At 38.3% G+C, this 47500-nt stretch carries 44 protein-coding genes, 9 tRNA genes and 2 rRNA genes (2 of these 55 cut by a window edge); 2 read left to right on the top strand and 53 right to left on the bottom strand.

Features of this window, described 5'->3' with window-relative positions:
• From LZP85_RS20415 to acpS, 14 genes are all read right to left on the bottom strand, one after another.
• Positions 1-1791, bottom strand: partial view of a Tex family protein gene (locus LZP85_RS20415; protein WP_226639778.1) — the 5' portion only. Its footprint begins 357 nt before the window's first position; 1791 of the gene's 2148 nt are visible here — the first part of the coding sequence; its start codon is at positions 1789-1791; its stop codon lies beyond the left edge, outside the window.
• 118 nt (positions 1792-1909) lie between these two features.
• Complete coding sequence (locus LZP85_RS20410; protein WP_224840392.1) at positions 1910-2521, bottom strand: PP2C family serine/threonine-protein phosphatase; 612 nt, start codon at positions 2519-2521, stop codon at positions 1910-1912.
• Positions 2518-3312, bottom strand: coding sequence for an RNA polymerase sigma factor SigB (sigB, locus tag LZP85_RS20405; protein ID WP_025910613.1), 795 nt, complete (start codon positions 3310-3312; stop codon positions 2518-2520). Before sigB ends, LZP85_RS20410 begins: the two co-directional genes overlap by 4 nt.
• On the bottom strand, positions 3278-3763 hold the full coding sequence (gene rsbW, locus LZP85_RS20400) for an anti-sigma B factor RsbW (protein WP_061785866.1): 486 nt from the start codon (positions 3761-3763) through the stop codon (positions 3278-3280). The genes sigB and rsbW overlap by 35 nt, the downstream gene beginning before the upstream one ends.
• The gene (locus LZP85_RS20395; protein WP_025910611.1) at positions 3760-4092 is read right to left on the bottom strand and encodes an anti-sigma factor antagonist; all 333 of its coding nucleotides are present in this window, start codon (positions 4090-4092) and stop codon (positions 3760-3762) included. Before LZP85_RS20395 ends, rsbW begins: the two co-directional genes overlap by 4 nt.
• Positions 4093-4154: 62 nt before the next feature.
• Positions 4155-5168 carry a PP2C family protein-serine/threonine phosphatase gene (locus tag LZP85_RS20390; RefSeq protein ID WP_119542897.1) on the bottom strand — a complete coding sequence of 338 codons (1014 nt, stop codon included), beginning with the start codon at positions 5166-5168 and terminating at the stop codon, positions 4155-4157.
• Positions 5169-5179: 11 nt separating this feature from the next.
• Positions 5180-5581, bottom strand: coding sequence for an anti-sigma regulatory factor (locus LZP85_RS20385; RefSeq protein WP_025910609.1), 402 nt, complete (start codon positions 5579-5581; stop codon positions 5180-5182).
• A gap of 3 nt (positions 5582-5584) precedes the next feature.
• Complete coding sequence (locus LZP85_RS20380; protein WP_035321022.1) at positions 5585-5947, bottom strand: STAS domain-containing protein; 363 nt, start codon at positions 5945-5947, stop codon at positions 5585-5587.
• On the bottom strand, positions 5944-6780 hold the full coding sequence (locus tag LZP85_RS20375) for an RsbT co-antagonist protein RsbRA (protein WP_119542898.1): 837 nt from the start codon (positions 6778-6780) through the stop codon (positions 5944-5946). The genes LZP85_RS20380 and LZP85_RS20375 overlap by 4 nt, the downstream gene beginning before the upstream one ends.
• A 173-nt stretch (positions 6781-6953) precedes the next feature.
• The gene (locus LZP85_RS20370; protein ID WP_025910606.1) at positions 6954-7304 is read right to left on the bottom strand and encodes a type II toxin-antitoxin system PemK/MazF family toxin; all 351 of its coding nucleotides are present in this window, start codon (positions 7302-7304) and stop codon (positions 6954-6956) included.
• A 4-nt stretch (positions 7305-7308) separates the two neighbouring features.
• Positions 7309-7590: a CopG family ribbon-helix-helix protein gene (locus LZP85_RS20365; RefSeq protein ID WP_025910605.1), complete on the bottom strand. Its 282-nt coding sequence runs from the start codon at positions 7588-7590 to the stop codon at positions 7309-7311.
• A 175-nt stretch (positions 7591-7765) separates the two neighbouring features.
• A complete protein-coding gene (gene alr / locus LZP85_RS20360) occupies positions 7766-8938 on the bottom strand; it encodes an alanine racemase (protein ID WP_119542899.1) in 1173 nt (390 codons plus the stop codon).
• A gap of 188 nt (positions 8939-9126) precedes the next feature.
• Positions 9127-10143 carry a LolA family protein gene (locus tag LZP85_RS20355; RefSeq protein ID WP_025910603.1) on the bottom strand — a complete coding sequence of 339 codons (1017 nt, stop codon included), beginning with the start codon at positions 10141-10143 and terminating at the stop codon, positions 9127-9129.
• Positions 10144-10256: 113 nt separating this feature from the next.
• Positions 10257-10625, bottom strand: a complete 369-nt coding sequence (acpS, locus tag LZP85_RS20350) for a holo-ACP synthase (protein WP_025910601.1) — start codon at positions 10623-10625, stop codon at positions 10257-10259.
• A gap of 91 nt (positions 10626-10716) precedes the next feature.
• Between acpS and LZP85_RS20345 the strand changes: the two genes are divergently transcribed.
• On the top strand, positions 10717-11310 hold the full coding sequence (locus LZP85_RS20345) for a rhomboid family intramembrane serine protease (RefSeq protein ID WP_224840390.1): 594 nt from the start codon (positions 10717-10719) through the stop codon (positions 11308-11310).
• Positions 11311-11345: 35 nt separating this feature from the next.
• Here the strand turns inward: LZP85_RS20345 and uvsE are convergent, their stop codons facing one another.
• The 27 genes from uvsE to sigW form a co-directional block, all read right to left on the bottom strand.
• On the bottom strand, positions 11346-12314 hold the full coding sequence (gene uvsE, locus LZP85_RS20340; RefSeq protein WP_119542900.1) for a UV DNA damage repair endonuclease UvsE: 969 nt from the start codon (positions 12312-12314) through the stop codon (positions 11346-11348).
• A gap of 74 nt (positions 12315-12388) precedes the next feature.
• Positions 12389-13897, bottom strand: coding sequence for a degradosome RNA helicase CshA (locus LZP85_RS20335; protein WP_119542901.1), 1509 nt, complete (start codon positions 13895-13897; stop codon positions 12389-12391).
• 193 nt (positions 13898-14090) lie between these two features.
• A complete protein-coding gene (locus LZP85_RS20330) occupies positions 14091-15464 on the bottom strand; it encodes a UDP-N-acetylmuramoyl-tripeptide--D-alanyl-D-alanine ligase (protein WP_119542902.1) in 1374 nt (457 codons plus the stop codon).
• A gap of 66 nt (positions 15465-15530) precedes the next feature.
• Positions 15531-16616 carry a D-alanine--D-alanine ligase gene (locus tag LZP85_RS20325; protein ID WP_062686440.1) on the bottom strand — a complete coding sequence of 362 codons (1086 nt, stop codon included), beginning with the start codon at positions 16614-16616 and terminating at the stop codon, positions 15531-15533.
• Positions 16617-16846: 230 nt separating this feature from the next.
• Entirely contained in the window at positions 16847-17947 is a 1101-nt protein-coding gene (locus LZP85_RS20320) for an acyltransferase (RefSeq protein WP_224840388.1), read from the bottom strand.
• 248 nt (positions 17948-18195) lie between these two features.
• A complete protein-coding gene (locus LZP85_RS20315; protein WP_119542903.1) occupies positions 18196-19269 on the bottom strand; it encodes an ABC transporter substrate-binding protein in 1074 nt (357 codons plus the stop codon).
• Positions 19266-20069, bottom strand: a complete 804-nt coding sequence (locus tag LZP85_RS20310; RefSeq protein ID WP_025910587.1) for an ABC transporter permease — start codon at positions 20067-20069, stop codon at positions 19266-19268. The genes LZP85_RS20315 and LZP85_RS20310 overlap by 4 nt, the downstream gene beginning before the upstream one ends.
• A 1-nt stretch (position 20070) precedes the next feature.
• A complete protein-coding gene (locus LZP85_RS20305; protein ID WP_119542904.1) occupies positions 20071-20871 on the bottom strand; it encodes an ABC transporter permease in 801 nt (266 codons plus the stop codon).
• Positions 20861-21970, bottom strand: coding sequence for an ABC transporter ATP-binding protein (locus LZP85_RS20300; RefSeq protein WP_206833794.1), 1110 nt, complete (start codon positions 21968-21970; stop codon positions 20861-20863). The genes LZP85_RS20305 and LZP85_RS20300 overlap by 11 nt, the downstream gene beginning before the upstream one ends.
• Positions 21971-21996: 26 nt before the next feature.
• A complete protein-coding gene (locus tag LZP85_RS20295; RefSeq protein WP_025910581.1) occupies positions 21997-22539 on the bottom strand; it encodes a helix-turn-helix domain-containing protein in 543 nt (180 codons plus the stop codon).
• A 193-nt stretch (positions 22540-22732) separates the two neighbouring features.
• The gene (budA, locus tag LZP85_RS20290; protein WP_025910579.1) at positions 22733-23434 is read right to left on the bottom strand and encodes an acetolactate decarboxylase; all 702 of its coding nucleotides are present in this window, start codon (positions 23432-23434) and stop codon (positions 22733-22735) included.
• A 77-nt stretch (positions 23435-23511) separates the two neighbouring features.
• Entirely contained in the window at positions 23512-24054 is a 543-nt protein-coding gene (locus tag LZP85_RS20285) for a GNAT family N-acetyltransferase (RefSeq protein WP_119542905.1), read from the bottom strand.
• A 76-nt stretch (positions 24055-24130) separates the two neighbouring features.
• Positions 24131-25273: a mannitol-1-phosphate 5-dehydrogenase gene (locus LZP85_RS20280; RefSeq protein ID WP_119542906.1), complete on the bottom strand. Its 1143-nt coding sequence runs from the start codon at positions 25271-25273 to the stop codon at positions 24131-24133.
• Between the two features lie 5 nt (positions 25274-25278).
• Positions 25279-27366: a BglG family transcription antiterminator gene (locus LZP85_RS20275; RefSeq protein ID WP_119542907.1), complete on the bottom strand. Its 2088-nt coding sequence runs from the start codon at positions 27364-27366 to the stop codon at positions 25279-25281.
• A gap of 88 nt (positions 27367-27454) precedes the next feature.
• The gene (locus LZP85_RS20270; RefSeq protein WP_206783143.1) at positions 27455-29350 is read right to left on the bottom strand and encodes a PTS mannitol transporter subunit IICBA; all 1896 of its coding nucleotides are present in this window, start codon (positions 29348-29350) and stop codon (positions 27455-27457) included.
• Between the two features lie 177 nt (positions 29351-29527).
• On the bottom strand, positions 29528-30145 hold the full coding sequence (locus LZP85_RS20265) for an HAD family hydrolase (protein ID WP_234561909.1): 618 nt from the start codon (positions 30143-30145) through the stop codon (positions 29528-29530).
• Between the two features lie 163 nt (positions 30146-30308).
• On the bottom strand, positions 30309-31007 hold the full coding sequence (locus LZP85_RS20260) for a LutC/YkgG family protein (protein WP_119542909.1): 699 nt from the start codon (positions 31005-31007) through the stop codon (positions 30309-30311).
• Positions 31004-32431 (bottom strand): LutB/LldF family L-lactate oxidation iron-sulfur protein, encoded by a 1428-nt coding sequence (locus LZP85_RS20255; RefSeq protein WP_119542910.1) that lies wholly within the window; start codon positions 32429-32431, stop codon positions 31004-31006. Before LZP85_RS20255 ends, LZP85_RS20260 begins: the two co-directional genes overlap by 4 nt.
• A 17-nt stretch (positions 32432-32448) precedes the next feature.
• Complete coding sequence (locus LZP85_RS20250; protein WP_025910567.1) at positions 32449-33165, bottom strand: (Fe-S)-binding protein; 717 nt, start codon at positions 33163-33165, stop codon at positions 32449-32451.
• 41 nt (positions 33166-33206) lie between these two features.
• The gene (locus LZP85_RS20245; RefSeq protein WP_025910564.1) at positions 33207-33914 is read right to left on the bottom strand and encodes a FadR/GntR family transcriptional regulator; all 708 of its coding nucleotides are present in this window, start codon (positions 33912-33914) and stop codon (positions 33207-33209) included.
• A 78-nt stretch (positions 33915-33992) separates the two neighbouring features.
• Positions 33993-35573, bottom strand: a complete 1581-nt coding sequence (locus LZP85_RS20240) for an L-lactate permease (protein WP_206783145.1) — start codon at positions 35571-35573, stop codon at positions 33993-33995.
• A gap of 431 nt (positions 35574-36004) precedes the next feature.
• Positions 36005-37807, bottom strand: a complete 1803-nt coding sequence (gene glmS, locus LZP85_RS20235; protein ID WP_025911479.1) for a glutamine--fructose-6-phosphate transaminase (isomerizing) — start codon at positions 37805-37807, stop codon at positions 36005-36007.
• Between the two features lie 424 nt (positions 37808-38231).
• Entirely contained in the window at positions 38232-39578 is a 1347-nt protein-coding gene (glmM, locus tag LZP85_RS20230) for a phosphoglucosamine mutase (RefSeq protein WP_025911477.1), read from the bottom strand.
• 34 nt (positions 39579-39612) lie between these two features.
• The gene (locus LZP85_RS20225; RefSeq protein WP_206833795.1) at positions 39613-41079 is read right to left on the bottom strand and encodes a CdaR family protein; all 1467 of its coding nucleotides are present in this window, start codon (positions 41077-41079) and stop codon (positions 39613-39615) included.
• Positions 41072-41893, bottom strand: a complete 822-nt coding sequence (gene cdaA, locus LZP85_RS20220; RefSeq protein WP_061786223.1) for a diadenylate cyclase CdaA — start codon at positions 41891-41893, stop codon at positions 41072-41074. Before cdaA ends, LZP85_RS20225 begins: the two co-directional genes overlap by 8 nt.
• 191 nt (positions 41894-42084) lie before the next feature.
• A complete protein-coding gene (locus tag LZP85_RS20215; RefSeq protein ID WP_061786224.1) occupies positions 42085-42702 on the bottom strand; it encodes an anti-sigma factor family protein in 618 nt (205 codons plus the stop codon).
• Positions 42703-42714: 12 nt separating this feature from the next.
• Positions 42715-43278, bottom strand: a complete 564-nt coding sequence (gene sigW / locus LZP85_RS20210; RefSeq protein WP_025911472.1) for an RNA polymerase sigma factor SigW — start codon at positions 43276-43278, stop codon at positions 42715-42717.
• 168 nt (positions 43279-43446) lie between these two features.
• Between sigW and LZP85_RS20205 the strand changes: the two genes are divergently transcribed.
• On the top strand, positions 43447-43596 hold the full coding sequence (locus tag LZP85_RS20205) for an aspartyl-phosphate phosphatase Spo0E family protein (RefSeq protein ID WP_100346476.1): 150 nt from the start codon (positions 43447-43449) through the stop codon (positions 43594-43596).
• Positions 43597-43634: 38 nt separating this feature from the next.
• On the opposite strand, the gene rocF is transcribed toward LZP85_RS20205, so the two are convergent.
• The 12 genes from rocF to LZP85_RS20145 form a co-directional block, all read right to left on the bottom strand.
• On the bottom strand, positions 43635-44534 hold the full coding sequence (gene rocF, locus LZP85_RS20200) for an arginase (RefSeq protein ID WP_025911471.1): 900 nt from the start codon (positions 44532-44534) through the stop codon (positions 43635-43637).
• A gap of 151 nt (positions 44535-44685) precedes the next feature.
• Positions 44686-44761 (bottom strand) — tRNA-Ala (locus tag LZP85_RS20195).
• A 22-nt stretch (positions 44762-44783) separates the two neighbouring features.
• A tRNA-Gly gene (locus LZP85_RS20190) sits at positions 44784-44858 on the bottom strand.
• Between the two features lie 9 nt (positions 44859-44867).
• A tRNA-Lys gene (locus LZP85_RS20185) sits at positions 44868-44940 on the bottom strand.
• A gap of 4 nt (positions 44941-44944) precedes the next feature.
• Positions 44945-45019 (bottom strand) — tRNA-Gln (locus LZP85_RS20180).
• Positions 45020-45025: 6 nt separating this feature from the next.
• Positions 45026-45109: transfer RNA gene (locus LZP85_RS20175), tRNA-Tyr, on the bottom strand.
• A gap of 9 nt (positions 45110-45118) precedes the next feature.
• Positions 45119-45194, bottom strand: a tRNA-Thr gene (locus LZP85_RS20170).
• Positions 45195-45204: 10 nt separating this feature from the next.
• Positions 45205-45280 (bottom strand) — tRNA-Val (locus LZP85_RS20165).
• Between the two features lie 22 nt (positions 45281-45302).
• Positions 45303-45377, bottom strand: a tRNA-Glu gene (locus tag LZP85_RS20160).
• 5 nt (positions 45378-45382) lie between these two features.
• A tRNA-Asn gene (locus LZP85_RS20155) sits at positions 45383-45457 on the bottom strand.
• Positions 45458-45467: 10 nt separating this feature from the next.
• Positions 45468-45583, bottom strand: a 5S ribosomal RNA gene (gene rrf / locus LZP85_RS20150).
• A gap of 181 nt (positions 45584-45764) precedes the next feature.
• A 23S ribosomal RNA gene (locus LZP85_RS20145) occupies positions 45765-47500 on the bottom strand; it runs 1199 nt beyond the window's last position.

Below are 47500 nucleotides of genomic sequence, written 5' to 3'. Positions count from 1 at the left end.
TAGCTCTTCTGAAAGATCAGAAATAGATAAGCTATTTAATGCTTCTTTTAATTCATCTGTTCCAAGATAATCATAAGTTAAATTCACCTTACCTAGCAATTCATTCACGTAACCATAGCTCTCAGGATGAATACTCGTTTGATCTAGCGGCTCTTGGCCATCAATAATTCGCAGGAAGCCAATACATTGTTCATATGTTTTAGCACCTAATCTCGGAATCTTTTTCAGTTCCTTTCGGCTTTTCAGCTTACCATTTTCTTCTCGATAACGAATAATATTTTGAGCGACCGTCTTATTAAGACCTGACACATATTGAAGCAAAGAAGAAGAAGCCGTATTTACATTCACTCCCACCTGGTTTACTACTGTTTCCACCACGAACGTTAATGAATCATTTAGCTGCTTTTGAGAAACATCATGCTGATATTGTCCAACACCAACTGATTTTGGATCGATTTTAACAAGTTCGGCAAGCGGATCTTGTAACCTTCTCCCAATTGAGACTGCACTTCTTTCTTCCACCTGAAAATTTGGGAACTCGTCCCTAGCGATGTCAGAAGCAGAATAAACGCTAGCGCCCGCTTCATTTACGATTAAATAAAAAATATTTCTAGATTGATGTTGCAAAATCTCCGCAATAAACTGTTCTGTCTCTCTAGAAGCTGTACCGTTTCCGATTGCTACCATTTCAATTGAAAATTTTTCAATGATTTCAGTTACTTGCTTTACACTTTCTACTTTTTTATTAACAGGAGGATGCGGGTAAATAACATCAATCTTGAGTACTTTTCCTGTTTCATCAATAACTGCCAGCTTACACCCAGTTCGATACGCAGGATCTACAGCCAGGACAACCTTTCCTTTTAGAGGCGGTTGAAGAAGTAGCTTTCTCAAATTCTCGGAAAAGATATGTATAGCCTGTGCTTCAGCTCTCTCTGTTAGCTCTTTTCGAATCTCTCGTTCGATAGCAGGAGCAATTAGCCGCTTATATGCATCTGTAATCGCTTCTTCTACTAATGAGACAACAGACGATTTCGTATTTTTAACAAATCCTTTTTGTATGTATCTAAAAATGCCTTCTGTAGATACGTTAATGGATACTTTTAATATCCCATCTTTTTCCCCTCTATTCATAGCTAACACGCGATGAGGAACAATCTTGCTTACAGATTCCTTATACTCATAATACATTTCATATACATTTTTTTCATCTTTTTCATGAGCTCTAGCTTCGGTTTCAATAACGCCATGTTTAAACGTATAGTCTCGAATCCACTGACGATAGGAAGGCTCGTCAGATATAATCTCCGCGATGATATCTTGAGCACCCTGTACGGCATCCTCCACGCTATCGACACCTTTTTCCGTAGATATGTATAGCTGTGCTTTCTCTTTAACTGCTTCTAAAGGAAATGTTAAAATCCATTGAGCAAAAGGCTCTAATCCTTTTTCTTTTGCAACAGTTGCTTTAGTTCTTCGCTTTTGTTTATAAGGTCTATATAAATCTTCCACTTGCTGTAACTTTGTTGCTTTTGCAATAATTGTAGCCAGCTCATCCGTTAGCTTTCCTTGCTCTTCAATCAAGCGGATAACTTCTTCTTTTCGGGTATTTAAGTTCGTTAAGTATGTCCACTCGTCTAAGATTGCTCGAATTTGCACTTCATCAAGAGATCCTGTTTGTTCCTTACGGTAACGAGCAATAAACGGAACTGTATTTCCCGCTTCAATTAAATTTATTACATTCTTTACTTGCTTTAAAGGAAGGTTTACTTGATCACTTACATGCTTCATTACATCAGTTGTTTGCACTTTTGCTATGGCCGTCAACTCAATCTCTCCTAGCAATGTTTTCTTTTAATTGTAACAAAACTCACATGTATTAGCACATGTGAGTTAAAATTTTACATCATTAATTTGTTGGTAGCTCTCCCAATATGAATGTTACATCGTCTTTGTGAGAAGATAGTTTCGCTTTCAGTTGAGCGGATAATTGCTCTATGTTCATCCGAGAACTAAAAAAGGCTCTAACTTCTTTTAAATCTAATCCATCCGTATGAATTAAAAACTGAGAGTTCGGTTCATATGGAAAAGTCTGAACCTGAATTTTTTGTTTTCGACCTGATAAAAACCCTTTTACAGGTAAAGGATACGTAAGATTTCCGTCTGGGGCATATAGATAAAAACGAATATTACCTACGTTCGTGTACGAAAAATGCCGGCTGCGTTTATCAAACTTCAATAGAGCAACAGCGGCTCCTCTCGTCCCTTTAGTCACATCATTACACAGCATCATTAAATCATCAAGCTCAAGATTATGATTTTGCTTCGCAGTTTGAATGACAGCATCGGACGCTATTTTTGCATGTTCACCGCTTCCTAACCCATCCGCAATGGCACATAAGAAATAATCGCTAGTTTCTTTGATATAAAAGCCGTCACCACAACAGGTGTTTCCATCTTTAGGTGTTTGATGAGTGGCTGTTTTTATGAAAGATTGATTAGCAGATATACGATTCGTCACTTTTTATACTCCGCTTCGGTGAGGTCTGTTCGAGCGGCATTTCGAAGCTTATCAAGAGCTCTTCTCTGAAGACGCGATACATGCATTTGAGAAATACCTAATTTCTCACCAGCTTCTTTTTGACTCAGGTTCTCAATGAAGGTATAGCGAATGACTTCTCTTTCTCGCTCGCTTAAAACATGTAAAATCTTCTCCAAGACCAATCTTTGGTCGGTTTTCTCATAGCCTGCTTCTTTTTCACCAACTAAATCTAGAATAGTTACGGTACTGCCATCAGAATCCGCTTCAATGGAGTGGTCAACAGAGAGCGCTTGGTAGCTTTGCCCCATTTCCATCGTCTCTAAAACTTCTTCTTCCGTGACTCCAATATAATCAGCAATCTCTTGCACTTGAGGAGAGCGCTGTAATTGGGTTGTCAACTCTTCAACAGCTGCTTTAATTTTCGGACCTAATTCTTTAATTCGACGAGGAACATGCACGCTCCACGTTTTGTCACGTAAGAATCGTTTTATCTCACCAATGATTGTCGGAACAGCAAACGACTCAAAGCTTCTTCCAAACGAAGGATCATATCTACGAATTGCACCTAAAAGGCCTAACATACCAACTTGCACAATATCCTCATGCAAGCTTCGGCCTTTTGAATAACGACGGGCAATCGATTCAACAAGATTTTTATAGTGAATAACGAGCTCACTTTGTGCTTCTTCATCTTGGAATTTTTGAAAACGCTCAATTCGTTCCTGAACCTGTTCTTTAGTTAATTTCATAGGTTGAGACTGTGTTTTCATCACTCTCCACCTGCTCTCTTTGCAAATACTTTGTCATCATGAGGGTAACACCTTTAGAATTCATCATTTTCACTTCATCCATGAGCGTCTCAATTAAATATAAGCCTAATCCACCTTCTGGCAGCATCTCAACTTCTTTCGCTGTCTCGTAAGGCCCGATTTTCTCTTTTAATTCTTCAAAGTTAAAGCTTTCACCTTTATCAACCACCATAATTTCTAAGCGGTCAGAAAAAAGGCCAAAACCTACCTTAACTTCACCATTTTCATCTTCTTTGTAAGCATGCTGAACAGCATTCGTACACGCTTCACTTATTGCAATCTTCATGTCTTCAATATCATCATAAGAGAAGCCCATACGGTTTGCCACTCCTGACAAAGTTAGGCGAATGATTGCGACATAATCTGGCTTAGCTGGAATTTTCATCTCAACGAAATCATACGGTTGCTTCATTTCACGCCACCTTCTACCTGTGAATTCACATTTAAAATATCCGTCAATCCTGTAATATCAAATAATCTCTTTAAACGCTCAGACACACCAACAAACTTTAATGAACCGTTATGCTTTTTAATTGCTTTTAAAAGTGCAATAAAAACACCAAGACCTGTACTGTCCATATATGAAACGTCTGTCAAATCAATTGTGATTCTAACATCGTCTTGTTCTGCTATCTCCATAAATTTCTCTTTTAAATTCGGAGCTGTATATGCATCAATTTCGCCAGCCAACGTAATACGATATTCCTGACCAGCATCTTGAACATCAATCTTTAAATTCATCGTATCTATAAACCTCCTCAGTTTTCATAAACTATACATTCTTTACCCTTCATTCTTTCTAGTTAAACTGCTTTTTTTAAAATAATAAGGGTAAAATCGTCTCGAAGCTGAAACTCTTGTAGTTTTTCTAATTCTTTAAAAACTGCCTCAACAATTTCTTGAGGTGTCAAATGCATGTATTTACGAATTAGTTTTATAATGTCCAACCTTTCCAAAAATCCTTCTTCAGTTCGACATTCTGTTACTCCATCCGTTAATAAGATAATCATATCATCTTTGTGAAGCTCTTTTTCATACTGTGAGTACTTCACATGACGATCTACACCTAGAACTAGACCTCTTGCTTCTAAATCATGAAATGTATCAGTTGAAGCTTCATAATAGAATCCTGGTTCATGACCGGCTGATGCGTAGGTAAACAAGTTGTTAGCAGGATGGTACGTACCATAAAACATTGTAATGAACATACTCGGATCCACGTTACGCTCTACAATATTATTCAGGTTTTCAAGCACATAGTTTGGATTTTTCCGAGAATCCGGTAAGCTATCCATCGCATACTTAATCATCGACATGCACATCGCAGCCGGTATTCCTTTACCAATTACATCTGCAATCGCAATGCTAACACCACCGTTGTCTTCATCCACGAAATGAAAATAATCACCGTTCATCTGCTTGGCTGGTACGCTCACTGCGCCAATCTCTAAAGTATCCACATTATCCGGAATATTTGTTCCCAATAAATTTTGCTGAACATTTGCAGCAACTTCAATCTCTGACCGAAGCTCTCTCTGCTTACTTTTTAACGTTTGATGTTCACGTAACGCTAATCCATAGCTAATCATAACCTCTAATAAAAAATCTAATGAATGCAATACTTTCTCTGGAATATCAGAATAAATCTCTTCAATTACCTCTTTATGAATACTAACGATGTCTTCTGGCGATATTTCATTTTCTAAAGATTTGCGACTTAGCTTTTGTCCTTGGTATAAAACTTGCTCATCTTGCGTTTGAATATAATTCCCCAAAATATCCCTATATAGCTGTTTCATCTCTTTATCAAAAGACATTTATTCTCCTCCTAGCGGAGCCACTTAATTGCTTTGATTTCAGTACCGTCTCCTACATTTGATTCAATTGAAAACTCATCCATGAGACGTTTCACTCCTGGTAAACCTGCACCTAATCCTCCAGATGTAGAATATCCATCTTCCATCACTTTGCGAATGTCAGGAATACCTGGCCCTTCATCTGTAGCAATAATTAAAAGTCCTCGTGTAGTTGAACGATCCAATTTTTCAATATGAATCTGTCCTTTCCCCGCGTATAAATAAATATTACGTGCTAATTCAGAGATGGCTGTTGTAATACGCGCTTGATCTACAGTTCCAAATCCTAAATCCTTGGAAACATTTCTACCTAGCTGACGCGCCGCCACAATATCCCACTCCGTTACAATTTTTACACTGGATTGGAATTCCATCTATTATTCCCCCAGTTCCGATTGGAGTTTCTCAAGACCTTTTTCCAAGTCAAGCGCAGTAAAAACATCATTTAATCCAATACCTAGTTCCACTAAGGTAATAGCAACAGCGGGTTGAATTCCTGTTAAAACAACACGTGCCCCCATTAAACTGGACATGCTAACTACATCACCTAACACTTTAGCAATAAATGAGTCAATCATATCAATGGATGTTAAATCGATTACTACGCCTTTTGCTCCAGTTTGGTGTATTTTACTTAGTAAATCTTCTTGAAATTGAATAGCTGTGTGATCATCAAGCTCCCATTGAATCGAGACTAGTAAGTAGTCATATAATTTTAAGATCGGTATTCTCACGTTCATTCCCCCGATTCCATATCGATAATTTGACGGTTAGTCATTTCTAACGCAAATTCGATTCCTTTCTTCAACGAGTTCTTCGTAATTAGCTCATTTAAATTGATTCCTAAATTAACAATTGTTTGTGCAATTTCAGGGCGAATCCCTACTAATAAACATTTTGCTCCTACTAATCGTACAGCCTCAGCAGCTTGTATAATATGATGAGCTACCATTGTATCAACTACCGGCACTCCTGTAATATCGATTAAAACCACTTCTGAGCGATGCTTAACAACGCCTTGCAGAAGGTTTTCCATAATTTTTCTTGCACGCTCTGTATCGATTGTCCCCACGAGGGGCATAACTGTTATTTTATCAAATACCGGAATTAGCGGCGCTGACAATTCTTGTAAAGCTACTTTTTGTAGCATAACCGTATTTTCCCATGAACTTGAATATTGCTCTACTACCTTGTTATAAACAGGACTAAGCCATTTATCAAAATGATAAAAGATTTCCGAGTGTGCTTCTTTGTTAGAAGTTCCTTCGTTTAGATACCCTTCCACAACAACATGTCCTAACTCACGCAAGCCTTGCGTTAGGTATCCAAGTGGCCATCCTAGCTTGACAACTTTTTCTACAATATCTTCGAGTTCATTTGAAAACTCATTTAAAGAACGAAATGCATTCGATAAAACTACATTCACAAAATCTGAACTAACGTTTACATAAACTTGTTCCGATACAACACTTTTAATTCGACCCGTTTCAATATCATTCATTGTAACAAGCCAACGTTCAAATATATCCGCTTTAGATTGTTGAATATACTCAAATAACTTCTCTTGATTCATGAGCTCCTCCTTGTAAGAAATCACATTTCTTTATGCTATTCAGCTATTTTTTACCATATTTAATAAACCCATTAAATAGATTTCTTCTTTCAATATACGTTTACTAGTTATTCTTCGTCAAATTAAAAAAGTTGCCCTTAAAGGAGCAACTTAGTATAAATGGAAGTATAATTCTAAAAGTCGATAAGTCCTACACTGATTTGCAAGGCATCATCCACTCTGTCCATCATTTCATCATCTAAATGGGTGATTTTATCAGTTAGTCGCTGTTTGTCAATTGTTCGAATTTGCTCTAGCAAAATAACTGAATCGCGCTCAAACCCATACTTTTTCGCATTAATTTCTACATGCGTAGGCAACTTTGCCTTTTGAATTTGAGCAGTAATTGCAGCAACAATGACAGTCGGACTAAACCGATTTCCAATATCATTTTGGATGACAAGTACAGGGCGAACGCCTCCTTGTTCTGAGCCAACAACAGGAGATAGGTCAGCAAAATAAACGTCGCCGCGTTTGACTACCAAGACATTAACCCCCGCTGACTAAACGATCCACTGTGTGGTTTGCTTCAGACTCAGCTAAAAAAGCTTCAGAAGCAATGTTTAAATTTATCTTTGCCATCTCCATATATCCGCGACGCATAGACTCGCGAATATGGCGTTTTTTTCGCTCACGAAGGTATAATTTCGTTGCTTGGTAAATAAATTCGCTTCTGTTACCATTTTCTTGTTTCACCATAAGATCAAGTTCCGATACTAAATTTTTCGGCAATCTTACCAGGATTTCTGTAGTTGCGCTCGCTTCAGACACAAACATACACCTCCAACATCAATACACACACCAATAGTCTCATCTTTCCTTATCATAACACTCATACGTATTAATGGAAAGTTAATTCTGTCAATTTCTACACTATTATTGTCAATCGACGCATTGTTTTATGCATAAATTTAATTTTTAAGCTGAATATTTATTAAATCCTACGTCAATTTTGTTCGTTCAACAAGTAGTTAGTAATATTCACTTGCTCTTGATTCTTCACAATCACCCTTGGTACACGAGCTGAAATCATACAAGGTACTTCGTAGTTAATAGTTTCCAAGTGCTGTGCTACTTGATCAATGGATATTTGCTCGTTGCCCTGCTTACCAATAAGCGTCACTTTTGTGCCTACTGGATACTGCTCTGGAAGGCGTACCATTAGTTGATCCATACAAATACGTCCCACCACAGGAACTTTTTTTCCTTTAACAAGGATAGTAAAGTTATGAAGCTTTCGAATCCATCCGTCCGCGTAGCCAATTGGAACCGTTCCAATCCATTCTGCTTTCTCTGATTCATACGTAATACCATAGCTAATACCACTACCTGGCTCTACTTTTTTAACATGTACAAGTGTACTATGCAATGAAAAAGCTTCTTTTAAAGGGACAGAAATGATTTCCTTCATCTCTGGCGACGGGCTTAACCCATACATTGAAATCCCTAGTCTAGCAGCGGTAAACAAATTCTCAGGTTGCTGAAAAATAGCCGCACTGTTTGCACAGTGAACCAGAGGAGGATTAATTCCTAAAGACTGAATAAGCTGCACTACGCTTTGAAACCTGTGATATTGATTTTGAAAGTAAATTGAATTTAGTTCATCTGCCGTTGCAAAGTGAGTAAATACTCCCTCTACTTCCATAAAGGATTGTGATTTTAACAGTGTTGCTACTGCCTTGATCTCATCATCACTTCGTAAGCCTAGTCTTCCCATTCCAGTATCTATTTTCAAATGAATAGTTAACCTTCCATTATTAGCTTGGTCTGCAATTACTTCTTCTATCCATTGCTTACTATAAGCAGTTATCGTAACATTCCATTTAATAGCCTCTTTAACATGAAGAGGCGGCACAGCTCCTAGTACTAAAATGGGGGCTTTAACCCCTTTCTGACGAAGTGAGATTGCTTCATCCAAAAATGCAACTGCTAACATATTAGCACCTGCTTGTAGTGCTAAATCTGCTACTTCTACATCTCCGTGCCCATATGCATTTGCTTTCACTACAGCCATGAGCTTTTGATCCGGTTTTAATAACTTTTTAACTTCTTGAACATTATACAAAATTGCATCTGCATTAATTTCTGCCCATGTTTCTCGGTAAAATGCTTTAACCATTGTGACACTTCCTTTTTCAGAACCATTATAAACATATGCTACTTTGCTAGTATAATACATCCAAAATTAAAGTTCATTAGAAGGAAATAAAAATTAAACTAAACAGATTTGAATTTTCTCACAAATGAAACCAAATCCAATTAAGAAAACAAAAAGACTCGCTATTCGCGAGCCTGTATTAAAAGTAGTTATTTGCCAAGCTGAGTTTGAACTGAATTCGCCACTTTACTCATCTCTTCAGACGTTAAGTTTTCTGAAGCAATCATAAAGTCAATTCCATCATAAGACCAAGAAAGCGTCTTATCCGTTAGTGCTCCAACTGTAAATCCTAAATCAAACGGCTCCCCAGCTGTTAAAGTAGCTGTAGAGGCTGCTGTTTCCGCTACTTTTGCTTTCTCTTGAACAAGCGTAAACGACTTTTCACCTTCATACTTTAAAACAATTCGCTCACCGTTTTCGCCTTCAACCTTTTTCTCCTCTGCTAGCTTAACGCCTTTTGGTAAGATTTCTGGATAAAGCACACCGAACTCATCAGATTTCTCTGTAGCCATTGTTGGAACATCAATTTTAGCCCCTGTCATGTTGCGTTTCGTATCAAATGCACCCTTATCAAACTTTGAATCAACTTGTACTTTTGAAAAATCCACTTCAATTAGTACCTTGTTGTCTGTATCCATAATTTTTACAGATACAGGTGTTAAATCCTTTTTATTTAGCTTAATTTCTTGTTTTGGCAACATCGTGCTATTTTGGTAATTTGTTTTTGTCTTAAATACATAATGTTTATCCGTCGACTTAAATTCTGCACTTTCATCCTGCACAATGTCTTGCACTAACGATTCATATAAATAAGCTTGGCTACTGTTTTGTGGCCAATCGCTTTGGAAACGGAAGCTTTTGTTTAAGGCTGGTGTTAAGACAAAGACACCTTCATCGTTGCGCAAAATCATTTGACTTTGGTCTTTCTTCGTATTTTTTAAGTTTACACGATAATACGTTGGCTTACTGTGCCAAATTTCAACGTCATATACTTGCGCGTCCTTGCCTGTATTTAGCTTCATTTCTGCTTCAGCTTTATACCCTTTCATATCTTCAATCTTAGCATCTAGTGCATCCGTTACGTCTTGCTGACTTTTTTCGCCACAAGCAGCCAATAGTAATAGTAAAAAGGCGCACGCGAATAACCCAATAAACTTTTTATGCATCTCCCCAACTCCTTTTATATCATGTCATACCTACATGTCGAGAGAAACAAGATACTACCTGTCTCCCTTGTCCGCAATATGAATATATGAAGTTGGGAATATGAATATGCAGACTAGCTTGACGAGCTTTCAATAATTACCTGTGTTACAACATAATGTTGACTGTGTGAAATGGAGACATGAATGTACTTGTTATCGCTTTTATTTAGCGTATAAAGCACTGGTTTTCCACTATGTTCATTTAGAACTTCAATATCTTGAAAACTTAAATCTTTTCCTATTCCTGTTCCTAATGCTTTAGAATAGGCCTCTTTCGCTGAAAAACGACCTGCTAGAAACTCAATCTGCCTTTTCCCTTGGAGTTTATCGTAGCTCGCCTTTTCATTTTTTGTTAAAATACGAGTAACAAACGAAGATTGTCTTTTTGCAAGCTTTTCAATTCGATCTAGCTCGGTAATATCCAGTCCAATCCCTTTAATCAATTGCTCTTCACACCCTTCTATCTTTTTGTATACTGCATAAAATAAAGAAATGCACCTAAAACAAACTATACTAAGTTCCTTATGAAAGGAAGTGGTTGCGATCTTTGTTCGAACCGAAAGCTTTCGCGAATTCAGAACCTACTATCCAATTACATTTCTACTACTTTGTATTCATATACTCTTGTGGGCTTTATTTTTAATTCCTGCCCAACCTATTCAATCCTTATTTTATAACTTTGTTGGTTATAACGGTGCCATTGGCCAAGGAGAATATTGGCGCTTGGCAACATCCATGTTTCTACACAACAGCTTTGCTCATTTACTGTTTAACTCTTTTTCACTATTTTTATTTGCACCACGTTTAGAAAGAGAGCTATCACGCTATAAATTTCTTGGTTTTTATATCGCGTGTGGCTTATTAGCAAATGTACTTACTTTTATCATTCAGCCTGCTTACTATAGTCATGTAGGCGCATCAGGTGCAATCTTCGGCATTTTCGGTGCCTATATTTACTTCATTCGAAACAAAACAATTTATTTTACAAAAAGCGATCAACAAATTGTCATTGTGCTCTTAATTATAGGGTTACTATCTGGATTTTTAAATAGCGGAGTAAATAACGTTGCTCATATCGGTGGCTTTATAAGCGGCTACCTATTAACAATTTTGTTTGCCCGTAAATAACAGGAGAACAGTTCTTTAAACGAACTGTTCTCTTGTTATTTTACAATAAACGTAGATCCATTTACTATTTCGATTCTTTCATATGTTTTTAAATCATTCATCAGCTGAAAGAGCGCTGCATCTTTTTGTTTTGCTTCAATCATGCAATCAATCTGTGGTATTGTCCCAGAAATTGATTCTAAAAATTGATAAAACTCTTCTGCATTTATGTAGTCTGCATGGGCACGAAAGTCTTTTGAGCTTTTTGGACTCGAGATGTGCATTTTCAATGGAAGCTTTTCTTGTTCCCACGTAGCAACAATTCTAGACCAATATTCTGTCCAATCAGGATTTTCATGATTAGCTTGATGGTGATGCAAATCAAATATTAAAGGAATGTTCAATTTTTCGCAGAGGTATAATGCATCCTGAACAGAGAATGTTGTATCATCATTTTCAAGCATAATCATTTCTTGAATAGAATGAGGTACTAGTCCCCAGTTATGAATAAACTGCTCAAGCGCTTTTTCTTTGTCGTTATAAGCTCCTCCTACATGTAAAACACAGCGGTTTTTAGGTAATATCCCCATTCCTTTTAACAACTTTTTATGCATTTGAAGGGTTTCAAGGGAATGCTTTAAAATATCTTTATTTGTAGAGTTTAGCACAACAAAATGATCGGGATGAAAATCAACGCGCATCGGATTCCTCTCTAGGAACTGACGAATCTCAAGAATGACCGGCTTTAAAGCGTTCATGTAGTTCCAATCACTAATCTCTGGGTGATTGGCAAGGGGAATGAGTTTTGAACTAAGCCGAAAAAATTCCACTTCACTCCAAACATTATGCTTCAATAACCTTAAACAGTTTTCTAAGTTAGAAATAGAAATACGCTCTAATTTAGAAATAGCAGCTTCTCGGTTTTGAATTCGTTGAAACTGCGCAAAAGTCATCGTCTGAGACGGAGACGCATTCTGTAATTGAACACTCATTGCTACATATCCTAAGCGCACTAAAGTTGACATAGAAAACACCTCACTTTCCGTTTAGTATTTCCTAATGGCAAAAAAATAAGCGAGCCAATTGGCTCGCTTTTCTTTTATGCTTTTGTACGTGAATCTTTGCGGTTGTTTTGGCGATTTCCTTGACCACCGCTATTATTGCTACGGCGCTTATCTCCAAATCGCTTAGAGTTTCCACGACGGTTTTGTTGTGAATAGTTTTTAGAATTAGAGCGTGAACGACCACTGCCGTTGTTACCACCACGTCTGTTCTTATCACCTTTTCCAACAACAGGTGGTTCAGCTGTTAAGTTTACAGGCACATCGTTTGGCTCTTTTGTTGCTAACTTAAGTGCTGCTGCTACTAATGCTACAGATTCATTTTCTTCTAGTAGCTCTTCAGCTAATTGCTTATAGTAAGATAAGTTACCTGTTTTTACTGTTTCAACTAACTTATCTGCAGCAATACGCTGTTGACCTTCTAATGCTTCATCCAATGTTGGAGGTGTCATCCGATCCATTTTACGCTTAGTTGTGCGCTCAATGTTGTGTAATTGACCAGATTCTCTTGGTGTTACAAACGTCATCGCTGCACCCATTTTACCCGCACGACCTGTACGTCCAATACGGTGAACATAGCTTTCTGGATCTTGTGGAATATCAAAGTTATAAACGTGAGTTACGCCTGAAATATCTAGTCCACGAGCAGCTACATCTGTAGCAACTAACACGTCAATAGAACCTTCTTTAAATTGACGCAAAACAGATAGACGTTTTGCTTGCGTTAAATCACCATGGATTCCTTGAGCTGAATAGCCACGTACGTTTAGAGCTTCTGATAACTCGTCAACACGACGCTTTGTACGACCAAAAATAATAGCTAATTCTGGTGACTGCATATCTAAAAGACGTGTTAACACATCAAATTTACGTTTTTCTTGTACTTCAACGTAGTACTGTTGAATGTTTGGAACTGTTACTTCTTTTGCTTTTACTTTTACAACTTTAGGTTCGCTCATGAATTTTTCAGCAATGCGGCGGATTGGGTCAGGCATTGTTGCTGAGAATAATAGCGTTTGATGATTTTCAGGAACATTAGATAAGATTTTTTCAATATCTTCAATGAATCCCATATTTAACATTTCATCCGCTTCATCTAATACAACAGTGTGAACATCTTGTAAGCGAAGTGTACGACGGTTAATATGATCTAACATACGTCCTGGTGTTCCAACGATAATGTGAGGGCGTTTCTTTAGAGCGCGAATTTGACGGCTGATATCTTGACCACCGTAGATTGGTAAAACACGAACGCGTTTTGTTTGTCCAATCTTATAAAGTTCTTCAGATACCTGTACAGCAAGTTCACGTGTAGGTGCGATAATTAAACCTTGAATTGCATCAACGCTTGCATCTACTTTTTCGATAAGAGGAATACCGAATGCTGCTGTTTTACCAGTTCCTGTTTGTGCTTGTCCAATTAAATCATGACCTTGTAGCGCTAAAGGAATTGTTTCAGACTGGATTGGTGTAGCTTCCTCAAAACCCATTTTACTAACAGCGTTGTTTAGCTGTTGACTTAAACCTAACTCTTGAAATAATGCCAAATTTTTCAAACTCCTTCTATATTTAGACTATCTATATTTTACAAAAAAAAGCATTCCCCGATACCCGGAAAATGCTCTAAACGATTACTTAATGAAATCAACGTTTAGAGAATAAGCATCTCAAGACACTCAAACTACATCATAACACTATGAGTTTTTATTTGCAATAGAGCTTATTCTATTATTCCTCTTCTTATTTCGACATCACTTTAGTGATTACCTCTTCAAGCTTCATACCTCGAGATGCTTTCACCAATACAATATCATTTGAAGAACTAACAGATTGTAAGTGATCTGCTAACGTATCTTTATCGTCAAAATGAAGAACTTTTCCTTCTTGAAAATTCTCTTGTGCTCCTGAGGCAATCTCCTTACTTAGTGGACCGTATGTAAATACATATTCCACTGCAGCAGGGTCAATAAATTTTCCAATCTCTTTATGAAATTGTATTTCTTGATCACCAAGTTCGAGCATATCCCCCAAAACCAAGATTTTCTTGTTATAACCTTGAATCTCATGGATTAACTTAATCGCTGCTTTCATTGATGTTGGACTTGCATTATACGCATCATTAATAAACGTTAATCCACTCTCAGCCTTCACTAATTCCATTCGCATATTTGTCAGCTTCAAGCCAGCTAATCCTTGTGCAATTGTTTCATTACTCAGGTTAAAATAGCGACCAACAGCAATAGCAGCCATCGCGTTATGTGCATTATGCTCACCTAATACAGGAATGAAAAACTTTTGTGTTTCACGTGAAACGAAAAATGTCGTTCCATGTTCTTCTCTTGTCATATCCGTTAAAAAAAGGTCATTATTTGGTGAACTTCCAAACGTAATGGCTTTAAACTTTGGATTATTCACTCGACTTGTTAGAAGTGGTTCATCACCATTAAAGATAAATTGTCCTTGCTCAGATAAACCGCTTGTAATTTCAAATTTTGCTTCAGCAATTCCTTCTCGGCTACCTAAATCTTGCAGATGGGATTCACCAATGTTTGTAATGACAGCAACATCAGGCTCAGCCAGGTTTGAGAGAAATTCAATTTCACCGCGACTACTCATTCCCATTTCAAGGACAGCAATATCAGTATCTTCTTCCAAACGCAAGATTGTTAATGGCATACCGATATGGTTGTTAAAATTACCTGCTGTTTTCAAAACTTTATACGTTGTCGATAAAACAGCATCCACCATGTCTTTTGTTGTTGTTTTCCCGTTACTTCCTGTAATTCCTACCACTTTTACCGCTAATTCATGACGGTACGCTTTTGCTAATTGCTGTAGTGCTTCAAGCGTATCATCTACTAAAATGACAGGTGCATTTTGTGGAATATCTTTTTCATCTTTGTTCCATAAGGTTGCCACAGCACCTGCTTCAATTGCTTTTTCAACAAATTCATGTCCATTGAAGCGATCACCTTTAATTGGTACATATAAATTTTCTGGTTGCAGTGTTCTTGTATCAATTGAAACACCTTTAATATGAACCTGTTCGTCACCATGAGCTAAACTGCTGTTTGGAATCATCTTCACCACATCTTTTAGCTTTCGATTAATCATAATGCTTATAACTCCTTTCGCAAAAAGCAGAAACACTATTCATTTTGAATAGTGTCAGCCTTTTTCTTACATCGTATGTTTAATTTTTTGCTTTTCATCATGACGCTGAAGCGCTAAATCCACTAATGTTTCAATTAACACCGGATATTCAACACCTGCATGCTTCCATAATAATGGGAACATACTAAACGGTGTAAACCCTGGCATTGTGTTTACCTCATTAATGATTAACTCGCCTTCTTTTGTTAAGAAGAAATCAGCACGAACAAGTCCTGAACCGTCAATTGCTTTAAATGCTTTAATTGCCAATTCTTTCATTTCTACATATGTTTCTTCGCTAATTTCAGCCGGGATAGCAAGACCTGTGCTACCATCTTCGTACTTAGCTTTATAATCATAGAAAGCAGCCTTTGGTAAGATTTCTCCAACAACTGAGCACGATGGATCATCATTACCTAATACACCGATTTCCACTTCGCGTCCAATTGCCGCTTCTTCAATAATAATTTTACGGTCAAATTGGAATGCTTCCTCAAATGCCGCTTCTAATTCTTTGCGATTATCACACTTACTAATACCAACGCTTGAACCTAAGTTAGCTGGTTTGACAAAGCATGGGTAACCTAAGTTTTCCTCAACAACTTCATATGCTGCTTCACGGTTCTCATCCCACTCTTTGCGAATAAAATATTCATATTTTACTTGCTTTAAACCTGCTTGAGAGAAAAGTTGCTTCATCACGACTTTATCCATCCCTGCTGCAGATGCTAAAACGCCGTTTCCTACATAAGGTAGGTTTAATAATTCTAACAGCCCTTGGACTGTTCCATCTTCACCGTTTGGACCGTGTAAAAGTGGGAAAATTACATCAAGCGTTTCTTCATTTTTCACGTCGGATAAAGCAAACATATTTGTATTTAAAGATACTGGTGAAATGACCGTACCACTGTTACTAATTTCAAGTTCGTTTACTGTTTCAAGTGGACCCGTCAACTTTGTACCGCGAACCCATTCGCCTGTTTCAGTAATATAAATTGGATGTACTTCGTATTTATCATGGTTAATTGCTTTTGTTACTGCTAAAGCTGTTTGTAAAGATACTTTATGTTCAGCGGATTTTCCCCCGTATAAAAGACCAAGCTTAATTTTCACAAGTGTTCCTCCTAACACAATTTCATCTTTTCTATTTTATCACTTTCTCTATCCTTATAGGAAACAGTTTCTTTCTTTATTACTTATGTAAAACGTGGGCAGATGTGAGTCAAATTATAATTTATTTTTGACTTACCTGCTATCATAACAGCTTCTGTTCAAATCAGTAAGAGAATTCCAACTCCAATAAAAAAGTGGTAAAAGAGTTGATCTTTTTACCACTTTTATTATTATTGTACTTCATGCTTGTATAAGAATACCGCTTTCTTTGGAAGCTTTCCATACAATAAACTTGCAAACGGTAAAAACCGATGACAAGCCCATATAATGAGGTAGCATAAAGCTAAAGTTAATACATACCGAATTAGCATTTCAATGTGAAACAATTGATTACTATTTGCAGGTACAAATTCAGAGACAATATTTAATACTAAAGGATGGATTAAATAAAAGCCAAAAGAGTACATTGCAATATTTCGAACTGTAATAACAGTTCTTCTAGGAAGTTTTGCAGCTAAGATCTCTCCTATACGAAATGCTACGTAGCTTCCTAACACGAGATAAAACGTATTAATCGTCTCGTACATGACCCCTGATAGGTAAAGTGTCTTAATTGTATACACATAATAATGTAAAGAAGAGACGATTGCTCCTGCAATTAAAGCAATAATTAGCAAAACAATCGTAGATTTATTCGCGCTTTTTGCTTTCTGTTCATTATAGTAAACACCAATCCATGCTCCTAATAGGAAGGTAGATAATGAACTAATAAATAAAGTAAATGATACAAGACCGTACATTGAATTTAATTGAAGATAAACTAGCTGTAGGACGACTCCGAATAACCACATATAGCGGCGAAAAAAAGTAAACTTTTGAGCGATCCATATAAAAACAGGTAAAACAAGATAAATTTGCACAATTAAGAAAATAAAGTGCAGTTGATAGTAAGATTCACCTTTTAAAATGCGCAGCAAAATTTCTGTCGCGTTAAATTCTCTTGCACCTACATAAATTGAATATGCTTCATAAATCAATGCCCAAATGATATAAGGAATAAGAATATATGTAACTCGCCTCGTATAGTAACTTTTCCATAACTCTTTTGTTAACGGCTTTTTTATATAGCTATAAAAGAATACGAGTCCTGTAATCACAATAAAGATTCCCGCTTCAATCCGAATAATGCGGTTGATAAAATGATACTTCTGATACGCATCACCGCTATATGGAAGGACGCTTGCATACGCTGCCGTTACGTGTACAAGTACAACCATCATCATGGCAAATAATCTTAAAAAATAAATTGATTCAATTTGTTGTTTCTTCACATTCTGTCTCCTATTATGAAAAAATTTAACACGTCATCTCTATTCCCCTATGCCATAAGTGTTACGCCTTACTTTTCCCCTATTTTTAAAAAAGTTTCATAAAAAAAAGCTAATGACATAATAAATTATGTCATTAGCTTTCTTATCTCTATATTAAAGGTCTATTTTTATCTTTTCAACAGGGAGTAAAACCTATTTATTTTACACATTTATCCTTGTTGGTGAGATAAAGGGAGTGAAAACAAGACCTATTTTCTATGCATTTTAAACTCTAAAAATAATTCGTTGTAGTAGCTTAACATTTCTTTTCCTAGATTATCATACACCTCTAACTTTTCAGTTAATGCTTCATCTGGATAGAAGCGCTTATCCTCTGCAACTTCATCCGGTAAATAATCAAGAGCCTTTTCGTTTGGCGTTGAATACCCTACATATTCAGCATTTCGAGCTGCGATTTCTGGGTCTAACATGAAATTCATAAACTGGTGAGCACCCTCAACATTTTTTGCTGTTTTAGGAATTACCATATTATCAAACCACAGGTTCGACCCTTCTTCTGGGACTACATAATCTAGATCTTCATTTTCACTCATAATCTCTGAAGCATCACCAGACCAAACTAAACCGACGGCTGCCTCTTCGTTTGCTAGCAACATTTTAATTTCGTCTCCAACAATCGCTTTAACGTTGGGTGTTAACGTATCTAGTTTTTCTTTCGCTTCTCTTAAATGCGTTTTATTCGTGTCATTTAGCGAATAGGCTAAGCTGTTAAGTCCCATTCCTATCACTTCTCGTGCACCATCAGCTAACAGGATTTGATTTCTTAATTCTGGGTCCCATAAATCGTCCCAGCTCGTAATCTCCTTGCCATTTAGCATTTCTTTGTTATAAACAACACCTACTGTTCCCCAAAAGTAAGGAATAGAATATCTATTTCCTTCATCAAACGATAAGTTGAGGAAGCGTGGATTAATATGTTTTAAGTTAGGTAGCTGCTTATGTTCTACAGGAAGTAGTAAATCTTCTTCCTTCATTTTGCTAATCGCGTACTCTGATGGTACCGCAATATCAAACGTGGTGCCACCTTGTTCAATTTTTGTCATCATTGCCTCATTGGAATCAAACGTTTGGTAGATAACTTTAATCCCAGTCTCTTCCTCAAACTCATCAATAATTTCTGGATCAATATAATCACCCCAGTTATACACGGTCAGGGTATTGCCTCCTGAATATCCCTGAGCAGAGTTTAACCGAGATACAACGTACATTAAGACGAGTGAAATGGCTACAATAACAACAAATGACCGCATTAATTGTTTCATTTCTCAACCCCGCCTCCTTTCGTACGAAGATTACGCTGGCTAACAAAATAGTAGCCTACTACTAACAGCACAGTAAATAAGAAAATTAGCGTAGACAGTGCGTTAATCGTTAATGATACGCCGCGTCTTGCTAGTGAGTAAATTTCAACCGACAGTGTAGAAAATCCGTTGCCTGTTACAAAGAACGTAACTGCAAAATCATCTAACGAATAAGTCAGCGCTAAAAAGAATCCTGCAAAGATTCCCGGTGAAATAAACGGCAAAATAACTTTTGATAATACTTGAAAACGGCTCGCCCCTAAATCCCGTGCTGCATCAATTAGAGTTGGGCTCATTTCTTGAAGCTTTGGAAGAATCATAATAACAACAATTGGAACACTAAAAGCAATGTGGGCCAGTAGAACAGATGTAAAGCCAAGCTTAATTCCAACAATCGTAAATAAAATAAGGAAAGAAGCTCCTATGATGACATCTGGGCTAACAATGAGAACATTGTTTAACGTCAGCAGCGTATTTTGAACTCTTCTTCTTTTCACATAAATAATTGCAAGCGCTCCAATAATCCCAAGAATTGTTGAAATTACGGATGAAAGCAAAGCAATAATAAGAGTGTTTAATACAATGATTAATAACCTTGTATCTTGAAAGACTTCTTTATACCATTGCAATGTAAAGCCTTCAAACTCTCTCATTGAACCACCGCTATTGAATGAATAATACATAAGGTAAAAGATTGGCGCATATAAAATGACAAAAACTAAAATTAAATATATATTGCTCCATTTCCATTTCTTCATCATTTTATAGTCCTCTCTTTCTAGTTCCAGTTGCAATCATCATAATTGCCATCGCAATAATTAAGAAGACCGCAATCGTCGCTCCCATTCCCCAGTCTTGTGTTACTAAGAAATGCTGCTCAATTGCAGTACCAAGCGTAATCACTCGGTTCCCGGCAATTAGACGAGTAATCATGAAGAGTGATAGCGCAGGAATAAAGACCGCTTGGCACCCTGACTTCACGCCATTTAATGTGAGTGGGAATACAACTCGACGGAATGTTGTCCATGAAGAAGCCCCTAGATCACGCGATGCATATATTAAAGAAGGGTTCAGTTCTTCTAGCGAGTTGAAAATTGGTAAAATCATAAATGGAATAAAGATATAAACAGATACAAAAACAAAACTAAAATCAGTAAATAATATTTGATGAGTGCCAAATCCTAAAAACTCACTAAAGCTGTTAATTGTTCCATACGTACCGAAAATCCCTAAAAACGCATATGCTTTTAGCAGTAAGTTAATCCAAGTTGGTAAAATAATCAACAACAGCCATAGTTGCTTATGTCTTGTTTTAGTTAACAAGTACGCTGTAGGATAAGCAATTAATAATGAAAATAGCGTAATTAAAAAAGCATACCAAAACGAGCTGAGCGTCATTTTTAAATAAACAGGTGTAAAAAACTTTTCATAATTGGCTAAAGTGAACTCATTGTGAATATCAAAGAACGAATAATAAACAACTAAGGCAATCGGTGCAATAACAAACAAAGCTATAAAAAGCAGATACGGTACTAAATAAATATTACGTGACTTAGTTTGCATGAGTCTCGTCACCATATGCTTCTAGCCTCTTATCAAACTCTTCCTCTGTTTCACCAAAGCGCATAACGTGAATTGCTTCAGAATCAAAGTAAAGACCAATTTCTTCGTCTACTGTTGCTTTTTTTGTTGAATGCACAAGCCACTCGTTTCCATCCTTATCGTATCCACAAATTTCATAATGAACCCCTCTAAACAGCTGAGAGTCAACCTTCACTTGGATTTTACCTTTTTCTGGATCCGTAATTTCTAAGTCTTCTGGACGAATGACAATCTCTATTTTTTCATTTGGGTCGAAGCCTTTATCGACGCATTCAAAACGTTCACCCGCAAACTCTACAACAAAGTCCTCAACCATACTTCCTGGAATAATATTTGACTCCCCAATGAAATCTGCTACAAAGCGATTAATTGGTTCATCATAAATATCTGTTGGTGCACCACTTTGCTGAATATGTCCTTTGTTTAATACAAAGATTTCATCAGACATCGCTAGTGCTTCTTCTTGGTCATGCGTAACAAAAATAAATGTAATACCTAATCGGCGCTGAAGTTCTCTTAGTTCATACTGCATTTCCGTACGCAGTTTTAAATCCAGTGCCGATAGCGGTTCATCAAGTAAAATGACCTCCGGTTGGTTTACAATTGCTCGAGCAATTGCCACGCGCTGGCGTTGCCCTCCAGACATCTCTTTAATTTCACGATTTTCATATCCTTCTAAATTAACGAATCGAAGTGCTTCACTCACTCGCTTTTTGACTTCTGTATTCTTTACTTTTTTTATTCGTAATCCAAATGCAATGTTTTCAAATACATTAAGGTGCGGAAACAATGCATAATCCTGAAACACAGTATTTACTTGACGTTTGTTAGCTGGCACGGAATTAATTTTCTTACCGTTGAAATAAATATCTCCGCTTGAAGCCTCTGTAAACCCTGCAATTAAGCGTAAGATAGTCGTTTTACCACACCCTGATGGACCTAGTAGCGTATAAAACTTTCCTCTTTCAATTTCAAAGCTTACATTATCAAGCACTATTGAATCGTTGTCGTATTGCTTTGTTACATTTTCAAAGCGAATAATCGCTTGATTATCGTTCATTTCAATCGTCTCTCCTCTTAATCTCTTTATAAATATGATTCTGTCGCTACTACAATAAGCTCGGTGACGCCGTCATAGGCATTGAACATTTTATGCTCTTCAGCAGCTTGGAAGTAAATCGTTTCTCCTTCTTTCGCTTCATACGTTCGCTGACCAATTTGAACAATAACAGCTCCTTTTAGCACATAGCCAAAGGTTTCAGATAAGGAAGGCTCAAATTCTTTAAATTCACCTTTTTTTTCTAAAATTAAGCGAATAGGTTCCATTTCTTTTTCATTCGATTCATGAACTAACCATTCAATGTGATAGCCTTTTTCTTCATCACAATAATTGGTGTAGTCTTCTTTTTTATATACAACTTTTTGCACCGTTGTATCTTGATCAAAAAACTCGTTTGGTTGGCAGCCCAACACTTCTAAAATACTAAAAAACGTTTCAAGAGAAGGAGAACTTAAATCTCGCTCTAACTGTGAAATATAACCTTTGCTAAGGTCAGTCCGTTCTCCAAGCTCTTCTTGCGTTAATCCTTTTTTTAAACGTAAGTTTTTAATCTTCTTACCTATCTCCATTTATTTAAACCTCAACATGTTTAAAATAAGTAAACTTCCAGTAAATAAAGTTTTGTAACACTTAACTTAAAGTTTACTTTCAACTCGTATTATTATACATGTTTTAAAGCTGAGCACAAGGAGTTTTTTGCAATTATGGCACTTAAAAATTTCCATTTACTTGGATTAAAAAAAGCATCGCTTAAACGATGCTTTATTCCACTTCTTCAATTTCCTCTCTTATATTTTCTTTGTCTAAATTAGCATTACGAAAACGCTGAGTATCATCTAAGTCCAATTCCAAAAACGTTTTTTCTTCTAGGATTACCTTTACATCTTGAACTGTTACATCTAAAACATGACCACCTGCCGTTTTATGTTCATCAATAAAATGGAAGTGGTATCCTGGAATTCCTACACCTGCTACATAATTTGGCGTAAAAAAACCTACCATTGTTCCTTTTACATCTTCCAGTTCAAAAACAGGTTGGCTTTCAGCGACTTCCGTCATTGGTGGATATGGCTTTCTTTGTTTCGCTACCGTTCTTGTTTTTACTTGTTTAAAAACTCCTTCTATCTTAATTGCATAAAAGACGTTTTCACTACTCATTTGAGCTTCTAGCTGTTGCTCAAGCTCTTTCTGAGTTAACACATCATCTAAAATCATTTCTGTTTGGCCTTTAAAATACGTCATCACGGCAAATGGAAGCACGTCTTTTGCTTCTACCTCTACCGCTTTTCCTTCTCTTAAATGATAAAAACCCCCATCTACCGCTAGCATTTCACCATCTAACGCCTGAAATGTTCCCAGGCCAAAATCTCCTTTTTGAGAAAGCTCTTCTTTTGTCATTGTTCCATCATAAACACCTTCTAGCAATGCTACCATCGTAGATTTTTGATAAATAATAGAGCTCATCGATCTTTTCTCCTTTCCCTACGGATACTTATTGATATAGAAAGTATTCCCTCTGAAGAGAAGTCGAAACGAATGATTCAGCTAAAAAAGCGGCTCATAATAAGTGTGTTGTAATAATGACCATCAGATAGACGCTTATCCTTCTTTAAAATTCCTTCTATTTCAAACTCATACTTTTTGTAAACATATATAGCACTTTTATTCGTTTCAATGACCTTTAACGTCATCTTAACAAGACCTTGATGATGAGCCCAAAGAATCGATTGACTTAGTAATGCCTGACCTATTTTTAATCCCCAAAACTCTTTTATGACACCTACTCCAAATTCGACTTGATGTTTGAGACGCTTCAGATGACTGCCTTCACACCTAGAAAAACCAACAAGGTTCCCTTCTACTTCCGCGACGAGAAATAAATGGTTGGGTATAGACGTGTCTAGCAAAATTAACTCCTTAAATTCCCCTTCATCAATCAGGCCTTCTCCTTGTACACGATCGAAATGTTCTGTTTCACCATCAATTTGTAACCGCAATTCAGCAAGTGCAGGTGCATCACTGACTTTAGCAGGTCGAATAGTATACTCCGTTCCGTTAACTTGAAATATTTTTGGTTTTATCATGGATCCTCTCTCCCCTTTTATTCCATTAGAAAACGAGCCTCTTTTTATTATAAGGCTCGTTTTGGAAAAGATATTTTTATTTCTGTAATTGAGAGTAGTGCTCAATTATTTCTTGAGTTAAATCATCGTTTTCATGTAAGTCGCTCACTTTACTTAGCACATACAAAATACCGTGTTCTTCAAGCATTGTCTGTAGCTGAACAGCTTCTTCATCTTCTGAAGGATTAAACAGCAATGCTGCAGCGATTGCCTTTGCTAAGTTTGCATATGGCAAACCTGCTTGTTTTGCTTCTACAGCTGGACGAACTAATCGATCTTGAGACCCTAGCTTACGAATAGGTGAACGCCCTACACGATTAACAGAGTCGTTTAAATAAGCATTTTTGAAGCGCTCAATAATCTTCTTAATGTATGCCTCATGTTCACCTTGATCAAGACCATACCTTTGAACAAGATACGCACCTGTTTCTTTCAACGTCTTTTGTACCTGTTCATAAATCTCAGCATCCTCTAATGTCTGATGAATTGTTTCTTTTCCTTGCAAGTACCCTAAGTAGGCAATTACGGCGTGTCCTGTATTAACCGTAAAAAGCTTACGTTCGATAAATGGCGCTAAGTCCGGAACAATTTTCATTCCTTCAACTGTTGGAATATCTTCTGTTGTCTCTACTACCCACTCATAATATGGCTCAACCAATACATCAATAGAGTCTGGATTCGATTGAATTGGTACAATACGATCGACTGCTGAGTTAAAGAATGATACTTTTTTAGAAAGCTCTTCTTTTGTTTCTTCATCTAGGTTTTCTAGAATATAACCTTTTAGTAATTCCGTTGCCGAGATTTGATTTTCACATGCAATAACGTACACTTTCTCATCGTTTTCCTTGACGCGAGCTGCTAAGCCTTTTGCAATCAACGGCGCAATACGAGGTAAAATTGTTGGTCCGATAGCTGTTGTGATATAGGTAGCTGTTTTTAAAGCGTCCAATACTTCTTCCTCTTGCGTCATATTATTTAAGCCAGACACATTATTCACTTCAATCACTTCGGCATTTTCTGCTGCGGTTTTCACATGGTACCCTTTACCTTCATTGAGTTTATCAATAACTGTTTGCGCAATATCAACAAACGTAACGTGGTATCCCGACTGAGCAAATAGTGAACCGATAAACCCTCTTCCAATATTACCTGCGCCAAAATGTACAACTGTTTTCACACTTATCATTCCTTTATTAAATTATTTTGTAAGTATTCATAAAATGTATCTTCCAGTTTTTTTCGAATCATCTCTTCATTAGACGAAGAAAAAATCATCATCGCTTCTTTATCTTCAATCAAGTTTGTACTAATTAAGCTTAAAATCTCTTGCTCGCGGATGGTAAGATTTTCTGGCGCCAACATCAGCAGTAGGTTTCGGACTTCCATCATCTTTCCATCCATTCCTTTTACCTGACACGGATAGTGTAAATGAGAGATTTGAAACAATAGTTTTCCTACTCCTTCATGACGACAGTGAAAAAGAGCCATGCTTGTTTCTGGAATACCAAGTCCCCCTTTTTCTTCTCTTTCCTTGAGTTTTTGGACAATAGCTTCTTTATTTGAAACCAAAGCTTCGCGTTCAGCAGCCGCAACCATACGAGCAATGATTCGTTCATGGTCTATCTCCGAACTTTCTCGGTAAATTCTTAGATTGTCAAAAATTGAATCAATACTTGTATACACTTCTTTTATTTCTTTCATTATTTGTTGAAAAGGCGGCCTACTAGCTGGAATTGAAGTAGCGGTTATATTGCTTTTTGCTGAATATCGGTTCTTTTGTGTTAACTCCTCCACATTTTTTTGAAGAAAGGTCCGAATAGAATTAATGTCTTCATCGCTAAGCAGCGGATTAACTAAGATGTATTCACATGCTAAAAATGGTAAACGAACGGTTGAAATAATAAGATCGTACCTCTCTGTATTCGTTTCATGAATCTCTTTAATTGATTTCACATCAACAGAATCAATTTCAATAAATTCTTTTTTTATCCGACTCGCTAGCATCTTAGATGTACCGATGCCTGTTGGACATACAACTAAAGCTTTAATTACCACATTTTCCTCTCGCACAACTAAAGCAGAACCAAAGTGGAGAACCACATATGCAATTTCATCATCTGAAAAAGATAACTCTTTAAACTCTTTTTCCATGCTGTTTCTTACTGCCATAAACAGCAGCGGGTACTTCTTTTTTATCTCTTCTGTTAAAGGGTTGAATGCTTCTAGGTGCTGTTGAATGCGAAATATAGATGGTTCCATATGTGCCAACAAGCCTTGAAATAGTGAAAAGTCGTTTGTTAAATCAATGTGTAGCTGAGTAGAAACATCTTGAATAACTCGCTTAATAATGCGTCCTAAAACTAGACTATCGTAATCCACTGCGTTGGCTACTTGAAACTTGGATGCTCGCAATACAACAGCTAAGAATGTAATATCATTGGGGTTAATGCTGAGAGAAAACTGTGCTTCGAGCTCTTGACACACACTTTTGATTAATTTGTACTCATTTGACGCTTCATTAATTAACATCGATTCTTCTAACTGAAAGCCCTTCTCAGACCTTTGTAGCATGATGCATATATGAATCATTAACCCCATATAATCGCTATCAGCTAACCTAGAATGACCTTTATTTATTTTCAAATTAACAATGCGATCTACCTCTGCCAAATAAGCAGTATTAAAATAATATAAAGCCTTTTCCTGCTTTGACTGATTATTTTCAAGTAAAAAAAGCTGTTCGATTAGCTCTTCTCCAAAATAAACAAGAAAGTAATTAGCAAGCGCTTTTCGTTTATTGATTTCAGTTGAAACGACCTCTAGCCCTACTCCTCTTCTTCGAACAAGGGTTATACTGTAATGTTCAAGCCAATCTGTTAATTCATCCAAGTACGAAGTTAAGGTAGTGATGCTAACACCTAAGTCTTTAGCTAGCGTTTGGAGCTTAAAAGATGCTTCTTCCAATAGCTTAATAACCAATAGTAGCTTACGTTCTTTCGGAGACTGATCGGTAGGTTGAACTTTCATAAGCTCTTGGATCAACTTGAAAATCTGTTCATCCTTACCGCTAATTATTAATCCTTCATCTTGTGTACGAACTAATTGCAAATTAAATTGCTTCAGTAAGGATTCAATTGTTTTCAAATCCCGATGTACTGTTCTAGCACTTACCTTCAAAAAACTAGCAATGGATAAAGCCGTATGTTTTTCTGACGTTTTAATGATTAACTCAATAATGGTCTTTTCCCTGGACGTAATAAACACATGCATCAACTCATTTCTTATCTAAAGAAATCAACGCCTTTCAAAAAGAACGAATAGAAAGGCACTTCACATGCCTTTCTACTCTTTTACTTCTTTAGTTCAGCTCACCTTGAATAATTGCTTTAAGTTCTTTAGCTGATTTAGCTTGAACCATTTTTTCAATGTTATCCATGTCAGAACATGTTACTGCGATACCTGATAGAATTTCGAGGTGCGTACCATCTTTACCAGCAATACCAAAGATTAAACGTACTTTTTCACCATCAAAATCAACGCCATTTGGAACTTGTAGCACAGTGAATCCCGATTTTAATACGTTCTTTTTCGCTTCTTCTGTACCGTGTGGAATAGCAACATCATTTCCCATATACGTAGACGTCATATTGTCACGCTCAATCATGGCTTCAATGTAGCTTTCTTCCACATAACCACCTTTTACAAGCACTTCCCCTGCAAATCGAATCGCTTCTTCTTTGTTGTTAAACTCTTGATTAAGGAAGATATTCTCTTCGCGCAATAGGCTATCATCTTCTTGACTTGATTCCACTACTTCCTCCACTTCAGGAGCTCGCCCTTCCGCTGAAGAATCATCTTTAAGCTTATTAATAAGCTTGTCATATTCAGGGCTAGATAAGAAATTATCTACTGAAATATGATATGCTTCTGGAATTTTATTTTGAGCACGTGGAGTAAGCTCTTCTTGTGTAATAACAATTTGAGCATTACTCGGAATATTGCTGATTGCTGTATTTGTAACAAAGATATCTAAACCGGCTTCTTTTACTTTTTTACGAAGTAATGATGCTCCCATTGCACTTGATCCCATTCCAGCGTCACAAGCGAATACAATCTTGTTAACACCTTGTGGTAAAGCTGCTTTATTTGTCACGATTGAACCAGCAACCGAACTCTTTTTACCTTTCATCTCTTGCATCTTGCGCGTTGCCTCATCTAAATCTTCTGTTTGCTTACCTGTTTTTAAGATAAACGCTGAAACAATAAACGATACGACTGTCGCTACCAGAACCCCTGCGATGTTTGCGATGTAGCTTCCTGCATTACCTGGCGTTGCAGCTAAAATAGCTAAGATACTACCCGGAGATGCAACTGCTTGAAGACCTCCACCTAGCAGTACAAGCGTGAATACACCGCTCATACCTCCTAAAATTGTCGCAATAATAAGCATTGGACGCATTAACACATACGGGAAGTAAATTTCGTGAATACCTCCAATAAAGTGAATAACTGCTGCACCTGGAGCAGACTGCTTCGCTGTTCCACGCCCAAAGAACCAATAAGCTAACAGTACGCCTAGACCAGGGCCTGGATTTGCTTCAAGAAGTAGCAAGACAGACTGGCCAGTAGTACGAATTTGCTCTGCACCAATTGGCGATAAGATTCCATGATTAATTGCATTATTTAAGAATAGAATTTTTGCTGGTTCAATTAAAATGCTTGTTAGTGGAAGTAATCCAGCACCTACTAACCAATCTACACCAACAATTAGCGCTTGGGTAAACGCGTCTACTGCAGGACTAATACCTAAGAAAGCTAAAATGGCTAATACGCCACCTAAAATACCTGCCGAAAAATTGTTTACAAGCATTTCAAAGCCTGTTTTAATTTTACCGTCAATTAACTGATCAAATTTCTTAATAACATACCCACCAAGTGGACCCACAATCATCGCTCCAAGGAACATTGGAATATCTGCTCCAACAATAACTCCCATTGTAGCAATGGCACCAACAACTGCACCGCGCTGGTCATGAACAAGCTTACCACCAGTATAACCAATCAAAAGGGGCAATAAGTACGTAACCATTGGTCCAACAAGCTTAGCAAGCTCTTCATTTGGAAAAAAGCCTTTCTCAATAAATAGTGCCGTAATTAGACCCCAGGCAATAAATGCCCCGATATTTGGCATTACCATTGAGCTTAAAAAGTTACCAAACTTTTGAACGCCTACTTTTATATTTGATTGAGCCATGTGCTCTCTTCCTTTCTATATCATAATTACACTTATAATGTTAGGATATGAACCGCTTACATTCAATGAAGAAGAAAGCTAACTTTGTCACATCCCCTCAAGACAAAGGTATATTTATGTATATAGACTGTGAAACGGCGCGCATTGGCATACATATATCTTAAACCCAAAGAGCTGCTAAAACAGCTCTTTTAGCTCTTGAAACGTACCAATTGTATAATCAGGCGCTTCAACTTCGCCAAATCCATACGATGCGTAGACAAATGGAATACCCGCATACTGAGCTGCTTGAAAATCTCCTTGTGTGTCTCCTACATACACAGGACTTTTTAATTTATTACGCTTCATGATGAGCTTAATGTTCTCACCTTTTGATAAACCTGTGCGCCCAGGATTTTCAAAGTCAATAAAATGTGCATCTAGCTTATGATAGTTATAAAAAGCTTCAATATAGCCTGTTTGGCAATTGCTCACAATATACAATTTATATTTTTTAGAGAGCTCTTTTAGCGTTTCTTCTACTTGTGGATACAGATTACCACCGTGTTTTTCCAAATAAGCATTCTCTACTTCACAACACTCCGCTAGAATCTGTTTTTGCTTTTGTTCATCTAATTCTGGGAATAGTTTTTGAGCAATTTCTTGAAATGGAAGACCCATGGTTTGTTCAAAGGCTCTTTCTGTTACTTCTCTTTCAACATAATTGCTCTTCTTAATGACTTCGTTCCAAGCGATAGCTACTGTTCCAATTGAATTCCAGAGCGTTCCGTCTAAGTCAAAGATTATACTATCCATCTAGTCATCCCCTTTAGTTCGTCTTACCGTCATTATAAACATAAAGAAGCTTCCCTTTTCAATTATCAAGGGAAGCTTTACCAAAATCTATAGCACACTAGTATAAAACCTTACCTAAAAAACAGCCTTTTCGTAACTATTAGACGGAAATTCCCACTAGAAGTTAGTCGACTACAATATAAGTTGCTTTGACAGGACCGTGTACACCAACAATCAGGTTCATCTCAATATCAGCACTATTGCTTGGTCCAGTAATAAAGCTCACATAAGAAGGCACGTCTTCACCTTGGGTCTGCATTTTATGAATAAGCGTAGCTGCTTGGGTCATTCGAGGTACCAGCGTACTCTTGGGAATAATCGCAACAAACGTTTTCGGTAGCAAACTAATTGATCTGCCGTGATCTTTATTATGAAAGAGCGTTACCGTTCCTGACTCTGCAAGCGTCACATCGCTAAACACCAGACCTACGTCAGCTACTTCTGCAATTTGTTGATTTACCTTACCCTTCTCAGCCTCCCAAATATGGACATGAAGATCTTCAGCATTTCTATCAAAAAAGTCCATTAACCCGTATTCCTCATGTCGCAAGTCGTTTGAAGTAATCAACGACTTCCCATTATAGCCTTTAATTGTTTCCGCAAGAACGCCAAGCAACCCTTCACGGCCTGTTCGCTTAAACGTTGTGTGAATAACTTTACAATGCTCTTGTAAAATATCGACAAGCTCATCCTGTGTCTTATCTTTAAATACGTCATGCTGTGGTGTAACGCTCCAGTCTGGACGCTGTACACCTTCGACTCTTCTTTCTCTACCTAAAGTAGTAGCTAATTTATCTAAAAAAGCCTCGCTATTCTGTATCATGATGACTCCCCCTCCTTCTGTCGTTGCTTAAACCAAGCACGGAACGACTGACCTTCAGGAGCATAGAAATTACGTACACTCGTCCAATCTTTCAATGGGCCCGGTCCATTTTCAATCATGCCCTCTTTTGTCCATGGTCTAAGAGCAGGCTTAGCGAGATTTGCACTTAAGTTATAAAGAGATGGGTTTGCTGACCACTTCGCAAATCCCTTCATCATGAGCTTTTCAGCCATAGGTGCTTTATTTTCTCGTTCCACAATGATTTGACGATGGCGAACCAAATGCTCGTGCAGTGGGATTTTAACAGGACATGCCTCTGAGCACGCTGCACATAGCGTCGATGCATATGGAAGCTCTTTATGATCATCATAGCCTTCTAAAAGCGGCGTAATGACTGCACCAATCGGTCCTGGGTAAATTGAGTTATAAGCATGTCCTCCGATATGACGATAAACAGGACATGCGTTAATACAGGCTGCACAGCGAATACAGTGAAGTGCTGATTGAAATTCTGTTCCTAAAATTTTCGAGCGACCATTGTCTACAATAACTAGATGAAATTCATCTGGACCATCTACTTCTTCATCAAGCCTTGTCCCTGTAATAGCAGTGATATAGCTCGTTAGCTTTTGTCCAACCGCTGCTCGCGTTAGCAAACTAACAAGTATCTCCATCTCTTCCCAAGTTGGAACAATTCTTTCCATTCCCATTACTGTAATAACAGTGTCCGGGAGGCTTGTGACCATTTCTGCGTTTCCCTCGTTGGTAACAAGCGTGATAGCACCTGATTCTGCAATAGCAAAATTACATCCTGTAACCCCCACATCAGCCGCTAAAAAATCTTGACGAAGTTGTTCTCGCGCGAACGCTGCTAGCTCTTCCGGGGTATCTGAGCCATCATATCCTTTTTTATTAGCAAACGTTTCTCGTATTTGCCCTTTATTTTTATGAAGAGCAGGAGCTACGATGTGGGAAGGTGGATCTTCATCCAATTGTAAAATCCATTCGCCCAAATCAGATTCAACAACTTCAGCACCTACTTCTTCGAGCGCTTTATTTAAACCGATTTCTTCCGTTACCATCGATTTTGATTTAACAACTTTTTTCGCTTCCTTCTTTTTTATCACACTTTTAACATACTCATTTGCTTCTTCTGCTGTTTCTGCAAAAAAGACATTTCCTCCTCGTCTAGCTACTTGCTCGCTTAGTTGCTGCAAATAGTAGTCTAGATTCTCTAATGTATGCGTGCGAATTTCAGAACCTAGCTGTCTCCAATCTTCCCAGTTTCCCAATGCTTCTGCCTGACTCAATCGCCCATTTCGAAGTCTTCCTTGAGCGGAGGAAACAGCTTGCCTCATGAAATCATCTGCAATTCCTTTTTGAATTCGTTCTTTGTATGGAATTTCACCAATTTTGACGCTCATCTCCATTCCTCCGTTTCTTAATGAGTGTTTAAAATCTCCGTAATATGAACGACTTTAACTTCTTTTCCTTCACGACTCATGCGACCGCCAATATTCATTAAGCATCCCATATCAGCGCCCACTAAATACTCTGCTTCCGTTTCTGATACGTGGCGTGACTTTTCACTGACCATCTCTTGTGAAATAACAGAGTTTTTCACAGCAAACGTACCACCAAACCCACAGCAATCTTCTTCACAAGGTAAGTCAACTAATTCTACACCTTTTACGTTTCTCAACAGTACTTTAGGCTGTTCCTTTACTCCTAACAGTCGTTTCATATGACAGGAAGAATGAAACGTGACTTTTCCTTTAAACGAAGAATCTAAATCTGTAACGTTTAATACATCTACAAGAAATTCAGTAATCTCATAGCACTTAGCTGCAAAAGCTTCTGCTTCTTTCTCCCATTCTACATCTCCTTTGAACACAGCCGGATACTCTTTCAACATGCTAATGCATGATCCTGATGGTCCAACTATATATTCAGAATGACGAAAAGCTTTCATCATTTGCTTCATTGACTGCTTTGCTTCCTGTAAGTATCCGCTGTTATACGCTGGTTGGCCACAGCACGTTTGCTCCATAGGGTAATCAACTGTACAGCCGCATCGTTCCAGGATTTCAAGCGTATCTTTAGCGACATTGGCAAAAAGAATATCACTTAGGCATGTACTAAATAAGGAAACTTTCATACTTGCTCACCTCTCAGAAATTTGGTAAACAGCCCGTTACATCATTCAATATATGTAAAGAGACGGCTTTGAACATTTTGTAAATGCTCAAGCATCGCTTCACTCGCCTCATTCGGCTGTCTATTTTTAATAGCTTCAAAGATTCTTCGATGCTCTACTTTTAAATCTTCCACTGTATTACCTGAATATAAGAATACTTTTCTCGTTTCTTGAATCGTCTCAGAGATCAACGACGACACGCTGCTCATTAAATTAATAAGTAATTTATTATGTGTCGCATTCGCAATGGCCAAGTGGAAGTCTAAATCAGCGCTTGATGCTAACTCTTCATTCCCACTTGCATTCTCCATTACAATCAATGCTTTCTCAAGCGCTAATAGGTCCTCTTCTTCGTGCACCGCTGCTGCTTGAGCTACCGTACCTAGCTCTAAAATTTCACGAACTTTGTAAAGTTCCTTAATATCTTCAATCTTCATTAAAAAAGCAATGTTAACAGGCAACTGGAATTTAGAAGGATCGAAGTTATTTACAAATGTACCTTCTCCATGCCTCGCTACTACTAGCCCCATTGTACGTAAGCCACTTAAAGCCTCGCGAATAGTTGACGTCCCTACATCAAAGCTTTTTGCTAACTTTTCAACAGACTCTAATTTATCACCGGGCTTTAGATCTCCCGCTTTAATTAATTCAATTAGTGTTTCAGCTACTTCCTCATATGCTTTTTTTCCACGAACACGTTTATAGTTCATTTCATTCAACTCCCATCTATCTCTCTATTATATAGATTTACTTATAAGAGAATACAATGGGAACCCTGCTTTTCTTATTTAAAAAACATTTAAAAAGAGAAACCCCGCTATACCCGCTAATACTACATATACAACTGCTGTTCCTAACGTTTTGCGAATAATTTCCCCCTCTTTACCAGATAAACCAACAACAGCACTAGCAGCCACCACATTGTGAACACAAATCATATTTCCCGCTGCAGCACCAATGAGCTGAACTGCTAAAACAGTGTTTAAGTTTAAGCCAATTGCTTGGGCAACATTGTACTGAATTGGTGAAAAGGTTAATGTGGATACCGTTGCACTCCCAGTAATGAACGCCCCAAGTTTTCCAAGGAATGGCGCTACAAAAATCCAGACTGACCCCAAAGAACTCGCTAATGATTCTGCAATATATTCTGGCATGCTATTTAAATTGTTTAGATTCAGTCCGGAATTAACAAACACCTGTACCATCGCAAGCGTTGCAATGAGTGAAATCGCTGTGATTTTCATTGTACCTAGTGACTCTTTTGATGCTTGCAAAAATGTTTTATAAGACTTTCTTTGAATAAGAAAAGCAAACACAGCTGCCAAAGTTAGAATCGTTCCTGGAGAATATAAAAACTCCCACTTAGAAACAATACCTTGTACTCCTAAAATATCCGTCCAGGTTAAGTCAATAGCAGTTAACGCAAAATGCTTAAGCCCTGGGATAACTCTAGTCAACAGCAATAAGACTACAACGATAATATACGGTGCCCATGCTGTTAAAATGCCCATTTCCGCTTTATCTTCCGCTATCTTGAAATCTTTCCTCATTACCTTTTTCCATTCTCCTTTAGGTAATAAGATTCCTCTCTTTGCTGTCAAAGTTGCTACAATTAACGTAATAAGAGAGGCTAAAATGGAGACAAATTCATGCCCAAAGAAATTAGCAATCAGAAATGCGCTTCCCGTATATACAATTCCAATGAGGAACGTCCATGGAAACATTTGCAGCGCATCTTTTATACCACTGCGACTAAATGTGGTTAATACAACCATTAAAATAAATGGAATAAAGACACCCGCCAATAAGTCTAAACTTGTGACTTGCACCGCAATTTCTTTAAAGAAATTAATATCTGCGCTTGGAATATTACTGAGTCCGACTGCTACTGGCGTCCCCACTGCTCCAAACATAACGGCTGTACTATCAGCAATTAGCGCAATGGTGGCGGCCACCAGTGGTTGAAAACCCAGAGCCAATAATAGCGGGCCTGTCACCATCGCCGGTGTCCCAAAACCAGCGGCTCCTTCAATAAGTGAGCCAAATAAAAAAGCTACAATGACTACTTGGACACGCATATCAGCTGAAATGCTTTGAAAGCCTTGATTGATTCGAACAACTCCACCCGTATTTCGAAGGGTATTCAACAATACCAATGCACCGAATAAAATCCACAAAATCGTAAATGTTTTATGTATTCCTTGAAAAATTGATGCTAAAATTACTTTCCCTTCCATCCCCCAGATAGTAAGCGCTAACAATATGACGATAATTGAACTCAATGCCATTCCTTTAGCAGCTGACATCCTTAGAACTACAAGAAACAAAAATGGCGCAATGATCGCACTTAGCGCAATGAACAATAACATATAAACCCTTCCCCCTAGTTGACTTATATTATTAAGCGCTCATATCTAATGAGGTCATCTGATGACCTTATTAATATAGTTACATAAATTTCATAAATAGACAATGGGGAATTTTGCATTTTTATCATAAAAGCAAGTTTAGCAGTAATTTTTATTCGTTTATCATTTTTTAACGAGTATCTATTTTCATTACTTCACCTTTTGAAAAGAGGTAAGAAGAATTTCTTATCCAAAATAATGCGACTGCTATATGAAATAAAATTAAAAACCAGGCAAATACCTTCATTCTCAACCTCCTTTATATCTATCGTAATTTTAACATAGAATAAATTAACTTTTTTGTAATTTTTATGAATTTAAATAAAAAAAGAAGGAGAGTAACCTATTGGTTATTCTCCTTCTTTTTTATGATCTAAAAAACTAATCAGTTATTATTCAACCGTAACAGACTTAGCTAAGTTACGTGGTTTATCTACGTCACAATCACGGTGTAGAGCTGCGTAGTAAGAAATTAATTGTAATGGAATAACCGCTGCTAAAGGTGCTAATGTTTCGTGTACCTTTGGAATTACATAGCGATCTTCTTCTGTTTCTAAGCCCTTCATTGAGATAATGCAAGGATTAGCTCCGCGCGCTACTACTTCTTTTACGTTTCCGCGAATGCTTAAGTTTACATGCTCTTGTGTTGCAAGGGCAATAACAGGCGTATTGTTCTCAATTAACGCAATTGTTCCGTGCTTTAACTCTCCACCAGCAAATCCTTCTGCTTGGATATAAGAGATTTCCTTAAGCTTTAAAGAACCTTCTAATCCAACGTAATAGTCAACAGAACGTCCGATGAAGAATGCGTTACGCGTTGTTGCTAAGAATTGAAGAGCGATGCTTTCCATTTCTTCTTTATCGTCACATAGAACTTCCATTGTATTAGCAACAATCGCTAGTTCTTGCATTAAGTCAAAATCAAGCTTAATGCCACGTGCTTGTGCAGTTACTGCTGCTAGAATTGAAAGTACTGCTAGCTGAGCAGTATATGCTTTTGTAGAAGCAACAGCAATCTCTGGACCAGCGTGTAATAATAACGTGTAATCTGACTCACGAGATAGAGTTGACCCCGGAACGTTTGTAATTGTTAATGCTTTGTGACCAAGCTCTTTAATCTGAACAAGAACTGCACGGCTATCTGCAGTTTCACCACTTTGAGAAATAAAGATGAATAGTGGTTTTTCAGATAAAAGTGGCATGTTGTAAGAAAACTCACTCGCTACGTGGACTTCAACTGGAACTTTCGCCCAAGTTTCAATGAATTGTTTTCCTACTAATCCAGCATGGTAACTTGTTCCACAAGCAACGATATATACACGATCAGAGTCGTTCATTGCTTTTACAATATCCTCATCAACATGAAGTTCATTGTCAGCACCTTGATATTGCTGAATGATTTTACGCATTACTAGAGGCTGCTCATCAATTTCTTTTAGCATGTAGTGAGGATACGTACCCTTTTCAATATCACTTGCATCTAATTCAGCAGTGTAAGGATCGCGCGCTACTACTTCACCATCTAATGTTTTAATTGTAACAGCTTCTTTTGTTACGATTACTGTTTCTTTATCCATTAGCTCTACATATTGGTTTGTTACTTGTAGCATCGCCATTGCATCACTTGCTACAACGTTAAAGCCTTCACCTAAACCAACAAGTAACGGACTTTTATTTTTAGCAACATAAATTGTGTTTTTATCTTCATTATCAATTAATGCTAGTGCATAAGATCCGTGTAGTAAGCTTACCGCTTTACGGAATGCTTCTTCTACTTCTAATCCTTCACTTGCAATTTTTTCAATTAAATGAACGATTACTTCTGTATCCGTTTCACTTTTGAATTCAACATCTTGTAAATACTCACGCTTTAAGATTGCGTAGTTCTCAATAACTCCGTTGTGAACTAGCGTAAAGCGACCGTTATGACTTTGGTGTGGGTGAGCATTTTCACGGCTTGGAACACCGTGTGTTGCCCAGCGCGTATGACCGATACCAGCTGGTGCTACAACGTTATTATCGACTGATTGACGTAGTTCAGCAATACGTCCTTTTTCTTTGAATACGTGTACGCCACCGTCATTAACAACTGCAATACCCGCTGAGTCATATCCACGATATTCTAATTTTTCAAGACCACGTAATAAAATTTCCTTTGAATCTTGAGTTCCAATATAACCTACAATTCCGCACATAGATTGTAATCCTCCTTAAAGTAATGAAGAACGTTACCTTCTTCACAATAACGATTATCTTCTTAATGCGTTTGTCCAAAGAGTCACCCCTTTGTTTTTCACATTAAGCTTTCGATTGTGATAATCAACAACCGGGAGGCATCCGCCGATACTTCGATAAACCTCCTCCTCGTCAACTAAGCCACTGTCGTCTCAGACTTAGTTCAGGCGCTTTTACATATATTAAATTACTTTTAACATTCCCTCCTTTTGTAAACTAGAGACGAACAGATTTAATCTTACAACAAAGCATAAGAAATCGTCAATTATCTTTATTACCAATAGTAAAAACAGGCCTTTTTGCGTGCCGCTTTGTACAATTGGCATAATATAAAAATATGCATAAGCAGCTCATGTGGTCACTGCTTATGCATAGAATGATGAATTACTCTAGTCCCATTTCTTCTTTTACAACTTCAACAATGCGGTTTACGTAAGTCTCACACTCATTTTGGCTTGGTGCTTCAACCATTACGCGCACAAGTGGCTCTGTACCTGAAGGGCGAACAAGAACGCGACCGTTTCCAGCCATTTCTTTTTCTACTTCGGTAATTATTTCTTTTACCTTCTCGTTTTCAGTTACGTGATGTTTATCCGTTACTCTCACGTTTACAAGCAGCTGTGGAAACTTTGTCATTTCGTTTGCTAGTTCAGATAATTTTTTATTTGTTGCCTTCATAATATTTACAAGCTGAATCGCAGACAACATACCGTCTCCTGTCGTGTTATAATCAAGGAAGATAATATGACCTGATTGCTCTCCACCTAAATTGTATTGATGTACTTTCATCTCTTCTACCACGTAGCGATCTCCAACCGCTGTCTGAGCACTTTCAATTCCGTTTGCTTCAAGAGCCTTGTAGAATCCAAGGTTACTCATAACCGTAGAGACAAGCGTGTTATGTTTTAAACGCCCTTGTTCAAATAAATACTTTGCACAAATGAACATAATTTGATCGCCATCTACAATGTCACCATTTTCATCAATTGCAATTAGTCGGTCGCCGTCACCATCAAAAGCTAATCCTACGTCCGCACCTTTTTCTTTCACAAATGCTGATAATGCTTCAGGGTGAGTAGAACCAACACCTTCGTTAATATTTAATCCATTTGGAGATGCACCCATTGTTGAAATATCAGCATCTAAGTCTGCAAATAAATGTGCTGCTAGAGATGAAGTCGCACCATGTGCACAGTCAAGCGCAACGTGTAAGCCAGAAAAATCTTCATCGATTGTTTGCTTCAGATACTGAAGATATTTTTGACCGCCTTCAAAATAGTCATTTACCTGTCCAAGATCTTTACCAACAGGTCTTGGTAGCTCATCTTTTGGATTATCAATTAATGCTTCAATTTCATTTTCTTGAGCATCAGATAACTTGAATCCATCTGGACCAAAAAACTTGATTCCGTTATCTTGCACTGGGTTGTGTGAAGCAGAAATCATAACCCCTGCTTGTGCACCCAGCGCTTTTGTTAAGTAAGAAACACCTGGAGTTGAGATTACACCCAAGCGCATTACCTCCGCTCCGATAGATAGAAGACCTGCTACCAAAGCTCCCTCTAACATATGCCCTGATACACGCGTATCGCGACCGATTAGGACTTTTGGTCGTTCTGTATCTTTTGTTAATACGTATCCTCCAAAACGACCAATTTTAAATGCAAGCTCAGGTGTTAATTCACTGTTTGCAACACCCCTTACACCGTCTGTTCCAAAATACTTACCCATTCTTTTTCTCTCCTTTTATGTCCATTGTGTATATTTAATTTGCGGATGATGAGCCACTTTCTTCATTACTTGCATTGTTTTCACCGTTACCTTCATCCTCTTCGTTAGATCCGGTATTATCAGACGGATCAGAAGGCTCGTCCGGATTATTATTACCGCCTTCTTCTGGTGGTTCAGAAGGGTTTTGTTCTTCTTCATCTGAAGGGTTTCTTTCACTAACTTTCACTCGTAGCGTTTTTGTAGAAAGAGTGCCTTCAATCCCGCTTGGAACCGTTAAAGAAATAGGAACTGAAAACTCACCAGGTGTTAACCTTGCGACATTGGCAGATATACCAATATCACTTCGAGTAACATTTCTTAGCTGTTGTTGTGGTCCTGATAGGTCAACTCGTACCGCTCCGTTTTTAGGAGATAAAATTTCATATTTATATTTGGAGTTTTGACCATTTAATGACACTGACAAGCTTTCAAACGACTTTTTTCCATCTTTCTCTTCTTCGGCTACAGAGGTTTCTTCTGCGTCAGTTTCTTCTTCCTCTTCTTCATCCAGCTTTTTTACGTTTACACTCACTGTAACTTGCTTAGGCTGAACGCTATCTGCACCTTCTGGAACAGGGACATCAACTTTTACTTCGGAAGTTTTGGAAATCCCCGTCACGTCGACTGGGATATTATCAATTGACGAGATAGAATCTAATACGTCTTTTTCACCAATAACGGTTACTTCATCTTTATCTAAAGAGAGATCTGTAATTTCAATTCCTTCGCCTAAGGTGCCCGTTTGCTCAAGGCTAATCGGAACCTTCTTACTTCTATTTTCAATTGGGATTGTAACATTAACTACTTCTGGTTCAATAGCTACATCTAGCTTATTCAGGTTTTTATCAAATGCTACTACCTCTGCTTGTTCATTTACATCTTTACTTACGTTATCTAATTCAACAAGAGCTTTTACATAGGCTACTTGCGATAGCTGACTCTTAGCTCCAGTAACCGTTACCGTCTCTGGACTAATTTGTGCAGAGCCCGCTTTATAACCTTTTTTTACCTGATTTTTATCAAAGCTTGCTTCTACTGGAAATTCTTGTGATTGTTGATTTTCAATGCTAACTGTTACGACTTGCGGATCAATTTTAACATCCAGACGATCCGAAATATTTCGGTGTTGTAATTCTACTTGGTGCTCTCCCAAACCGTAGTTATTTAAATCCACATATACTTCCAAATCTTGCTTTAGCTTTTCTTGTTGAAGAGCACTTTTAGAACCTTCTAAAGTAACATTAACCGTATCTGGAACACCGCTAATAATCATATTATCTTGATCATAGGAGACTTCCACAGGAACATTTGTAATGGTTTCTGTACCTGTTCCTGATGATTTACTTGTGCCAAGGATTGTATTTGTATCTTGATTATCGATGCTAACAGATAGATAAAGCATCAAAGCTAAAAGAAGCGCAATTATTTTCATGATCCAAGGATTGTTTAATAATCTATCCATTCTTCTTCGACCTCCATTGCCAACGAGCTGAAGAAGATGCTCTTGAAGTATTAACCAACTCTTTCTCAAGCATTTCTTTTAACGTATCAATTGTTAACTCACGATATAACTCACCATTCTTTGTCACAGAAATACCACCTGTTTCTTCAGATACTATAACCGTTATACTATCTGTTACTTCACTAATACCAACAGCTGCTCGGTGACGAGTTCCTAGCTCCTTTGAAATGAAGGGGCTTTCGGAAAGTGGTAAGTAGCAAGCTGCAGCTGAAACTTGATTGCGCTGTAAAATAACGGCTCCATCATGCAATGGCGTATTAGGAATAAATAAATTAATCAATAGCTCTGATGAAACATTGGCATTTAGCGGAATACCTGTTTCAATATAATCATTCATTCCTGTTTCTCGCTCAATCGAAATTAAAGCTCCTATACGACGCTTTGCCATATAATGCGTAGCTTTTGTAATAGCTTCAATTGTTAATGCGCGTTCATCCTCTTCAGGAAGGCTAGCTTTAGAAAATAAACTCCCTCTTCCTAATTGCTCCAACGCTCTGCGAACTTCAGGTTGGAAAATAATAATAACTGCTAAAAATCCCCATGTTAAGGCTTGATCCATTAACCATTGTAATGTGTTTAGGCCCAGGAAGTTACTAATAAAGCGTACAACAACGATGACGATTATTCCTTTGAGTAACTGTACAGCTTTCGTACCTCTGATGACCATTATCAATTTATATATAACAAACCAAACAAGGAGAACATCGATTATATTTCCTAAATATGCGAAGATCGGTAGCTCTCCAAAAGGCATCGTCTCACTTCCTCTATTTATATGTAGTCAATTAAACATAACTTTTTTATTATATCATAAATTTAAAATTCCCTACTAGTTAGACATAACAACAATTGGTTTTTATTTACAAAAAGAATCGTCCAATAGTCGTGATGACCGGGGACGATTCTTTAGCAAATCTTTATTTTTACCGTCAAGGGAACTTGTTTTTATTCATTATTTGACAGGTTAACTGCGTCTTTAACACCATTCTTTACATTGTACCAAATCCATTCAAACATTTGGTCTAATTCTTCAATATCACCGGTAACCTCCCCCGCAGATGCAAGGTATTGATCACCATTAATAACTGTAATATTTCCATCTACCGTTCCTTCTACTTTTATATCACCGTTGCGTACAGTAACATCTCCTTTAACCACTTCGCCAGCTGGTACAATAACAGTCTTGTTTTCAATCACAAGGTTATCCTGCTTAGAGACTGCAAACTCTTCGTTAGTATTCCATGCTGAAAAAGTAGCCCCAGACATTAACAACGTAAACACAGCAGCTGCTGTTAAAAATGGGTGATTGGTAAACCAACGATTCATTCTTACAGCGCTCTTCTCTTTAGGAAGACCTGCCATAATATTAGCCGTAAAGTTCATAGGTGTATCAATATGAGAAGTGCTTTGAACAAAAGCAATGGTTCGCTTTAATTGTTTAAAATGTTCTTGGCATGCATCACATTCCTGTAAATGCTGCTTCAATAACTGTTCATTCTCTTTTGTAAGATCTCCATCTAAGTATTCATGGATTAGATTTACATAGGAACTTGAGCATTTCATTATTTTCACTCCTTACAAATGGCGAAGTCTGTTTCTTAAGGCTTCCCTTCCTCTATGAATTCTTGTCTTTACAGTACCAATCGGTAGCTCTAAAATTTCACTAATTTCTTTCAAAGAAAGTTCATCAATATATTTCAGCACAATAACTGTACGATATTTCTCAGGTAGCTTTAAAATTTCAGATTGAATTAAGTCTTGCAGCTCTCCTCTTTCTAATTCATCTTCAGGGAGTGCTTGGTCTGCAGCAATCTGTGAGTACATATTAAGACCTTCCGTTCCAGCTACTTCTGCATCTAAATAATAATCTGGCTTCTTTTTACGAATTTTATCAATACAAAGATTTGTTGCAATCCGATATAGCCATGTGGAAAATTTCTTGGATGAGTCATAACTGTGAATATTAACATAGGCTCGAATAAAAGCTTCCTGAGCCGCATCTTGCGCTTCTTCACGATTACCTAACATGCGATAGCATAGCTGATAGAGCTTATCTTTATGATATTCTACAATATCAGCAAACGCATCTTGATCGCCTTTTTTTACTTTTTTTATTTTCCGCTTTAATAATAACTCCATGTAAAAGTGACCTCCGCCCATTGCGGGATAGTATATATACGTTTACTTCTAATTAAAGTTTCATTCATGCTTAATTATTTTAACAAAAATTTGATGTTTATGTTTAAGATTTTTTAAATTGGGATATTTATGAAGTAAAAGACTATTATAAAGTGAGGAATGTCGCTGATGGAGAAAAATTTACTGGAACGAATTGAAGAGCATCGCCACATGATGTTAAATACTGCACAACAAACATCTCTATGTTCTAAAGAGGTACTGAGGTTAAGCTCAGAGTTAGATACACTATTAAACCAATATACAAAGCAATCAAACTAAATCAGCCCTTGTTTTCAACAACAAGAGCTGATTCTTTTTTATAGTAATTTTTCGCCGAATAAAGAACCCATCAACGCAACAGCCACCGTTGCTGTTTTATTACGCTCATCTAAGATGGGATTAACTTCTACAAACTCAGCTGAAGTAACGACGTTAGATTCAGCTAGCATTTCCATAGCTAGATGGCTTTCTCTGTAGCTAATTCCTCCAATAACAGGTGTTCCTACTCCAGGTGCGTCATGAGGGTCTAAACCATCTAAGTCGAGTGACAAATGTACTCCATCTGTTTTATCTTTCAAGTAAGAAATTGTCTCTTCCATAACATGTGCCATTCCAAGTCTATCAACTTCATGCATCGTGTATACCTTAATGCCAATCTCTTTAATTAATTCTCTTTCTCCTTCATCTAAAGAACGTGCACCAATAATCACAATGTTTTCAGGCTTAATTTTTGGCATGTATCCAAAAATATTTGTTAACGTTGGATGCCCAATGCCTAGACTAGCTGCTAGTGGCATTCCATGTATGTTGCCTGATGGAGAAGTGTCAGCCGTATTTAAATCTCCATGTGCGTCATACCAAATAACTCCAAGATTCTCATAATGCTTGCTAACACCGGCTAACGTCCCAATAGCAATACTATGATCACCACCAAGTACAAGTGGAAAATTACCATTTGTAATAACATGATCTACTTTAGACGCTAATCGTTCACTAGCATCTGCTACAGCCTTCAAGTTTTTTAAATTTGTTTTTAAATCATTATGTACTCTTTCTGCAGGAGCAATTTCAATATTCCCTTCGTCCTTAACCACATAACCAATATTTTCAATTCGCTCTACTACTCCCGCATAACGAATCGCACTTGGCCCCATGTCTACCCCTCGACGTGTTTGGCCTAAATCCATTGGTACACCAATAATTGATACATTTTTCATTTCTCTTTCTCCCCTTTTTATCTTTCATACTCCTATTGTATAGCTAAAAGTAAGAATGGCTCAACTCAACACTTTTCTGAATATATATACAACTTAAAAAGAGACAAAAAAACCTCTAAACCGTTGTTTAGAGGTGAATAATTTATGTAATTGGTGGAGCCTAGCGGGATCGAACCGCTGACCTCCTGCGTGCAAGGCAGGCGCTCTCCCAGCTGAGCTAAGGCCCCAACAAAACGAAATAATAATAATTGGAGCGGAAGACGAGGTTCGAACTCGCGACCCCCACCTTGGCAAGGTGGTGTTCTACCACTGAACTACTTCCGCATATAAGAGTGAGCCATGAAGGACTCGAACCTTCGACCCTCTGATTAAAAGTCAGATGCTCTACCAACTGAGCTAATGGCTCTTAATGGCTGGGCTAGCTGGATTCGAACCAACGCATGACGGAGTCAAAGTCCGTTGCCTTACCGCTTGGCTATAGCCCAATAAGATGGTGGAGGGGGGCAGATTCGAACTGCCGAACCCGAAGGAGCGGATTTACAGTCCGCCGCGTTTAGCCACTTCGCTACCCCTCCAGAAAACAATGGTGCCGGCAAGAGGACTTGAACCCCCAACCTACTGATTACAAGTCAGTTGCTCTACCAGTTGAGCTACACCGGCAACATGTTCATGGTGGAGGATGACGGGATCGAACCGCCGACCCCCTGCTTGTAAGGCAGGTGCTCTCCCAGCTGAGCTAATCCTCCAAATTTCTTGTATAAAATTAAGTGGTGACCCGTACGGGATTCGAACCCGTGTTACCGCCGTGAAAGGGCGGTGTCTTAACCGCTTGACCAACGGGCCATAAATGGCTCCACAGGTAGGACTCGAACCTACGACCGATCGGTTAACAGCCGATTGCTCTACCACTGAGCTACTGTGGAATCTTATAAAGCCTGGCAACGTCCTACTCTCACAGGGACAAAGTCCCAACTACCATCGGCGCTAGAGAACTTAACTTCCGTGTTCGGCATGGGAACGGGTGTGACCTCTCTGCTATCGCCACCAGACATGTTTTGAGATTATTCTCTCAAAACTAGATAACATTTCGCTGAGTACTAAGTTTACTGTCTAGCTACAGCTCCTAATTGTTCGGTCGTTTCACTTCTGTTATTGAAACCAAAGAGCGGTTTCCCCTATCAGAAGCTCCAACGCCTTTCACAATTGAACAGTCGCCTTCGCTTTTCTAATTTGGTTAAGTCCTCGATCGATTAGTATCAGTCAGCTACACACGTCGCCGTGCTTCCACCTCTGACCTATCAACCTGATCATCTTTCAGGGATCTTACTAGCTTGCGCTATGGGAAATCTCATCTTGAGGGGGGCTTCATGCTTAGATGCTTTCAGCACTTATCCCGTCCACACATAGCTACCCAGCGATGCCTTTGGCAAGACAACTGGTACACCAGCGGTGTGTCCATCCCGGTCCTCTCGTACTAAGGACAGCTCCTCTCAAATTTCCTACGCCCACGACGGATAGGGACCGAACTGTCTCACGACGTTCTGAACCCAGCTCGCGTACCGCTTTAATGGGCGAACAGCCCAACCCTTGGGACCGACTACAGCCCCAGGATGCGATGAGCCGACATCGAGGTGCCAAACCTCCCCGTCGATGTGGACTCTTGGGGGAGATAAGCCTGTTATCCCCGGGGTAGCTTTTATCCGTTGAGCGATGGCCCTTCCATGCGGAACCACCGGATCACTAAGCCCGACTTTCGTCCCTGCTCGACTTGTAGGTCTCGCAGTCAAGCTCCCTTGTGCCTTTACACTCTACGAATGATTTCCAACCATTCTGAGGGAACCTTTGGGCGCCTCCGTTACTCTTTAGGAGGCGACCGCCCCAGTCAAACTGCCCACCTGACACTGTCTCCCAGCCCGATCAGGGCTGTGGGTTAGAATTTCAATACAACCAGGGTAGTATCCCACCGACGCCTCCACCGAAGCTAGCGCTCCGGCTTCTCAGGCTCCTACCTATCCTGTACAAGCTGTACCAAAATTCAATATCAGGCTACAGTAAAGCTCCACGGGGTCTTTCCGTCCTGTCGCGGGTAACCTGCATCTTCACAGGTACTATAATTTCACCGAGTCTCTCGTTGAGACAGTGCCCAGATCGTTACGCCTTTCGTGCGGGTCGGAACTTACCCGACAAGGAATTTCGCTACCTTAGGACCGTTATAGTTACGGCCGCCGTTTACTGGGGCTTCGATTCAGAGCTTCTCCCAAAGGATAACCCCTCCTCTTAACCTTCCAGCACCGGGCAGGCGTCAGCCCCTATACTTCGCCTTGCGGCTTCGCAGAGACCTGTGTTTTTGCTAAACAGTCGCCTGGGCCTATTCACTGCGGCTCTCTCGGGCTATACACCCTACCAGAGCACCCCTTCTCCCGAAGTTACGGGGTCATTTTGCCGAGTTCCTTAACGAGAGTTCTCTCGATCACCTTAGGATTCTCTCCTCGCCTACCTGTGTCGGTTTGCGGTACGGGCACCTCCCGCCTCGCTAGAGGCTTTTCTTGGCAGTGTGGAATCAAGAACTTCGGTACTATATTTCCCTCGTCATCACAGCTCAGCCTTATGATGAGCGGATTTGCCTACTCATCAGCCTAACTGCTTGAACGCGCATATCCAGCAGCGCGCTTACTCTATCCTCCTGCGTCCCCCCATTACTCAAACGGCGGGGAGGTGGTACAGGAATATCAACCTGTTGGCCATCGCCTACGCTTTTCAGCCTCGGCTTAGGTCCCGACTAACCCTGAGCGGACGAGCCTTCCTCAGGAAACCTTAGGCATTCGGTGGACAAGATTCTCACTTGTCTTTCGCTACTCATACCGGCATTCTCACTTCTAAGCGCTCCACCAGTCCTTACGGTCTAGCTTCGCAGCACTTAGAACGCTCTCCTACCACTGACATCTAAGATGTCAATCCACAGCTTC

The organism is Priestia flexa (genome assembly GCF_021441905.1).
GTDB classification, from domain to species: Bacteria; Bacillota; Bacilli; order Bacillales; family Bacillaceae_H; genus Priestia; species Priestia flexa.
Note: the sequence above shows the minus strand (reverse complement) of the source record. Positions and strands in the feature narration are given on the sequence as shown.

Excerpts from the sequence above, each read along its gene's own strand:
- sigB (WP_025910613.1), bottom strand. The coding sequence starts at position 3,312 with ATGAAAACACAGTCTCAACCTATGAAATTAACTAAAGAACAGGTTCAG.
- rsbW (WP_061785866.1), bottom strand. The coding sequence starts at position 3,763 with ATGAAGCAACCGTATGATTTCGTTGAGATGAAAATTCCAGCTAAGCCA.
- LZP85_RS20395 (WP_025910611.1), bottom strand. The coding sequence starts at position 4,092 with ATGAATTTAAAGATTGATGTTCAAGATGCTGGTCAGGAATATCGTATT.
- LZP85_RS20390 (WP_119542897.1), bottom strand. The coding sequence starts at position 5,168 with ATGTCTTTTGATAAAGAGATGAAACAGCTATATAGGGATATTTTGGGG.
- LZP85_RS20385 (WP_025910609.1), bottom strand. The coding sequence starts at position 5,581 with ATGGAATTCCAATCCAGTGTAAAAATTGTAACGGAGTGGGATATTGTG.
- LZP85_RS20380 (WP_035321022.1), bottom strand. The coding sequence starts at position 5,947 with ATGAACGTGAGAATACCGATCTTAAAATTATATGACTACTTACTAGTC.
- LZP85_RS20375 (WP_119542898.1), bottom strand. The coding sequence starts at position 6,780 with ATGAATCAAGAGAAGTTATTTGAGTATATTCAACAATCTAAAGCGGAT.
- alr (WP_119542899.1), bottom strand. The coding sequence starts at position 8,938 with ATGGTTAAAGCATTTTACCGAGAAACATGGGCAGAAATTAATGCAGAT.
- LZP85_RS20355 (WP_025910603.1), bottom strand. The coding sequence starts at position 10,143 with ATGCATAAAAAGTTTATTGGGTTATTCGCGTGCGCCTTTTTACTATTA.
- uvsE (WP_119542900.1), bottom strand. The coding sequence starts at position 12,314 with ATGTCAACTTTAGTGCGCTTAGGATATGTAGCAATGAGTGTTCAATTA.
- LZP85_RS20330 (WP_119542902.1), bottom strand. The coding sequence starts at position 15,464 with ATGATTAATCGAAAGCTAAAAGATGTGGTGAAGATGATTCCAAACAGC.
- LZP85_RS20315 (WP_119542903.1), bottom strand. The coding sequence starts at position 19,269 with ATGAAACAATTAATGCGGTCATTTGTTGTTATTGTAGCCATTTCACTC.
- LZP85_RS20310 (WP_025910587.1), bottom strand. The coding sequence starts at position 20,069 with ATGATGAAGAAATGGAAATGGAGCAATATATATTTAATTTTAGTTTTT.
- LZP85_RS20305 (WP_119542904.1), bottom strand. The coding sequence starts at position 20,871 with ATGCAAACTAAGTCACGTAATATTTATTTAGTACCGTATCTGCTTTTT.
- LZP85_RS20300 (WP_206833794.1), bottom strand. The coding sequence starts at position 21,970 with ATGAACGATAATCAAGCGATTATTCGCTTTGAAAATGTAACAAAGCAA.
- LZP85_RS20295 (WP_025910581.1), bottom strand. The coding sequence starts at position 22,539 with ATGGAGATAGGTAAGAAGATTAAAAACTTACGTTTAAAAAAAGGATTA.
- budA (WP_025910579.1), bottom strand. The coding sequence starts at position 23,434 with ATGAGCTCTATTATTTATCAAAAATCTACGATGGTAGCATTGCTAGAA.
- LZP85_RS20285 (WP_119542905.1), bottom strand. The coding sequence starts at position 24,054 with ATGATAAAACCAAAAATATTTCAAGTTAACGGAACGGAGTATACTATT.
- LZP85_RS20275 (WP_119542907.1), bottom strand. The coding sequence starts at position 27,366 with ATGCATGTGTTTATTACGTCCAGGGAAAAGACCATTATTGAGTTAATC.
- LZP85_RS20270 (WP_206783143.1), bottom strand. The coding sequence starts at position 29,350 with ATGGCTCAATCAAATATAAAAGTAGGCGTTCAAAAGTTTGGTAACTTT.
- LZP85_RS20265 (WP_234561909.1), bottom strand. The coding sequence starts at position 30,145 with ATGGATAGTATAATCTTTGACTTAGACGGAACGCTCTGGAATTCAATT.
- LZP85_RS20260 (WP_119542909.1), bottom strand. The coding sequence starts at position 31,007 with ATGATACAGAATAGCGAGGCTTTTTTAGATAAATTAGCTACTACTTTA.
- LZP85_RS20255 (WP_119542910.1), bottom strand. The coding sequence starts at position 32,431 with ATGAGCGTCAAAATTGGTGAAATTCCATACAAAGAACGAATTCAAAAA.
- LZP85_RS20250 (WP_025910567.1), bottom strand. The coding sequence starts at position 33,165 with ATGAAAGTTTCCTTATTTAGTACATGCCTAAGTGATATTCTTTTTGCC.
- LZP85_RS20245 (WP_025910564.1), bottom strand. The coding sequence starts at position 33,914 with ATGAACTATAAACGTGTTCGTGGAAAAAAAGCATATGAGGAAGTAGCT.
- LZP85_RS20240 (WP_206783145.1), bottom strand. The coding sequence starts at position 35,573 with ATGTTATTGTTCATTGCGCTAAGTGCGATCATTGCGCCATTTTTGTTT.
- glmS (WP_025911479.1), bottom strand. The coding sequence starts at position 37,807 with ATGTGCGGAATTGTAGGTTATATTGGAACTCAAGATTCAAAGGAAATT.
- glmM (WP_025911477.1), bottom strand. The coding sequence starts at position 39,578 with ATGGGTAAGTATTTTGGAACAGACGGTGTAAGGGGTGTTGCAAACAGT.
- LZP85_RS20225 (WP_206833795.1), bottom strand. The coding sequence starts at position 41,079 with ATGGATAGATTATTAAACAATCCTTGGATCATGAAAATAATTGCGCTT.
- cdaA (WP_061786223.1), bottom strand. The coding sequence starts at position 41,893 with ATGCCTTTTGGAGAGCTACCGATCTTCGCATATTTAGGAAATATAATC.
- LZP85_RS20215 (WP_061786224.1), bottom strand. The coding sequence starts at position 42,702 with ATGAAATGCTCAAGTTCCTATGTAAATCTAATCCATGAATACTTAGAT.
- sigW (WP_025911472.1), bottom strand. The coding sequence starts at position 43,278 with ATGGAGTTATTATTAAAGCGGAAAATAAAAAAAGTAAAAAAAGGCGAT.
- LZP85_RS20205 (WP_100346476.1), top strand. The coding sequence starts at position 43,447 with ATGGAGAAAAATTTACTGGAACGAATTGAAGAGCATCGCCACATGATG.
- rocF (WP_025911471.1), bottom strand. The coding sequence starts at position 44,534 with ATGAAAAATGTATCAATTATTGGTGTACCAATGGATTTAGGCCAAACA.